A 55,309-nucleotide genomic window follows, 5' to 3' on the forward strand; every position below is an offset into this window, starting at 1 on the left:
GGCGCGGCGGAAGCCCGCCGGTGCCGCCGGCTCGCGACCGGCCGCCAGCCGGCCACCGGCCGGCAAGCAGCGCAGGCGAGCCTCCGCACCGAAGCAACCGGACGACTCCCCCGACGAAGGCAGGAGCGCGGAACCGCCCGCAACCGGCGACAGCCCACCACGGAAGGCGGCCAAACGACAAGCGAAATCCACAAAGGACGATACCCAGCCGCCCGCGGCCGGATAAGGGGTCCATATGTTCCGGTCCATGTTGCGTGGGCTGCTCACGCACAAGTTGCGGCTCGCGCTCTCCGCGCTCGCGGTCGTGCTCGGCACCATGTTCATGTCTGGTGCGTTCGTGGCCGGTGACACCTTCGCCCAAGGGTTTACCGCGCTTTTCTCGACCGTCAATCAGAGCATCGACGTCGAGGTCACCGCCAAGGACACCACGCCCGGCGGGCAGAACGCGCAGTTCAGCACCCCGACCGCCCTTCTCGGCCAGCAGGACGTCGATACCGTCCGCGGTGTCGACGGGGTCGCGGGGGTCAGGCCCGGTGTCTACTCGGCGGGGGCGCGGTTGATCGGGTCCGACGGCAAGGTCGTCGGCGGGGCCGGGCCGCCGCAGCAAGGGATCGCGTGGAACGGTGATCCGCTGCTTCAGCTCCGGCAGGGGCGGCCGCCGCAGGCCGATGACGAGATCGCTGTCAACCAAGGGCTTTCGGACGCCAGTGGGTTCGGGATCGGGCAGACCGCCGACGTCATCACGTTGCAGCCGCGTACGCCGTACAAAATCGTCGGGATATTCGGATTTGCCGGGAACCGGCCATCGCTTGCCGGTGAGACCACCGTCGCGTTCACCCTGCCCCAGGCCCAGCGGGTTCTGCTGAACGCGCCCGGCAAGTTCACTAGCATCGACGTCGCCGCCGCGGGTGGGGTCAGCGACAGCACGTTGCGGGACCGCGTCGCGGCCGCTCTGCCGAACGACACCGTGCGTACCGGTGCGCAGGTCGCCGAGGAGCAGCAGAGCGCGACCTCCAGCTTCGTCAACATCCTCAAGACCGGGCTGGTCGTGTTCGCGCTGATCGGCATGTTCACCGGCGCTTTCCTGATCTTCAACACGTTCTCGATGCTGGTCGCGCAGCGGACCCGGGAGCTGGCCCTCTACCGCTCCTTCGGCGCGAGCCGCGGCCAGGTCAACCGGTCCGTCCTCCTCGAGTCCGTGCTGCTCGGGCTGGCCGCCAGCATCGTCGGGCTCGGGCTCGGCATCCTCGTCGGTTTCATCCTCAACAAGGCGCTCCAGGCGATCATCGGCGCGATGCTGCCGGTCAGCGGGGTGGTCGTCCGCGCGTACGCCATCCTCACGACCCTCGCCGTCGGCACCGCCTTCACGGTCGTGGCCGCGCTGATACCGGCGCTGCGCGCGAGCCGCGTCCCACCCATCGCCGCCATGCGCGAGGCGGTCACGCCCGACAAGCCCCTCACGAAGCTCACGAGCGCCGGCGGGGTCGTGCTCGGCGCCGGCGGGCTGCTGCTCGGTCTCGGCGTCGGCAAGGTCGGCGACATCCCGACCTGGCTCACCCTCGGCATCGGCGCCGGCCTGTGCTTCCTCGGCATGGCCATGCTCGCCCCGATCATCAGCCGCCCGTTGACCACCGCGGCCGGCAAGGCGTTCGCGTGGTCCGTGCCCGGGCGGCTCGGCGCCCGCAACACCGGCCGCAACCCGCGCCGGACCGCGGTCACCGCCGCCGCCCTGATGATCGGGGTCGCGCTGGCCACCGGCGCCGGCGTGTTCGCCCAGTCCGCGAAGGCCGGCATCACCAGCGCGTTCGAGCGGGACGTCAACGCACAGCTCGCCGTCACCACGAGCCTCAGCCAGGCTCCGGGCGCCAGCGTCGGCTTCCCACCGGAGCTCGAGCGGACCATGGCCGCCCTGCCGGGGGTCACCTCGGCCGTCGCGCTGCGCGGCGACACCGTCAACCTCAACGGCAGCGACCGGTTCGTGCTGGCCGGCGACGCACAGGCCGCCTCGACGATCTTCAACCTGCGGCCGGTGGCCGGCAACGTGCGCACGCTCAACCCCGGGGAGGCCCTGCTCGACCAGCCCACCGCGGACGCCCTGCACGTCGGCCCGGGCACCCGGGTCACGATGCGCACGGCGCGCGGCGCGCCGGTGACCCTCGACGTGGTGGGCGTGTTCAAGCCCAACCAGGCGATCTCCAGCTCGTTGATCAGCAGCGCGGACGCGGGCGGGTTCCGGTCGCCGTTCGCCCAGCAGGGGTTCGTGCAGGTGGCCAGCGACAGCCAGGTGCCGCAGGTGCGCGCCGAGCTGGACAAGCTGTTCGCGAACAACCCGGACGTCAGCGTCAACGACCAGTCGCAGCTCATCGGCCAGGCCAACAACTTCGTCGACATCCTGCTCGGCATCGTCAACACGCTGCTCGGCCTCACGATCGTGGTCGCGGTGCTCGGCGTGGTCAACACGCTGCTGCTGTCGGTCTTCGAGCGGACCCGGGAGCTCGGCCTGATCCGGGCCGTCGGGATGAGCCGGGCCATGGTCGGCCGGATGGTCACCGTCGAGTCGATCCTGATCTCGGTCTTCGGCGCGCTCCTCGGGATCTTCATCGGCGTCGGCCTCGGCGTCGCGATCGTGGTGGCGCTCGGCGACGAGTTCCTGTCGCTGACCGTGCCGTGGGGCTACCTGTTGATCACGCTCGCCCTCTCGATCGTCGCGGGCTTGATCGCCGCTGTGCTCCCCGCCATACGGGCCGCACGCCTCAACGTCCTTCAGGCCATCGCGTACGAGTAAGCCAGGTCGGATCGGTGGATCAGTGCGAGCCGAGACGGAGTCCAGGTGTCGCTCGGCGGTGGCCTGGGATTATCCGGATACCGGTGTCGTATCCAGGTGATCCCAGGACGCCGCCAGGCGGCGGCTGGGCCCGTCGCAGGCCGCGCTGATCCACCGATCCGACCTGGGGGACAAACCCTGAGGTCAGGTACGGGGTACCCGCATCGGAAAATCCGACCCTCCTCCGTCGTGGGACGGACGAAACTCGTTGCGACCGTCCGCCAGCATGGAAGATGCCGGCCGGACCGTCGTGGTCCGGCCGGACCATGACCGGTTGACGAGGGGGAACCAGGTGACGGCCAGCGATCCGGTGGCGGCCCGCGCGGACGACGTGTGGAAGGTCTACGGCAGCGGCGAAGCGGAGGTGATCGCGCTGCGGGGGGTGAGCGTCACGTTTCAGCGTGGCGTCTTCACTGCGATCATGGGGCCGTCCGGCTCCGGCAAGTCCACGCTCATGCACTGCCTGGCCGGGCTCGATTCCGTGACCCGGGGCGACGTGCACATCGGTGAGACGAAGGTCACGGGGCTCGGCGACGCCGGCCTGACCCGGCTGCGGCGCGACAAGATCGGCTTCATCTTCCAGCAGTTCAACCTGCTGCCGACGCTGTCGGCCAAGGAGAACATCCTGCTGCCGTTGTCGATCGCCGGGCGCCGGCCCGACGACGAGTGGTTCGGCACGGTGATCAAGACCGTCGGGCTGCAGGACCGGCTCGACCACCGGCCCGCCCAGCTCTCCGGCGGCCAGCAGCAGCGGGTGGCGTGCGCGCGGGCGCTGGTCGCCCGGCCCGAGGTGATCTTCGCCGACGAGCCGACGGGCAACCTCGACTCGAAGTCCGGCGCCGACGTGCTGGGCTTCCTGCGGGACTCCGTCAAGTCGCACGGGCAGACGATCGTGATGGTCACCCACGACCCGGTGGCCGCCTCGTACGCGGACCGGGTCATCTTCCTCGCCGACGGCTCCGTGGTCGACGAGCTGCACGACCCGACGCCCGACATGGTGCTCGACCGCATGAAGAAGCTCGACACGCCGGCCGAGGTGGAGCGCTGATGCTGCGCGCCACTCTCAAGAGCCTGCTGGCCCGCAAGGTCCGCCTGATCCTGTCGGGCCTCGCGGTCATCCTCGGCGTGATGTTCGTGGCCGGCTCGTTCGTGCTCACCGACACCCTGTCCCGCTCGTTCGACTCGATCTTCTCGGACGCCTACTCGCAGACCGACGTGACCGTCGCCGGCAAGGCCAAGGTGGCCGTGTCGGAGATGGAAGGCGAGCAGGTGCCGGCCAACATCCCGCAGTCGGCGGTCACCACCGTGTCCGCGCTGCCGGGCGTGGCGCAGGCCCGCGGCGTGGTCGCCGCGGACGGCGCGACGATGATCGGCAGCAACGGCAAGGCGGTCGGCTCGTTCGGTCCGCCGCAGCTCGGCGAGAACTGGCTGGGCGAGAACGCGCTGACCCAGCTCCGTGAGGGTCGCGGGCCCACCGCGGACGACGAGATCGTGGTCAACGTCGGTCTCGCCACGGCCGGCAAGGTCAAGGTCGGCGACCGGGTCGGCGTGCTGACCCTCGACGCCAAGCAGCGTGAGTTCACGATCGTCGGCACGTTCGGCTACAGCGGCGACCGGGACAGCCTCGGCGGCGTCAACGAGATCGCGTTCACCGAGCCGGTGGCGCAGCGGCTGATGCTCGGCGCGCCGGGCGTGTTCAGCAGCATCGACGTGAAGGCCACCGACGGCACGACGCCGGCGGCGCTCAAGGAGCGGGTCGCGGCCGCGCTGGGTGCCGACTACACCGTGCGTACCGGTGAAGAGGCCGCGGCCGACGACGCGGCGGGTCTCAAGGACAGCCTGAAGTTCTTCAACAACATCCTGCTCGGCTTCGCCGGCATCGCGCTGTTCGTCGGCATCTTCCTGATCATCAACACGTTCTCGATCGTGGTCGCACAGCGGACCAAGGAACTGGCGCTGCTGCGGGCCATCGGCGCGGGTCGCCGGCAGGTGATCGGCTCGGTGCTGACCGAGGCCGTGATCGTCGGCACGGTCGCCTCGGTGATCGGCGTCGGCGCCGGCATCGGGGTCGGCGCGCTGCTCGCGTTCCTCGCCGGCAAGTTCTCGGGCGGGTTGGAGCTGGCCGGGCTCGGCGTGCCGCCGGTCGCGCTCGTCGCCTCGTTCGTGGTGGGCGTGGTGGTCACCATCGTCGCCGCGGTGATGCCGGCGCTGCGCGCGTCGCGGATCCCGCCGGTGGCGGCCATGCAGGACGTGGCGACCCCCGACCGGCCGCTCACGAAGATCACGGCGATCGGCGGTGTGATCACCGCGGCCGCGGCCGCGCTGCTCGGCGTCGGCCTGTACGCGGACGGCGGCCTCCTGCTGGTCGCGGGCGGCGTGCTGCTGGCGTTCGTCGGCGTGGCCCTGCTGACCCCGGTGCTCAGCCGCCCGGTGGTCGGGCTGCTCGGCCGGATCTTCGCCTGGTCGGTGCCGGGCCGGCTGGGCCGGCTCAACTCGGGCCGCAACCCGCGCCGCACGGCGATCACCGCGTCGGCGCTGATGGTCGGCATCGCGCTGGTCACCGGCGTCGGCGTGGTCGCGTCCTCGGCGAAGACCAGCATCGCCGGCGCGGTCGAATCGATCGACGCCCAGCTGATCATCCAGGGCACCCAGACCGGCCCCCGCGCGCCGACGTTCGCGCCGGGGGTGGTCGACGAGGCCAAGGCGGTGCCCGGCGTACGCGACGTCGTCGGTGTGGGCAGTGACGCCGCCACGGTCGACGGGCGGCAGCAGTGGGTCACGTCGGTGACCGACGCCGCGCCGCTCCCGGCCATCTACGGCAGCACGGCCGTGGCGGGCTCGATCTCGGCGCTGGGCCCCGACCAGGTGATCGTCAGCGACGAGACGGCGAAGGACCACAACTGGTCGGTCGGCTCGGTGCTGACGGTGCAGTTGTCCCGGGGCAACGAGCACCGCTACACGATCAGCGGCATCGCGCCGAAGGACAAGGCGATGGGCGAGGTCATGCTGCCGGCGGCGGCGATGCAGGACTTCGCGCAGCCCGCACCGTCACTCGGCCTCGTGCGGCTCGACGAGGGCACGCCCGTCGCGTCGGTGCAGCCGCAGATCGAGGCGCTGGTCGCCGACAACCCGCTGGTCTCGGTGATCGACCAGGCCGCCTTCACGGACCAACAGACCGGCATGATCGACCAGGTGCTGGTCATGATCCAGATCCTGCTGGCGCTGGCGATCCTGATCGCGGTGCTGGGCATCGTCAACACGCTGGCCCTGTCGGTCATGGAGCGCACCCGCGAGCTGGGCCTGCTCCGCGCGATCGGCCTGAGCCGCGGCGCGACGATGCGGATGATCACGGTCGAGGCGGTGGTCATCTCGGTGTTCGGCGCCCTGCTGGGTGTCGTGGTCGGCGGCGGCCTGGGTGCGGCGGTCGTCCGGGCGCTGCGCGACCAGGGCTTCACCGACCTGACGCTGCCGTGGTCGACGATCCTGCTCTACCTGGGCGTGGCGGCGCTGGTCGGCTGCGTCGCGGCGATCGTGCCGTCGATCCGGGCGGCACGGCTCAACGTGCTCGGCGCGATCGCGCACGAGTAGGGGGTGAGGTGCCCGCTCCTTCGGGGGCGGGCACCGCCGCATCAAACCGCGGACCTGGCAGCGCAGCGCAGCGGAGCGGTGTCTGGCGGGAGCGACGGTCGTGCCCACCGCGGACCCGAGTCCCTGGTTCAGGGGGTGGGCACGGCTCGTGCGGTGAGGGCCGCGAGCAGTGGCAGGTCCACGGTGGTCAGGCTGTCCGCCAGGTGTACGCCGCGGCGCGGGGCGACCGCCGCGTCGTGTGGTACGGCGATCACCGCCGCTCCCGCCGCGAGGGCGCTCGTGACGCCCACCGGAGAGTCTTCGATGGCGACACAGCGCTCGACCGGCACGCCGAGGAGGCGGGCGGCCATCAGGTAAGGCTCGGGGTCCGGCTTGCCGGCGCTCACCTCGTCGCCGCAGACGACCGCGTCGAACCACTGCCGCCCGATCACCTCGATGGCGATCTCGACCAGCGCGCGGCCGGTGTTGGTCACCAGCGCGGCCGGAATCCCGGCGTCGTGCACGGTCTTCAGCAGCTCCCGGGCGCCGGGCCGCCACCGCAGCTCGGTCTGGAACAGCTCGGCCATCCGGTCGACCAGCCAGGCCTCCGAGGCGGCCGGGTCGCGCCATTCCTGGCCGAGGTCGGCGTGCAGGATCGCCATCGAGCTCTCCATGTTGCCGCCGACCATCGCGAGCCGCGCTTCGTCGGACAGCTCGCCGCCGTACTCCTTGGCAAGCTCGCGAAGCCCGATGTCCCAGACCTGCTCGCTGTCGAGGAGCGTGCCGTCCATGTCGAACAGCACCGCCGCGGGCCTGTCCGTGCCCTCCACCGTGTCCGTCATCAGGTCGAGTATCGCCCGGATGCGGCCCCCGCCCAGCATCCCCGCGCGGGCCGGTGGCGCACGTCACGCGCGTTCGCGCGGCGTTCACCTGTTGTGCGCCGCAGTGACAATGGTGAGTGGTGAGGCGGTCGTTAAAGATCTTGCCGCGGGGGTAAACAGGGCCACCGGTCGAGAGGGGACGTCGCGATGACCAGACCCGTACTGCTGCGGGTGCTCGGGGTGGTGACCGCCGGCGCGGTCGCCCTCGCATGCGGTTTGGGCGACCCGTCGTCACCTGCCGGGGAGCCACCGCCACCGGCGGCAACCGGTGCGTCCGCCGACGACGGCTCGATGACCGCCGAGGAGTTCGAGAGCGACATCGACGACGCGACCAAGTCGGCGGAGAGCTACTGGACGACGGTCTTCGACCAGTCCGGGGAACGCTTCCAGCCGGTGCGCCGGATCGTCAGCTACACCCGCGACGGCCAGATCGACTGCGCGGGCGAGCCGGTGCCCCGCAACAACGCGGTCTACTGCCCGGACGGGGACTTCATCGCATACGACGTGAACTTCGCCGTGGGCGCCTTCCAACAGGTCGGCGACGCGTTCCTCTACTACCTGCTGGGTCACGAGTACGCGCACGCCGTCCAGGCGCGCCTCGGCATCAGCCACCGGCTGACCATCGACCACGAGCTGCAGGCGGACTGCATGGCGGGCGCCTATCTGGGCGACTCGGTCCGCGGCAAGTCGCTGACGATCGACAAGGGCGACCTCGACGAGTTCCAGAAGGGGCTGCTGGCGGTGGGCGACGACCCGAGCGTGCCGTGGTTCGCACCGGGCGCGCACGGCACGGCCGAACAACGCACAGAGTCGTTTTTCCTGGGGTACGAGCGATCGCTGTCGGCCTGCGACCTCAACTGAGCGGCACGTACCCGATAATGGCGGTGCGGCGAATGTCGGGTGATCAGGGTCCGGGTCGCCGCACCATTGGCGGCATGGATGACGCGACCTTGGTTTCCCGCTTCGTGCGCGACGGCTTCGTGAAGCTGGAGGGCGCCGTAGCGCCGCGCGTGGCCGCGGACTGCGCGCGGCTGTTGTGGCGGGAGACCGGCTGCGACCCGGACGACCCGGCGACGTGGACGCGGCCCGTGCACTGGGTGGCCGGCATGGCGCAGGGGCCGTTCGCCGCCGCTCCCAACTCCCCGTTCCTGCATCACGCGTACGACCTTCTCGTCGGCGCGGGCCGCTGGGAGCCGCGCTATTCGCTGGGCACGTTCCCGCTGCGTTTCCCGCACGAGGAGGAGCCGGACGACGCGGGCTGGCACATCGAGGGCAGCTATCTGCCGGAGGGCGAGACCTGGTACTTCACCAACCTGCGCTCCCGGGGGCGGGCGCTGTTGATGCTGTTCCTGTTCAGCGAGGTGGGTGAACAGGACGCCCCGACGCGGATCCGGGTCGCCTCGCACCTCGACGTGCCGAAGGTGCTGGAGGCATACGGGGAGGACGGGGCGAGCGGGCTGGCACTTGCCCCCGATCTGGTGGCGGCCTCCGACCACCGGGCGGTCGCCCTCGCCACCGGGTCGCCGGGCGACGTCTTCCTGTGCCATCCCTTCCTTGTGCACGCGGCGCAACCGCACCATGGGCAGCGGCCCCGCTTCATGGCCCAGCCGCCGCTGATGCCGGCGGCGCCGTACGAGCTGGAGCGGGCCGACGGCGCCTACTCACCCGTGGAGATCGCGATCCGCCAGGGCCTGGGACGGGCATGCTCGACCGGTTGAACCAGGCCATGGATCACATCGAGCGCCATCTCGACCAGGCTGTCGACGTGGCGGAGCTGGCCCGCATCGCGGCGACGTCGGAGTACCACCTGCGCCGGATGTTCTCGGCGCTGGCGGGCCTACCGCTCTCGGAGTATGTCCGGCGCCGCCGGCTCACTCTCGCGGGCGCGGAAGTGCTCGCGGGGCGTGCGACGCTGCTGGAGATCGCGGTGCGCTACGGCTACAGCTCGGGCGAGGCGTTCGCGCGGGCGTTCCGTGCCATGCACGGCGTCGGACCGGGCGAGGCCCGGCGCACCGGCGCGGCGCTCAACTCCCAGTCCCGGATGGCCTTCCGCCTCACCATCGAGGGTGGCAGCAGCATGCGGTACCGCGTCGTGGACAGGGCGGGCTTCACCGTGGTCGGCTTCAAGACCCGGGTGCCGCTGGTGCACGCGGGGCCGAACCAGGCGATCATCGACTTCGTCCGCGGGATCGACCCACGAACCTTGGAGCGCCTGGAGAAGCTGTCGGACGGGGAGCCGCACGGCATCGTCTCGGTCTGCGACGGCTTGGACGCGAACCGCGCCGAGGGCACGGACCTCGACTACCACTACGGCGTGATCACCTCCGCGGCCGCGCTGGAGGGCACGACCACGTTGGCCGTCCCGGCCGGCACCTGGGCGGTCTTCACCACCTCGGGGCCGGCACCGCAGGCCATCCAGGAGCTGTGGCGGGACGTGTTCACCGAATGGTTCCCGTCGAACCCGTACCGCAGCCGCACCGGTCCCGAGATCCTGCGCACCCAGCTGTCACCGGACAAGACCGAGGCCGACGCCGAACTGTGGCTCCCGGTGGAGCCCGAGCGTCAGGCGCGTGATTCGGTGCCGGGGCCTAGGACGTACTCGAGCAGGACCGCGCGCACGTAGCGCGGCTCGGTGGGGAGAGCGGCATGGCCAGCCGCGAACATCAGACTGCTGCCCGGTGTCCCGGTGATCCCGTGCAGGCTCATCCCGATCGCGTCCGGCGGTTGCGGCGCGGGTTGGCCGACCCACGCGCCGGCGCTGAAGGCGGCCAGACCCGTGCTCGGCGCGGTGGTGTTCTCGATCAACCACGGCCGCCCGGCCGGGTCGGTGGCCACGTCGGGCAGCAGGCCACCCGGCGCGTCGCGGAGCACGTCGAAGGATCCAGCGGCGCCGCGTACGGCCAGGCCGTGATCGCCGACCGCCCACAGCTCCGCGGACGAGCGCCCGCCGAGCGCGTTGAACGAGGTCTCCTGCTCGTTGATGCCCACCTGGACCGTGCGCCAGCCTGATCCGTTCCAATGGAACAGCAGCGGGCCCTTGAAGCCTTTCCACGCGCCGTTGCCGGCGGCCCAGACGTCGTTCGGGCCGAAGGCCTTGATGGCGGTGAAGGTGCAGAAGTTCGGCATGCCGCCGAAGGACGTGCCGCCGCTGCGGCATTCGGCGGGCGACTGGTGGGCCCGCCAGCCCGTGCCGTCCCACTGCTCGATGACCACGTCACTCTGGTGGTTGCCGACCAGCCACGTCTGTCCATTCCCCACGGTGAGACCGGTGATCAGCGAGTAGTCCTCGTTGACGCGCCGCGGCAACGACACCTCGCGCCAGGCCGTCCCGTCGAAGTGGAAGACGTGCGCCTCCTGGTCCTCCGGCGTCGGGGCGGCCTTGTTGCCGACCACCCAGACGTTTGCCGGCGAGTCGGCCGCGACCAGCTCGAACCCGCCGTACCACCCGATCTGCGGCAACGCCGCCCGGTCCCAGCGCGTCCCGTCCCACTCGAGGACCAGCGGGACGCCGGTGTCGTCGGGCTTCTCGGGCGAGTAGGCCTCCCGACCGACCGCCCACGCGTGCGTGGCGTCGACCGACGCGACGTCCCACAGCACGTTGCTGGGCCCGCGCAGCTCCGGCAACGTCGCCAACCGCCACACGGGCGGCGGAGCGGTGATGACGGTGGGCGTGGGCGAGGCGCCGGACGGTTCCGCTGGCCCGGCCGTGGTGCCTTCGCCCGTGCACCCGGAGAGCAGCAGGACAACCGCCAATGCCAGGGCGACCTTACGCATGGCGCCGATGGTCGCAGAGCCCGGCCACCGTCGCCGCCCCGTTACGTCAGGCGGTCTGCCAGGTACGCCTGGCCCGGTGTGCCGGCCAGCGGGGACGCGTCCGTGTAGCGGACCTCGTACGAGCGTTCCGTGAACCGCCAACCGTCCGCCGTCCGGCGGTAACGGTCGTGGTAGATGGCGTAGTTGACGTGCGACGTGCCGTCCCTGAGGCGCCCGAGCTCGTGCATATGCGCCCGCCCCGACGCCTCCTCCCCCGTGACCGTCAGAGCCCCCTGGTGCGTGTTCTGGATGAAGAACTCCCAGAACCCCTGCAGCCGCTCGATCCCCGCCCGGATAGCGTCGCGGCCGACCAGCTCAACCCCCGCGTCCGGGATCCGCACCACCGCGTCCGGTGTGAACAGTGACGCGAAGCGGTCGTAGTCGCGCATGAACCCCGCGTCCGTGTACTCCGCCCGCAGCGCTTCGATCGAAACCCGGTCCGCGATTGCCTGGAAATCAGTCATACCCGGTACGACGACGCCCCGCCCGGGAATGTCAGGCTCACAGACAAGGCCCCTGTCTCGTCGGAAGAGCAAGGACGAGGGGAGACACACGATGGCGGACCTGAGCGAGATCATGAGCGAGCGGCGGCAGCTGATCAACCTCGCGTACCGGATGCTCGGCTCCCTGGCCGACGCCGAGGACGTCGTGCAGGAGACCTATGCCCGTTGGTACGCCCTGTCCCGCCAGCAACAGGAGGCGATCGACACACCGGCGGCCTGGCTGACCACCGTGGCGAGTCGCATCTGTCTCGACCAGCTCAAGTCGGCCCGGGCCAGGCGCGAGCGCTATGTCGGCGAGTGGATTCCCGAGCCCCTGCCCGAGGACACCGGCATCGTCGACCCGGCGGACCGAATCACGCTAGACGAGTCGGTCAGCATGGCCTTCCTCGTGGTCCTGGACTCGATGACGCCGGCCGAGCGGGTCGCGTTCGTGCTCCACGACGTGTTCCGCTACCCGTTCGACGAGGTCGGTCAGATCGTCGGCCGGTCGACCGCCGCCTGCCGCCAGCTCGCCTCTTCGGCCCGCAAGCGGGTCCGCGACGCCCAGCCGCCGACGACGCCCGACGCCGCCCGGCGGGCCGGTGTGGTGCGGGAGTTCAAGCAGGCCTGGGAGGCCCGCGACATCAAGGCCCTGGTCGGGCTGCTCGACCCGGAGACCACCGCGGTCGCCGACGGCGGCGGCCTGGTCAGCGCCGCGCCGCACCCGATCGTCGGCGCCGAGGAGATCGCGCGCTACTTCGTCGACCTGGCCCTGCGGGCGCCGGATCTAGAGCTCGTCGAGCGCACGGTCAACGGCCAGCCCGGCCTGGTCGTGCAGCAGCACGGCGAGCTCGGCGCGGTGATCGCGTTCGAGCTGGCGGGCGACCGGATCACGCACCTCTGGGCCGTGCGGAACCCGGAGAAGCTGCGCCCCTGGCGATCCGCATGAACCTGCGGGCGATCGGTCCCAGCGGTCGGTCGGTGGCGGTCGCGAGGGCGATGTCGTACGCCGGCCGGTCGCCCCGCACCCGCACGAACCGCAGGTCCTCGGTCTGCTCGGCGAACGAGCGCGGGATGAACGCGACACCGAGCCCGAGCCGGACCAGGTCGACGATCGTCGAAAGGTCATTCATCTGTACGGTGATCCGCCGGGTCAGGCCCGCCGCCCCGTAGGCCCGGTCGACCGCACTGCGCACGCCCCAGCCCGGCGGGAACTCGATGAACGCCTCGCCGGCGAGGTCGGCGAGGTCGACCTCGTCGTCGGGCAGCGGATGGTCGGGCAGGCACGCCAGCACCACCTCCTCGCTGGCCAGCACCTGCTGGTCGATGCCCGGCACCGGGCCGTGGGTGAGCACGACGGCCAGCTCCAGCGATCCCTCGCGCAGGCGCTCCAGGTGGTCGAGGGTGCCGCGCGGGCCCGGCGCGCTCAGCCACAGCTCGACGCCGGGCAGTTCGGCGCGGAACGTGACCAGCGCCTCGCGTACCCGACCAGGGGTCAGGTTGTAGAGAATGCCCAGCCGCAGCCGGCCGCGGAGGCCCTGACCCACCTGCGTCACCGTCTCCCGGGCGGCCTCGACGGCCGCGAGGATGCGCAGGGCCTCCGGCAGCAGCGCGTGGCCCGCCTCGGTCAGCTCGACCCGCTGGGTGGTGCGGTCGAGCAGCGTCGTGCCGAGGTCGCGTTCCAGCGCCCGGATCGCGGTCGAGACGCCGGACTGGGCGGTGTGCAGCTTCGCGGCGGCGCGGGTGAAGCTGCGCTCCTCGGCGACCGTCGTGAAGACCTCGAGCTTGCGGATGTCCACGGAGCCAATTATTCCAAGATCCGATAAACACATCCAAACTTGATGTTGGATCCCGATGGATCACCTGGTCAGACTCGGCTCATGCCCCGCACCACCCACCGCGCCGGCTTCGCCCTGGTCGCCCTCGCCTACGCCGCCACCACCACGGGCGGCTCGGTGCCGACCCCGCTCTACGTCCTCTATCAGCACCGCGACCATTTCGGTACGACCATGATCAGCGTTGTTTTCGCTGTGTACGTCGTCGGCGTGGTCGCGGGTCTGCTCGTCGCGGGCGCCCACGCCGACCGGCTGCGGCGGCGCCCGGTGCTCGGCGCGGCACTGGCCCTGCAACTGCTCGCCTGCGCGGTGTTCCTGGCCTGGCCGGACCTGCCCGGCCTGCTGACCGCGCGGGTGTTCTCCGGGCTGTCCGTCGGCCTGCTGTCCGGCCCCGCCACCGCCTACCTGATCGAGCTGCGCCGGCGGGCCGCGCCGGACGGCGACCCGCGGCAGGCGGAGGTCGTCGCCACCGCGGCCAACCTCGGCGGCATCGCGGCCGGCCCGCTGCTGTCGGGCGTGCTCGCCGAGTGGGCTCCCGCGCCTCTGCACCTGCCGTACATCGTGATCGGGATCGTCCTCGCGGCGGCCGCCGTGCTGCTGGCCGCGGTGCCGGAGACCGCCACGCCGTCCGGCGGGCCCGCCGCCCGCCCGCTGGCGTTGGTGGGCGAGCGGCGCTTCGTCGCCTCCTGCCTCGGCGGCCTCGTGGCGTTCGCGATGTTCGGTGTGTTCAGCGCGCTGAGCCCGACCTTCCTGTCGGGCATCCTCGGCTACCGGTCGCACGCGCTGGCCGGGCTGGTCGCCTTCCTCGGGCTCGGCGCCGGCGCCGCCGCTCAGGTCGGGCTGCGCCGGCTGCCGCCCCGGCCCGCCGTGGCCGCCTCCGCAGCGACGATGCCCGTCGGTCTGGGCCTCATCCTGCTCGGGGTCTGGGTCGGCTCGCTGAGCGCGTTCGTCACGGGCGGCGCGGTCACCGGTGCCGCCGCGGGCCTGCTGCTGCGCGCCTGCCTGACCACCGTGGTGCAGCTCAGCCCACTCGACCGCCGAGCCGGGACGCTGGCCACCTTCTTCGTCACCGGGTACGCCGGGCTGGCCCTGCCGGTGATCGGGCTCGGCGTGCTCAGCGAGGTCGCCGGCACCCGCGCGGCGCTGACCGGGTTCGCGCTGGCCGGCCTTCTTGCCCTGGTCGCCGTCGCAGCCGTCCGGTTGCGGCCTGACTCATTGTTGGAGATCCCATGACCACCACCATCATCCGCGGCGCGCACGTCGTCACCATGGACGACGAACTCGGTGACCTGCGCCGCGCGGACATCCGCGTGGTCGACGGCGAGATCAGTGCTCTCGGCACCGATCTCGCCGTCGAACCCGGCGCGACGGTCATCGACGCGGCCGGAAAGGTGGCGCTGCCGGGACTCGTCGACTCGCACCGGCACGTGTGGCAGGGCGCGATCGGCGGCGCGGCCGGCGGCCAGTCCCTCGGCGGCTACTTCGGCGTGGTGCTCGGCGCGCTGGTCGACAAGTACTCGCCCGAGGATGTCTACGCCGGCGTGCTGTGGGGCGCGTTGAAGGCGCTCAACGCGGGCATCACCACGGTCGCCGACTGGTCCCACATCGTCACGACGCCGGCACACGCCGACGAGAACGTGCGGGCGCTGCGAGACTCGGGCATCCGCGCGGTGTTCCTCTATGGACCGCCGGTCGGCCAGGGCGTCGTGAAGTGGTTCGTCGAAAGCACCGAGCCTCACCCCGACGACGTGCGCCGGATGCGCGCGGAACTGGGCGACGACAGCGCGCTGGTCACCATGGGCCTGGCCCTGCGCGGCCCGGAGTTCGCCTCACCGTCGACGACGGCACACGACTTCGGGTTGGCGCGCGAACTCGGCGTGCCGATCAGCATGCATTCCGGGATCCCCGGCTACCTGCGGAAATACCGGACGATCGACACGCTGAAGCGGCTGGACCTGCTCGGCCCGGACGTGCATCACGCACACGGCGCCCAGTTCAGCGACGACGACCTGCGCCGGATCGCCGCGACCGGCGGTGCGGTCACCCCGTGCCCGACGATCGACATGACGATGGCGATGGGCACGTTCCCGCTCGTGGGCCGCGCCCTGTCGCACGGCCTGCTGCCGTCGTTCGGCACCGACACGATCGCCGGTTCGGGTGCGGACCTGTTCAGTGAGATGCGTCTCGCACTCGCCGCGGAGCGGGCGCGGGCCAATGCCGCCGCGCTGGAGCGGGACGAGCCGCCGTCCACCGTGGAGCTCGACCAGCGCGACGTGCTCCGGTTCGCCACCGTCGGCGGCGCGGCGGCGTGGGGCATGCAGGACCGGATCGGCACGCTGCGGCCGGGCAAGCGGGCCGACATCATCCTCGTGGACGTCTCGGGGCCGCATCTGACGCCCTTGAACGATCCTGCGACGACTCTCGTGCTCAACGCGGGCTCGTCCGATGTGGATACGGTGCTGGTCGACGGTGTGGTGGTCAAGCGCGGTGGGCGGCTGGTCGGGCCGTTGGCGGAGCAGGCGCGGGAGCTGATCGAGTCGTCCCGGCTGCGGGTGCTCGGCCGCGCCAACCTCGCCGACGCCCTCGGGCCTTCGTGGGCGGTCTAGCTCGACCTCGGTCCTAGCCCGTTGGTCGCAGGCCGGCGAAGACGATGGCGAGCGTGCGGCGCTGCAGGTCGGGTGACCAGCCGCCGTGCAGGGCGCCCTGGGTGATGCTGGTCAGCAGAGCCATCGTCTCGGCCGTGCCCACCTCGGCGCGGACGGTGCCGGCCCGCTGACCCGCCGCCAGCAGGCCCGCGACGGCGTCGGTGAAGCCGCGCAGCGGCTCGTCCACCGCGAGCCCGAGCAGTTCGACAACGGCCCGTTTGGCCGCCGCCTGGGCGACGAGGTGCTCGAAGAACCGGAAGAGCGCTGCGCCGGGATCCGCTGCGGTCAGCGCGTCCACCTGTGCGTGCAGGCGGTCGAGCAGGTCCTTCATGACGGCCCGGAGCAGGTCGTCCTTTGTGGGGAAGTGCCGGAACACCGTGCCGACGGCGACGCCGGCCCGGCTGGCCACCTCTTCGGTCGACCCGGCCGCGCCACGCTCGGCGAACACCGCCTCGGCGGCGGCCAGGATGCGCGCCCGGTTACGCGCGGCGTCGGCCCGCACGACCCGGACTATAGATGGCCCGAACGGAGGAACCGGCGCGCCACGGCAGCCCGTAGGTTGGCGAGCCATGACCATGATCACCGCCGATGCACCGCCCGCCGCCCGGCCGCCGCGCCCCACCACGGTGACCGTCGCGTTCTGGCTCCAGCTCGCGGCGGCCCTCCTCTTGTTCCTCATGGTCGGACTGACGGTGGCGTACGCCGTCTACTTCGACCAGCTGATCGACCGCGCGGTGGAACTGGTGCCCGACGTCGACCCGGCGGACGTGAGCAGCGAGCGCACCAGCAACATGGTCATGGCCGCGGTCGTCGGCAGCGTGTTCCTGGTGGGTTCACTAGCCTTCGCGGCCACGGCGTGGCCGCTGCGCCGGGGCAGCAACGCGGCCCGGATCGTCACGTTCATCGTGTCGGGCCTGCACTTCGTGGCGTGCCTACTGCCCTGCGTCGGCAGCATGGTGATCTTCCCGTTCTTCCTGACCGGCCCCGACATCGGGTACGTCGACCCGGAGGCCATGCCGTACGAGGAAGCGCGGTTCTTCGAGGTCCTGTACGAGCAGACGACATCGACCGAGGAAGCCTTCTTCGCGGGCCTGTCACTGGGCGGCCTGCTGGAGATGATCCTGGTCATCGCGATCGTGATCTTGATCGTGGTCCCGCCGGCCCACCGCTTCTTCGCTCCGCGCACACCGTCCCCGAACTGGCCGGTCGGCTCCTACCCGACCCTGATGCCCGGCCAGCCCTACAGCGCGTACGCCGCGCCCATGCCTGGTCAGCCGTTCAGCGTCTACCCGGCGTCCGTGCCGGGCCAGCCGTTCGGCGTCTACCCGGCGTCCGTGCCAGGCCAGCCGTTCGGCGCCTACCCAGCGTCCGTGCCAGGCCAGCCGTTCGGCGCCTACCCGGCGACCGTCCCGGGCCAGCCGTTCGGCGCCTACCCGGCGACCGTGCCAGGCCAGCCGTCGGCGGCGGCCGCGGTGGACCCGACGTCGGTGCCTGCCTCCGGGGCGGACCCGGCGTCGATGCCGGGTGAGCAATCGGTGGTGGACCCGACGTCCGTGCCGGTTCAGCCGTCTGAGCCGCACCCGGCGTCGGTGCCGGCACAGCCTTCCGGAGCGGACCTGGCGTTCGTGCCGGGTCAGCCGGTCTTCGGCTACCCGATGCCCGGCCAGCCGTTCCCCGGCTACCCGCAGCCCATGCCCTACGTCATCTGCCCGGACCCTTCCGCACACGTCTCGCCGCCGCCACCGGCCACGCCCGAACAGCCGCCACCGGCCGGCGAGGGAAAGCTGGACGCGTGACGACGACCGGCACCCTGCACCACGTCGAGCTCTGGGTCCCCGACCTCAACCGCGCGGTGACCTCATGGGGTTGGCTGCTGACGGCCTTGGGCTACGAGCAGTTCCAGGACTGGCCGGCGGGCCGGAGCTGGCGCCTGGGCCCGACGTATGTGGTCGTGGAACAGTCGCCGGCCCTGAGCGCCGACACCCACGACCGCCTCCGCCCGGGCCTCAACCACCTGGCGTTCCACGTCGCCTCACGGGCGGAGGTCGACGCCCTGGTCGACGAGGCGCCGAAACACGGCTGGACGCTGCTCTTCCCGGACCGCCACCCCCACGCCGGCGGCCCGGACACCTACGCCGCCTACATGGAGGACACGGACGGCTTCGAGGCCGAGCTCGTCGCTTCCTAACAGGGGATTGCGGGCGGACATCGGCGCCCGCATCTCGCAACGTACGCCCGGCGGACCAGCGCCATCGCGGCCATGACGCCGGTGTTTCATGATTCGGCGATGGAATCCGTTGCGTTGGATCGGTCGTTTCGGTTGTGGAGTTACGGCATCGGCCATTCGCAGCTACTGCTGCACGCCCGCGCTGAGGGAAATCACGATGAGCACCTCAACGTTCTGTTCGAAGGCGTCGTCGCGGTGAAAGTGCGGGCTTCGTGTCAGCCGCTGGTCCTTCAACGCGCTGACCACGACACCCGTGCCAGCGTTCTTGCCTTCGCGCAGGTGCCTGCCCGCATCCAAGCCCAAATCCTCTGCTTGGCTCTACCGTCGCCGTCGCCGTCGCCGTCGCCGCCGCAGGCCGAGGCCGGATTCGTCGCGTGTGCGCGAGCCACCGTCCTCGCCAACGCCAACAGCGACGACATGACGGCCGATCGGTGGAACGAGAACTCCCGAGTGCTCCACGTCCTTACCGCCTCGCCGGCTACTTCGCGTTGAAGTAGTTGGCTTCCGGGTGGTGGACGATGATCGCGTCTGTGGCCTGTTCCGGGGTTAGTTGGAACTCCTCCGACAGTGTTACGCCGATGCGGGACGCGTCCAGGAGGTCCACTACCTTCGCGCGGTCCTCCAGGTCCGGGCACGCCGGGTAGCCGAAGGCGTAGCGGCAACCCCGGTAGTCCGTGCGGAGCAGGCCCGCCAGCGTCGGCGGGTCCTCCGCGCCCACGCTTTCGCCCGAGGGGAGCGTCAGTTCAGAGCGGACCCGTTGGTGCCAATACTCGGCCAGCGCCTCCGTCAGCTGGACCGACAGGCCGTGGACCTCCAGGTAGTCGCGGTACTCGTTGCGGGCGAACAGCTTCGCCGTGTACTCGCTGATGGGCTGGCCCACCGTGACCAGTTGCAGGGCGACCACATCCTGGCCAGACGAGAAGAAGTCGGCCAGGCACAGGCGGCGTTCCTGGCGTTGGCGCGGGAACGAGAAGCGGGTCAGCTCCGACGCGCCGTCCGGCGACAGGACGATCAGGTCGTTGCCCGACGAGCGCGCCGGGAAGTAGCCGTAGACCACCGACGCCTCCAGGACCTGGTCGGCGGCCAGGCGGTCCAACCAATAACGCAAGCGCGGGCGGCCCTCCGCCTCCACCAGCTCCTCATAGGACGGTCCCGAACCCCGGGCGCCGCGCAGACCCCACTGGCCCAGGAACAGGGCCCGCTCGTCCAGGAGCGCCGCGTACGAGGCCAGCGGCACGCCCTTCACCACCCGCGTGCCGAGGAACGGCGCCGTCGGGATGTCCACGTCCGTCGACACGTCCGAGCGCACCGAGGCGTCCTCCAGCGGCGGCAGGTTCTCCGTCACCGACGCGCGCTGCCGCTCCCGGCGGGCCCGCCGAGCCGCGAGCGCGGCCTCACGCGCTGGGTCGACCACGGGTGCACCGCCACGCCGCGCCGTCATCACACGGTCCATCAGGGACAGACCCTCGAACGCGTCCCGCGCGTAATGGACCTCGCCGCCGACGAACAGCGACCGAAGGTCATCCTCCACATAGGAGCGCGTCAGTGCGGCGCCGCCCAACAACACCGGCCACCGAGTGGCCACACCGCGCGAGAGCATCTCCTGCAGGTTCTCCTTCATCACCACCGTGCTCTTCACGAGCAGTCCCGACATGCCGATCGCATCCGCGTCTTGGGACTCCGCGGCCTCCAGGATCGACGCGATCGGCTGCTTGATGCCGATGTTGACGACCTCGTACCCATTGTTGGAAAGGATGATGTCGACCAGGTTCTTGCCGATGTCGTGCACGTCGCCCTTGACCGTCGCCAGGACGATCCGGCCCTTGCCCTGGTCGTCGTCCGCCTTCTCGATGTGCGGCTCCAGGTAGGCGACCGCGGTCTTCATCACCTCGGCCGACTGCAGCACGAACGGCAGCTGCATCTGGCCCGAGCCGAACAGCTCCCCGACCACCTTCATGCCGTCGAGCAGCGTGTCGTTGATGATGTCCAACGCCGTCCGGGACTCCAGAGCCGCGGACAGGTCGGACTCCAGCCCCGACCGCTCCCCGTCGACGATCCGCCGCTTCAGCCGCTCGTCCAACGGCAGCGCCGCCAGCTCGGCCGCCCGCGACGCCCGCGCCGAAGCCACGTCCACGCCCTCGAACAGCGCGATGAACTCCTGCACCGGGTCGTAACCCGGCCTGCGCCGGTCGTAGACCAGGTCAAGGGCGACGTCCCGCTGCCGCGAAGGGATCCTCGACATCGGCAGGATCTTGCTCGCGTGCACGATCGCGCTGGTCAGACCCGCGTCGACGCACTCGCTCAGGAACACCGAGTTGAGCACCTGCCGGGCCGCCGGGTTCAGGCCGAACGAGATGTTCGAGATGCCGAGCGTGAAGTTGACGCCGGGATACAGCGAGGCGATCTCCCGGATCGCGTTGATCGTCTCGATCCCGTCCCGCCGGGTCTCCTCCTGGCCCGTCGCGATCGGGAACGTCAGCGCGTCGATCAGGATGTCCGACCGCCGCATCCCCCACCGGCCGGTCAGGTCGTCGATCAGCCGCCGCGCGACGCGTACCTTCCAATCGGCTGTTCGGGCCTGACCCTCCTCGTCGATCAGCAGGGCGACGACCGCCGCGCCGTGCTCCCGGACGATCGGCATCACCCGCGCGTAACGGGACGTCGGCCCGTCGCCGTCCTCGAAGTTGACCGAGTTGACCACGCACCGCCCGCCGAGCATCTCCAGCCCGGCCTCGACGACGGCCGGCTCGGTCGAGTCCAACATGATCGGCAGCGTCGACGCGGTCGCGAACCGGCCCGCCAGCTCCTTCATGTCCACGGCGCCGTCCCGGCCGACGTAGTCGACGCACAGGTCGAGCAGGTGCGACCCGTCCCGCGCCTGCGACCGGGCCATCTCCACGCACGCCTGCCAGTCGCCGGCCAGCATCGCCTCGCGGAACGCCTTCGAGCCGTTGGCGTTTGTCCGCTCTCCCACCATCAGCACGCCGGCGTCCTGCACGAACGGCACGTGGTGATAGATCGAGGACACTCCCGGCTCGTCGGTGGCCTCCCGGGTCGGGTGCTGCGCGCCCACGCCGAGCGCCGCGACCACGGCCGAGATGTGCTCGGGCGTGGTGCCGCAACACCCGCCGACCAGCGCGGCGCCGTAGTCGGAGACGAACGAACCCAGCGCGTCCGCGAGCTCGGCCGGGGTCAACGGGTAGTACGCACCGTCCGCGGTGAGTTGCGGCAACCCCGCATTGGGCATCACCGACAGGGGTACGCGCGAATGCTGCGCCAGGTACCGCAGGTGCTCGGTCATCTCCGCCGGCCCGGTGGCGCAGTTCAGCCCGATCAGGTCGACACCCAGGGGCTCGATCGCGGTCAGCGCCGCCCCGATCTCACTGCCGAGCAGCATCGTCCCGGTGGTCTCGACCGTCACGTGGGCGATCACCGGCACCTCGCGCCCCGCGCCGGCCATCGCCCGGCGCGCGCCGTTGGCAGCCGACTTGAGCTGCAGCAGGTCCTGGCAGGTCTCGATGATCAAAGCGTCGGAGCCGCCGAGCAGCAGACCCAGGGCATTCTCCTGGTACGCGTCGCGCAGCGTCCGGTAGTCCGTGTGCCCCAGCGTCGGCAGCTTGGTGCCCGGGCCCATCGACCCGAGCACGAACCGTGGCCTCTCGACCGTGGCGAACCGGTCCGCCGAGGCCCGCGCGATCCGGGCGCCGGCCTCGGCCAGCTCACGAATCCGCGACTCGATCCCGTACTCCCCGAGGTTTCCGAGATTGGCTCCGAAGGTGTTGGTCTCCACGCAGTCGGCACCCGCCGCCAGATAGGCGTCGTGCACCCCGCCGACCACCTCGGGCCGGGTCACGTTGAGCACCTCGTTGCAGCCTTCGTGCCCCTCGAAGTCGTCGAGCGTCAGGTCGGCGGCCTGGAGCATGGTGCCCATGGCGCCGTCGGCGATCAGGACCCGGCCGGCGAGCGCGTCAAGGAACGAAGTCGACACCCTCTCAGGCTAATAGGTAGTCCGATTCGCGCAGGAAGCGATGATCCAACCCGATACGCGGCTGTGACGGAGGTCGCGTCGGACCACCCACCCGCGCCGCGCCGCCGAGCCCTGACTAGCGGGGCCACGTAGGCTGGCTTGGTGAACGTGTGGACCACTAAGGCGACCGGAGCGACACGGTGGACGGAGGCGTTGGGATGACCGAGTTCGACGGCCTGCCCGAGCTGCGCTCCCCCGTCGCGATCGCGGCGTTCGAGGGGTGGAACGACGCCGCCGACGCCTCGACGGCCGCGGTCGAACACCTCGAACAGGTGTGGGGCGCCCGCGAGATCGCGGCGCTCGATCCCGAGGACTTCTACGACTTCCAGGTCAGCCGGCCGACCATCACCATGGCCGACGGCGAGACCCGGCGGATCGAGTGGCCGACCACCCGGTTCATGCGGGCGAGCATCGACGGCGTCGAGCGCGACGTCGTGCTGATCCGGGGCATCGAGCCGAGCATGCGCTGGCGCACGTTCTGCGAGCAGGTGCTCGAGCTGTGCCACAGCCTGGAGATCAACCGGGTGGTGCTGCTCGGCGCGCTGCTGGCCGACGTCCCTTACACCCGGCCCCTGCCGATCAGCGGCAGCGCGTCCGACAAGGACGCCGCCGACCGCTACCAGCTCACCCCGACGCGGTACGACGGCCCGACCGGCATCGTGGGCGTGCTCCACGACGCCTGCCAGCGCGCCGAGGTCGACGCGCTGAGTTTCTGGGTGCACGTGCCGCACTACGCCAACAACCCGCCCTGCCCCAAGGCGACGCTGGCCCTGCTGCACCGGGTCGAAGAGGTGCTCGACCTGCCGGTGCCGATGGCCGACCTGGCCGAGGAGTCGGCGGAGTGGGAGCAGCGGGTGCGTGCCGCCGCCGAGCAGGACGCTGAGCTGGGCGAATACGTGCGCGAGCTGGAGGAGCGGGCCGGCGACGCCGGCATCCAGACGGTGAGCGGCGACGAGATCGCCCAGGAGTTCGAGAAGTACCTGCGCCGCCGCGGCGGTTCGGCCGGCCCGACCGCCGGCTCCTGGTAGGGCGTGTCGCCGGGCGCGGCCTGGCGCGTGGTGGTGCATCCTAGGATCATCGCCACGCGGGAGGTCGCGCCATGCAGAGCAACCCGGGTGCCGCCGAGGCGCCGCACCGCCAGATAGCCGAGCAGATCAAGGCCCAGATCCGCCGCGGTGACTGGGCGGCCGGCGAGCGGTTGCCGTCCATACCGGCGCTGGCCGAGACGTTCGGTGTCGCGAAGCAGACACTCCAGCGCAGCATCGACCAGCTGCGGGTCGAGGGCGTGCTGATCACCAAACCTGGATCGGGTACGTACGTCCGCGGCACCAAACGCCGCCTCAACCGGCTGTCCCGGGGTCGCTACGGCGGCCACCGCGGCTACCACGCGGACCTGGCGGCGCGGTACCGGCAGCACCTCACGGAGGTCGGCCGGGCACCGGCACCACCGGAGGTCGCGGACGCGTTCGGGGTCGCCGACCACACCCCCCTGCTGGTCCGCCGGCACCTGGTGCGCACCGACGACGTGCCGGTCGAGATCGGTGCGGCCTGGTTCCGGGTCGAGGACGCGGCGGGCACGAGCCTGGAACGCTTCGAGGGCTTCGGCCGGCCGCTGTACCAGGAGGCCGAGGAGGCGCTCGGCCGCCGCTACGCGACCGCGACGGACGTGATCACCGCCCGCCAACCGGACCGCGACGAGGCCGAGATCCTCCAGATCCGCGGCGACACGCCGGTGCTGCATTTGCTGCACGTGGCCTACGACGACAAACACCGCGCGATCGAGGTCAGCCAGGCCACGTGGCCGGGCCCGATGACGACGCTCACGGAGAACTACAAGATCCCGGGCCCGGTCGAGGACGCACCGGACGACGAACCAGGGCTCGCCCTGGGTTAGCGGTCGGCGCCCAGACCGGAAGACGCGGTTGCGGCGGTTGCCGCAACCGCTGGCTGTTCTTGAGGCAGCGCCCACCCCAGCGTTGCGGCAACCGCCACCCGGGTTGCGGCAACCCCCAGCGTTGCGGCAACCACTACGAACCAGGGCTCGCGCCGGTTAGCGGCACGAGCTCGGACAGGACGACGCCGTTGCGGCAACCCCCAGCGTTGCGGCAACCACGACGAACCAGGGCTCCCCTCGGTTCGCGGCCCGCGCCCGGACGGGAAGAGGCCGTAGCGGCGCGTTGCCGCAACCGCTGGTCAGGGTTGGGGCAACCGCCAGCAGCGCGTCACCCCGACCGCCGCCCGATTCCGCCGGGCCGTCACCCGCCCATCGCCGCCACCCCGCCCGCGCGTTGCGCTGCCGCCACGAGCATTGCGGCAACCGCAGCCCGAGGCATCGTCGCAACCGCCGGCAGGATCGTTGCGGCAACCGCAGTCCGAGCGTCGCCGCAACCCCCGCCAAGAAGGTTGCGGCAACCGCCGGCGAGAGCGTTGCCGCAACCCCCGGGAAGACCGTTGCCGCAACCGCCGGCAAGAGCGTTGCCGCAACCGCCGGCAAGAGCATTGCCGCAACCCCCGCCAAGACCGTTGCCCTAACCCCCGCCAAGACCGTTGCCGCAATCGCCGGCAAGAGCGTTGCCGCGACCGGCGGGTCGGGCGTTGCGGTGTTCGTTAGGCCGCCCACGGTGGCTGGATGTGGTTGCCGCCGGCGGTGGCGGTGCTGCCCGCGGCGCTGGTGACGATTGCCGTAAGGCCGTCGGTCGCGTCGGCGGTGACCTGGCGTTCGAGGTCCGGGGCGAGCACCAGGCTGTCGCCCGCGCTGATTCGCACGTCGTCCGCGCCCAGGCGGACGGTCGCGCCGCCCGACAGCACCGTCCAGATCTGCTCCGTGTCGACCGTGTGGGTTGGGCCCGCGCCGCCCGGTGGCATCTCGACCCGCCAGAGCGGGCGGGTCGCGCCGCCCAGGGTCGGTGAGGCCAGCGTCGTCATCACTCCGGCGGGTGTCGTGAAGCGCCGCGTCTGGTCGTACCCGATGACAGTCATGGGTTTCGCCTCCTAAGATGGTCAACGTGGTTGTCCAAAACGTAAACCTGGTTGTCTAACCGTGTCAACCGACGGGTTTCTGCTGCCGCTCAGGCTGTTCGTCGGCTTCCGGCAGCTCATCGACGGCGTCCACGCCGAGCTCGCCCGCGAAGGGCACCCCGACGTGCGACCGCTGCACGGGTTCGTGTTCCAGGCGATCGGGCGCGACGGGACCACGGCCGTCGAGCTCGGGCGCCGGCTCGGCGTCTCGAAGCAGGCCGCCGGCAAGACCATCGACAACCTGGAGCGGCTCGGGTACGTCGAGCGGGCCACCGACCCCTACGACGCCCGCCGGAAGCTGGTGCGGCTCACCGACCGCGGCCGCGAGGTGCTGATCAGATCCGCGCAGATCTTCGACGAGCTGCGTGCCGAATGGGCGGCCCAGATCGGCGCGGACCGGCTCCGCCAACTGGAGGCCGACCTCGTCACCGTGACCGGCGCGGAGGCCTTCCGCCTCGACGTGCCCGGCTGGTTCGGGTGAAGCGTCAGGCGTCGCGCTCGGGATAGCCGACCGGGATGGCGGAGACGTCGTCCAGGGCCGTTTCGATCTCCGACGGCAGGGTCATCGCCTCGACCTTGAGGGCGCCGAGGAGCTGGCCGACCGTGCGGGCACCCAGGACCGGCGCCACGACGCCAGGGCGGTCGCGGACCCAGGCCAGCGCGACCTCGAGCGGCGACACACCGAGACCCCCGGCCGCGGTCGCCACGGCCTCGACGATCGCCGACGACTGGGAATCCAGATAAGTCGCGACAAATGGGCCGAAATGGGGTGACGCGGCGCGCGAGTCGGCCGGGCGGCCGTGGCGATATTTGCCCGTCAGGACGCCACGGCCCAGCGGCGACCAGGCCAGCACGCCCAGGCCCAACGCTTCGCAGGCCGGCAGCACCTCACGCTCGATGCCTCGCTCCAGCAGCGAATATTCGACCTGCGTCGCGACCACCGGCGTCCGCCCCGGCAGCGCCTGCTGCCAGGCCGCGGCCCGCGCCGTCTGCCAGCCTGAGAAGTTGGAGACCCCGGCATAGCGCACCCGCCCGCTGGTCACCGCATAGTCCAGCGCCGCCAGCGTCTCCTCCAGCGGCGTCGACTCGTCATAACCGTGGACCTGCCAGAGATCGACGTGGTCCGTGCCGAGCCGGCGCAGCGAGGCGTCCAGCGAGCTGAGCAGGTGCCCCCGCGAGCCGTCGCGGCGCCGGCCGCTGCCCGGGCGCAGGCCGCCCTTGGTCGCGATCAACAGGTCGTCGCGCGGGATCAAGGTGTCCAGCAGCGAGCCGATCACGGCTTCGGCCTCGCCGTCGCCGTAGACGTCGGCCGTGTCGACCAGGTTGCCACCCGCGTCGACGAAGCCCTTGAGCTGGGCCGCCGCGTCGTCGGTGTCGGTGTCGGCACCCCACGTCATGGTGCCGAGCGCGAGCCGGGAGACCGCGAGCCCGCTACGGCCGAGCGGTCGCTGCTGCATGGGTGCACCTTATGCCGCCGCGCCGCGCCCGGATAGCCGGCCAGTCGGTGCATGATGCACCTAGGGTCCGTGCTCAGACGGGGCACGGGGGTTTCGTACCCTATTCGCGCGTCGCCCCTCACGGCGGCATTGGGGAGGGGCACGGTGAAACTCGGACTCAACCTCGGCTACCAGACCGCCTGGAGCTCGCCGGCGACGGACCTGGCGATGGCGCAGGAGGCGGAGCGGCTCGGCTATTCGGTCGTCTGGGCGGCGGAGGCCTACGGCTCTGACTCGCCGTCCACGCTCGCCTGGCTCGCCGGGCAGACGGAGACGATCGACCTCGGCGCGGCCGTCATGCAGATCCCGGCCCGCACCCCGGCGGCCACCGCGATGACCGCGACCACGATCGACGCCCTCTCCGGCGGCCGCTTCCGGCTCGGGCTCGGTGTCTCCGGCCCGCAGGTCTCCGAGGGCTGGCACGGCGTGCGGTTCGGCAAGCCGCTGGCCCGCACCCGGGAGTACGTCGACATCGTCAAGCTCGCCGTCGGCCGCAAGCCCGTCGAGTACGCCGGCGAGCACTACACCCTGCCGCTGCCCGACGGCCCGGGCAAGACGCTGCGCCTCGGCTTCCACCCGCCGCGCGACCACATCCCGATCTACCTCGCGGCGGTCGGCCCGAAGAACCTCGAACTGGCCGGCGAGATCGCCGACGGCTGGCTGGCCGTCTTCTACTCCCCCGAGTTCGCGGCCGAACAGCACGCCTCCGTCAAGACCGGCCGCGACAAAGCGGGCCTGCCGACAGCGGGCTTCGACGTCGTGCCCAGCGTGCCGGTCGTCGTCGGCGACGACGTCGCGGCGGCCGCCGAACTGGTCCGCTGGTACGCCGCCCTCTACGTCGGCGGCATGGGCAGCCGCAAGCAGAACTTCTACAACGATCTCGCGATCCGGATGGGGTACGCGGACGCGGCCAAGACGGTGCAGGATCTCTATCTCGACAAGCGCCAGCGGGACGCAGCGGCCGCCGTACCCCTGGAGTTCATCGACCGCACCTCGCTGCTCGGGCCGAAAGAGCGGATCGCGGACCGGATGAAGGCGTACGCCGAATCGGGCGTGACCACCCTGTCGGTGAACCCGTTCGTGGCGGACGCGGAGTCGGGTGTGCGGACGTTGCGTACGGTGGCGCAGGCATTGGACAAGGCGGGGGTCGGAGAATAATGACGTGGACCGAGGCCATCGTGCTCGGCATCGTGCAAGGGCTCACCGAGTTCCTGCCGATCAGCTCGTCCGGGCACATGCGGATCACCTCGGCGGTGTTCTTCGGCGCGGACGCCGGGGCCTCGTTCACCGCGGTCACCCAGCTCGGCACCGAGGCGGCCGTGCTGCTCTACTTCGCCAAGGACATCTGGCGAATATCCAAGACGTGGGTCATCGGCATCTGGGACAAGTCGGCGCGCAAGGAGTTCGACTACAAGATGGCGTGGTACGTCATCATCGGCTCGATCCCGATCGGCGTCATCGGCTTCGCGTTCAAGGACCAGATCCGCACCGCCGCCCGTAACCTCTGGCTGGTCTCGATCGTCCTCATCGTCTTCTCGTTCGTGCTCGCGTTCGCCGAGTACTTCGGCCGCCAGGCCCGCAACCTCGAGCGCTTCAAGATGCCGGACGCCGTCACGATGGGCTTCGCGCAGGCGCTGGCGCTGATCCCGGGCGTCTCCCGCTCCGGCGGCACGGCCAGCGCCGGCCTGTTCCTCGGCCTGACCCGCGAGGCGGCACTGCGCTTCTCGTTCCTCTTAGCCATCCCGGCCGTCGTCATGTCGGGCGTGTTCAGCCTGCCGGACGTCTTCGACAAGAGCGGCGGCGGCCTGGTGCCCTCGGGCGCCCAGATGGTGGTGGCGACGATCATCGCCTTCGGCCTCGGGTACGCGTCGATCGCGTGGCTGCTGAAGTATGTGTCGGCGCACACGTTCTACCCCTTCGTCCTCTACCGCGTCGCGGTCGGCGGCATCGTCCTCGCACTGCTCATAAACGGCACGATTTCGGCCACGTAGGGTTGTCGGCGTGGCGACCCTTCTCCTCATGCGGCATGGCCGCACGACCGCCAACGCCGACGGTGGGCTGGCCGGGCGGCAGCCCGTCGAGCTCGACGAGACCGGGCGCGCCCAGGCCTCGGCGGTCGGCGCGCGGCTGCGCGGGCTGCCGCTGGCTGCGGTGGTCAGCAGCCCGCTGATCCGCTGCCGACAGACGCTGGAGCTGGCCCTCCCCGACTCGGTGCCGAGCATCGAGGACGGGCTGGTCGAGTGCGGCTACGGCGACTGGGAGGGCCAGCCGCTCAAGAAGCTGGCCAAGGATCCGCTGTGGCCGGTCGTCCAGGTGCACCCGTCGGCGGCGGTGTTCCCGGGCGGTGAGGCCATGGCCGCCATGGCCGCCCGGGCGGTCGGGGCGGTCCGGCGCTGGGACGCCGAGGTGACCGCCGCGCACGGGCCGGAGGCGCTCTGGCTGGCCTGCACCCACGGCGACATCATCAAGGCGATCGTGGCCGACGCGTTGGGGCTCCACCTCGACCAGTTCCAGCGGATCGTCGCGGATCCGGCGTCGGTGACAGTGATCCGTTACACACCCACCCGCCCGTTCCTGCTGCGCCTCAACGACACCGGTGGTGATCTGGCCGGGCTGGTGCCGCCCAAACGCCGCCGCCGGCCTCGCAAAAGCGCCGCGACCTCGTCGGACGCGGTCGTCGGCGGCGGGGCCGGGCCAAGCTGAAATTCGCTCTGCGCGAACGTCGCTGATCCGCTCCCCACATTCGAGGCAGTGCGCTACGCGGGCGTACGCGTGGGCGGATAGGGTCTTGTTATGACCCACCAGGTGCACGCGTTCGAGCCGCCGGAGCGGTTCGTTGCCGGAACCGTGGGCCCACCCGGCGAGCGCAGCTTCTTCCTGCAGGCGCGCGGCGGCGGCCGCGTGGTCAGCGTCGCGCTCGAGAAGGTGCAGGTCGCCCTCCTGGCCGAGAAGCTGGAGGAGCTGCTCACCGAGGCGGCCCGCCGGTTCGGCGTCGACCTCGAGCTGCCGCCCGAGGAGCCCGCGGCGGGCTCCGACAACGAGCCGCTGGAGAGCCCGGTCGACGAGGAGTTCCGGGTCGGCACGCTGGGCCTCGCGTTCGACGTCGACTCGGCCACCGTGGTGATCGAGGCGATCGCGGCCGGCGAGGGCGAGCTCGACGTCGAGGACGCCGAGGCCGAAGCCGTCGAGGACGACGACGATGACGATGACGACGAGCCCGACGACGACCTCGACCGCCTGCGGGTGCGGTTGACCCCGCAGGCCACCCGTGAGTTCATCAGCCGGGCCCGGCGCGTGGTCGCCGCGGGCCGGCCACCCTGCCCGCTCTGTGGCCAACCGCTCGACCCCCGCGGCCACCTCTGCCCGCGCCACAATGGCTATCACCGGTGACGGCGCCGCGCCGGTGGATTCCCCGTCCCGGCTTCCTGAGCACGACGCGCTGACGCTGCTGCGCTCGGGCGAGATGGAGCTCGAGGGCCGGCTGGTCGACGCGTCCAACACGACCCTGCGGGCGTTCGTGTCCCTCGACGGGGTCACCGCGCGCTGCGTCTACAAGCCCATCAGCGGTGAGCGGCCGCTGTGGGACTTCCCGGACGGCACGCTGGCCGGTCGCGAGGTCAGCGCCTATCTGGTGTCGGCCGCCACGGGCTGGGACCTGGTGCCGCCGACGCTGCTGCGTGCCGACGGGCCGCTAGGCCCGGGCATGTGCCAGCTCTGGATCGACGAGCCGGAGGGGGCACAGCCGCTGGTCGGCTTCGTGCCGGCCCGCCAGCTGCCGACCGGCTGGAAGCGGATCGCGTCGGCACAGGACGAGGACGGCAACCCCTATTCGCTGGCCCACGCCGACGACCCGCGCCTGGCCCGCCTGGCGGTCCTCGACGTGGTCATCAACAACGCCGACCGCAAGGGCGGCCATGTGCTGGCGGGCCCGGACGACCGCGTGTACGGCGTGGACCACGGCGTGACGTTCAACGTGGAGTCGAAGCTCCGCACGGTCCTCTGGGGCTGGACAGGCGCGGTGCTGCCGGACGAGGCGATCGACGTGCTGGGCCGGCTCTCCAGCGACCTCCGGTCGTCGTTGGGCGCCGCGCTGCGCGAGCACCTCACGGGCGCCGAGGTGGCCCGTTTCCGGGGCCGCGTGCGCCGCCTGCTGGAGAACGCCTGCTTCCCGGAGCCGGGCACCGACTGGCCGTCGGTGCCCTGGCCGCCGATGTAAGGAACGGTCCGTTCCTAACGCCTTCCGCATAGGAACGGACCGTTCCCATCGCTTTCCGCGTTTGGAACGGACCGTTCCTAACGCTTCGCTCAGAGGGCGGTGGGCTGGAGCGTGATGCCGAGCAGGGCGTCGACCGTGTGTGCCATCAGCCGCGGTGCGTCCGGGTCGTCGCCCTCGCCGGCCAGGGCGGCGTCCGCCCAGGCGTCGACCAGGGCCAGGGCGCCGGGGGTGTCGAGGTCGTCGGCGACGCGGGCGCGTACCCCCGCAAGGAGGTCGGCTCCCGACGGCCCGGCGGTGGCCGACGCGGCCGCGCGCCAGCGGGCCAGGCGGTTCTCCGCGGTCTTGAGGAGGTCGTCGGTCCAGGTGCGGTCGCCGCGGTAGTGGTCGGCGATCAGGGCCAGCCGCAGCGCCATCGGGTCGACGTGGTCCGCGCGGAGGCGGGAGACGAAGACCAGGTTGCCGCGGGACTTCGACATCTTCTCGCCGTCGAGACCGATCATGCCGGCGTGCACGTAGTGCGAGGCGAACGGCGCCTTGCCCGTGAGCCGCTCCGCGTGGGCGGCGGAGCACTCGTGGTGCGGGAAGATCAGGTCGTTGCCGCCGCCCTGCACGTCGATCGTGTCGCCGAGCAGGCCGAGGGCGATCACCGCGCACTCGATGTGCCAGCCGGGCCGGCCGGGGCCGAGCGGGCCGCCGGGCCAGGCGGGCTCGCCGTCGCGGGCGCCGCGCCAGAGCAGGGGGTCGAGCGGGTCGCGCTTGCCGGCACGCTCGGGGTCGCCGCCGCGCTCGGCCGCCAGCACGATCATCTCGTCGCGGCTGAGGTTCGACTCGTACCCGAAGTTGGGTGTCGTGGAGATGTCGAAGTAGACGTCGCCGGTGCCGTCGTCGAGCACGTACGCGGCGCCGTCGTTGAGCAGCTCGACGACCCGGTCGACGATGGCGGGGATCGACTCGACCGCGCCGACGTAATGCGCCGGCGGAATCATCCGCAGGGCTTCCATGTCCTCCCGGAACAGGGCGGTCTCGCGCATGGCGAGCACGACCCAGTCCTCGCCGTCACGCTCGGCCCGCTCCAGCAGCGGGTCGTCGATGTCGGTCACGTTCTGGACGTAGCGGACCGGGTAGCCGGCGTCGAGCCACGCCCGCTGCACCAGGTCGAAGGTGATCATCGTGGCGGCGTGGCCGAGGTGGGTGGCGTCGTAGGGGGTGATGCCGCAGACGTACATCGTCGCCCCGGTCTCCCGGTCCGGGCTGGTCGGGTGAGCGCTCTGCCGCGCCGAGTCGAACATCACGGGAGGCTGACCGGTGCCCGGCAGCCGCGGCACGTCGTGCCCGGTCCAAGACTGCATTCCGCCAGCCTAACCAGCGGCCCACGGAAGATCGCGGCGGCCATGGCAGCAAGATCAAAGAGAGCCGGTTCGTTGCTGGAGTGACCGGTGGGTCGGCCCGCGTCACACCGTTAGCTGGTTGGGGGAAGGGCTGGTGCCCGCGCACGCGGAGTGGGCAGGATAGGTGCTATGGACTACGAATACGCGCCCCTGCGGTTACCGCCGAATGTCGACCGGTCGACCGCAGAGGCGCAGCTCGCGATCCAGGCGGAGTTCTCCGGTTGGGAGTTGGCCCGGGTGCGCTTGTTCCGGGACGGCACGCGGCAGGTCATGCTGCGGCGCCGTCTGGTGAGCAAGCCGCAGCCGGGCCTCAGCTATTAGGGAACCCCGGCAAGATCGTCCGGACGGCGATGCGGCCGCCCGGCGATAGTCCGGCGCCCGGCGCGACCCCGCCCCGGGCAGGAGCGAGGTCGCCGCGTCGGTGGATCAGCCGCGGGGGTTGTCCTCGTCGTCGTCCTCGTCGCCCGACATCTCGCCGTCGAGGTCGCCGGGGAGGAACGGGTGTTCGTCCAGGCGGCCGACCAGGCGGTCGCTGCCGCCCGGCGTGAACGGGCCCGAGCTGTCGTGTTCCTCGAAGCTTTCCAGGTCGAGCGCCGAGGTCACCTCGCTGACCATGACCACGCCGTCCAGCGGGTCGAGCTCCGGGATGTCCAGCGCGCTCAGTGAGCCGTCGCCGGCCTGGAGGAGCTCCAGGACCGCCTCGCCGACCGTCTCGACCGGGCCGCCGGCCTCCTCCGGGCCCGTCTCGCTGCGGGCCTCCTCGGCGCGGCGGACCAGGGCCACCACGCTCGGCACCCGGTAGTCGCGGCGCTGGCGCACCGAGATCACGTGCGGGTGGGCGTCGCGGTCGCCGTCGCCCTCGACGACCGTGGCCGCGCCGAGCTGGCCCTCGATCTCATCGGGGTCGATCGACTCCACGTCCCACGGCGTGACCTCGCCGAAGGCGTCCAGGAGCAGTTCGTCGTAGTGGTACGACGCGTTGTTGAGCGTCACGTACGCCTGCCAGACGTCGTCGTCGTCGACCCGCCCTTCGGCGGCCTTCACCGCGGCCAGGTGGACCCGGGCGGCGGTGATGACCTCCTCCAGCGCGGCGTCCAGGGCAGAGTGGTCGTCGGTCATGGTGAAACCATCCCTCGGGGAGAAAAGATCAGCAGGTACGCAGGAAGCGGTCGAGCACCCGCGCGCCGAAGCGCAGGCCCTCCACCGGCACCCGCTCGTCGATGCCGTGGAACAGGCTGGCGAAGTTGAGGTCAGGCGGGAGCCGCAGCGGGGCGAAGCCGAAGCAGCGGATGCCGAGTCGCTGCCAGGCCTTCGCGTCGGTGCCACCGGACAGCATGTAGGGCACGGCCCGCGCGCCCGGGTCCTCGGCCAGCAGGGCCGCCGACATCGCGTCGACCAGCGGGCCGTCGAACGTCGTCTCGACCGCCGGCTGGCGCTGGATGTGCGCGATGTCGATGTCGGGCCCGAGCAGGGCGCGGAGCTCGCCCAGGAACGTCTCGGCCTGGCCCGGCAGGGTGCGGCAGTCGATCGTGGCGGAGGCCCGGCTCGGGATCACGTTTTCCTTGTAGCCGGCCTCGAATCGGGTCGGGTTGGCCGTGTTGCGCACGGTCGCGCCCACGAAGCCGGCGATCGGGCCCAGCTTGGCGATCGTCACCTCGGGGTCGTCGGGGTCGAACTCGATGCCGAGCAGCGCCGACACCTCGGCCAGGAACGCCTTGGCGGTGTCGGTCAGCACGATCGGGAAACGGTGCCGGCCGACCCGGGCGACGGCCTCGGCCAGCGCCGTGACCGCGTTGTCGTCGTGGATCATCGAGCCGTGGCCGGGCCGGCCGTGCGCCGTCACCCGCAGCCACTGGATGCCCTTCTCGGCGGTCTCGACGAGGTAGAGCCGCAGGTCCTCGGAGACCGTGAAGGAGAAGCCGCCGACCTCGCCGATCGCCTCGGTGCAGCCCTCGAGCAGGTCGGCGTGGTTGTCGACGAGGAAGTGGGCGCCGTAGTCGCCGCCGGCCTCCTCGTCGGCGGTGAACGCGAGGACCAGGTCGCGCGGCGGGCGCACGCCGGTGCGCTGCCAGTCGCGGATCACCGCGAGCACCATGGCGTCGAAGTCCTTCATGTCGACGGCGCCGCGGCCCCAGAGGTAGCCGTCGCGGATCTCGCCGCCGAACGGGTCGACGGACCACTCCCCCGGGTCGGCCGGCACCACGTCGAGGTGGCCGTGGACGAGCAGCGCGTCGCGGGACGGGTCGGTGCCGGGGATGCGGGCGATCAGGCTGGCCCGGCCGGGCGCGGACTCGCGCAGCTCGGCCTCGACACCCACCTCGGCCAGCTTCGCCGCGACGTATTCCGCCGCCACCCGCTCGCCGGCCGAGGTGGCGTTGTCGCCGGTGTTGGTGGTGTCGATCCGGATCAGGTCACGGCACAGGTCGACGACCTCGTCGGCGGCGGAGAGCGCGGGGCTGGTCATGCGGTCCTTCATACCAGCAGACCCCGCCCACCGGCCGACCGGGCACGCGCGCCTGTGGACATCGCTAGTGCCCCTCGGCGCGGGCCGCGTACAGCGACCGCTCGGCGTCGTTGCGCGTCAGCGACGCGGCGAGCGCGAACGCGGCGCGGGCATCGGCAGCGCGGCCCAGGCGGGCCAGGAGGTCGCCACGGACCGCCGGCAACTGTGGATAGTCCCGCAGCGACTTCTCCCCCGCCACCGCGTCGACCAGGGCCAGACCGCGAGCCGGATCACCGGCCATCCCGTACGCGACGGCCTGGTTGACCCGCAGCACCGGCGACGGTCGCAGATGGAACAGCACCTCGTAGAGGGCGGCGACCCGCTCCCAGTCGGTGTCGGCGTGGGAGCGCGCCCGGGCGTGGCACGCGGCGATCTCCGCCTGGACCGTGTACGCACCGCCACCCAGCGAGGCCGCCAGCGACAGCGCGGCCAGACCGCGCCGGATCAGCAGCCGGTCCCAGCGCCGCCGGTCCTGGTCGGGCAGCAGCACCGGCGACCCGGACGCGTCCTGCCGGGCCGGCAGCCGCGACGCCTGCAGCTCCATCAGCGCCGCCAGCCCGTGCACCTCGGCCTCCCTCGGCAGCAGCCCCTGCAGGAGCCGCCCCAGCCGCAATGCCTCGGAGGCCAGCTCGGGCCGCGCCCAGGATGACCCGCCCGTCGCCGCGTAACCCTCGTTGAAGATCAAATAGACCGTGGCCAGCACCGACGCGACCCTGGGGCCGAGGGAAGCGGCGGGCGGCAGCCCGAACTCCACGCCGCCGACGGCCTTCTTGGCCCGCGTGATGCGGGCCGCCATGGTCGGCTCCGGCACCAGGAACGCCCGGGCGATCTCGGCGGTGGTCAGCCCGCCCAGCAGCCGCAGGGTCAGCGCCACCCGCGACTCGGCCGGCAGCGACGGGTGGCAGACCGTGAAGATCAGCCGGAGCAGGTCGTCGCCGATCCGCCCTTCGTCGAGCACCGCGTCGTACCCGCCGTCATCCGTCTCGACGACGTCCGTCGCGACCAGCCGCAGCTTCGCCGCGTAGTTCTGCCGCCGGCGGATCTGGTCGATCGCCCGGTGCCGCGCGGTGGCGAGCAACCACGGACCGGGATCATCGGGTACGCCGTCGCGCGGCCACTGCTCCAGCGCCACCACCAGGGCGTCCTGGGCGATCTCCTCCGCGAGCGACACGTCGCCGGTCAGCCGGGCGACCACCGCGACGATCCGGGCGGCCTCGATCCGCCACACCGCCTCGACCGTGCGGCGCACCGTGGCAGGATCGGCGGCCCCCATCGCCCCCGATCCTGCCACGCATGCTGATCAAGAAGCGAAGTCCTCCGGACCCATCACCTTGATCACCGACGACTCGCCTTCCCAGCCCGGCCAGAGGTCGCGGTGGGCGCGCATGAAGCGGGACGTCCACTCCACGGCCTCGGCCTTGTCGCGCACGTCGTACACGGCGTAGCTGATCACCTCCTTGGCCTCGGCGAACGGCCCGTCGGTGACGGTCAGCTCCCCGCCGGCCACCCCGACCCGGGCGCCGAACGCGCTCGGCGAGAGGCCGGCCTGGTCGACCAGGACGCCCGCGTTGGTGGCGTCCTCGCCGAGCTTCATGATCGCCTCCATCAGCTCCGGCGGCGGCGGGGAGTCGGGACGGCTGGCGGTGAGTAGCGCGATGTAACGCATGATCGGATTCCCTTCAGACGGCGCGGTAGAGACGGACGGAGAGAACGGAGACCCACGCCGACACCAGCAGCACGCCGGCGGTGAAGGTCAGCAGGCCCCAGGCGGCGCCGCCGCTCGCGTTCATCGCCACGAACGAGGCGACGAAGAAGACGGCGACGGCCCGCGAGAACAGCGGGAACCCGGACGGCCGGGCCAACAGGAAGCAGGCGACGGTCAGCCCGACGAAGCCGACACCAGCGGCGCCGAGGTGGACAAGGCCGTGCCAGCTGACCGTGTCGGCGGCCCCGGCCGGGAAACCCCTGCCCGGGTCGGCGCGGAACAGCCCGGCCACGACCATCCCCACACCGTAGATACCCAGCGGCACGGCGCCGCGGCCGACGGCCCGCCGCACCCCGACGGCCGCCGCGACGACCATCAGGCCGGAGACGATCAGGTTCGTCGTCTGGATCCACCCGAGCGAGCCGTTCTGCAGCATGCTCCAGGCGTGCCGGGTCGGATCGAAACCCTCCCGGGTGTACGCCTGAGCCAGCGAGACGGCGACGTACAGCGGCCCGGCGATGACGCCGTACCCGAGCAGGCTCTTGGTCACGCGATCGGCGAGCGCGGGCGTCGCGCAGGCGGTCGTGGCGGTCATGTCGATCTCCTTCATGGTCCCGTTCTGGTCTGTCACCCGTAGCTCGAACGGGGCCCGCCGGATTCGACACATGGCCCGAGTTTTTCTGTAATACAGATATCAAGGTCTTCCGATGGATCGCCCCAGAGTCATACGGTCACGCTATGAACCTGGAGCTGCGGCACCTCAGGGTGGTCACCGCGATCGCGGAGACCGGCAGCGTGACCAAGGCCGCCTCCATGCTCGGTCTCGCCCAACCGGCCCTGACGGCCCAGCTCCAGCGGATCGAGCGGGCGCTCGGCGGCCCGCTGTTCGAACGCGACCGGCGCGGCGCCCGGCCCACCGCGCTCGGCGAGCTCGTCCTCGACCGGGCCCGGGTGCTGCTGCCGGCGATGAAGGGCCTGCAGGACGAGGCCGCCCGGCTGGCCGGCGGCGACGCGGCGCTGAGCCGCTACCGGCTCGGCGGTGTCAACAGCCCGCTGCTCGGCCGGCTGGTCCTGCGGCTCACCGCCGACCAGCCCGCCGCGCAGATCAGCACCTACGCGAGCTGGTCCGTCGACGAGCTCGCCCGGATGGTGCTGGCCGGCCGGCTCGACTACTCGCTGTGCGGCGTGTGCGGCGACGCCGTGCCCAGCGCCGAGCTGGGGCTGGCCTGGCGGGTGCTGGCGATCGACCCGGTCTGGGTGCTGCTGCCCGAAGGCCACCCGCAGGCCGCCCACGCCGAGGTCGACCTGGCCGACCTCGCGACCGAGCGCTGGGTGGCCGCACCCGGCGACGGCTGCTTCGCCGACTGCTTCGCGGCCGCCTGCGCCCGCTCGGGCTTCACACCGCGCAAGGTCTACGAGACCGACCTCAAGGGCAGCATCGACCTGGTCGAGGCCGGCGAGGCGATCGCGCTCTGCCAGGCCACCTTCCGACCGGTGCCGGGCCTGGTCGCGCGGCCGATCAAGGGTGCGCCGCTGCGCTGGCGGCTGCTGCTCGGCTGGCACGCGGAGGCGCAGGCCGCGGCGTTCGCCGACCTGATGGTCAAGCACGCGGCGGGGGCCTACACCGACATCCTCGACCGCAACCCGGGCTACCGCTCGTGGCTGTCCACCCACCCGGCCTTCGGCGCCCAGGTCACCACGGAGTTCGAGCCGGTCGTATGAGCCAGGTGGTATATACCACCTTCGATCGTTCACGTTTACGTTGACGGTGCTTTCCTTCTCCACACCCCCGAGGAGCGCACCGTGAACCGATTCCTCGCCGGCCTCGCCGCAGCAACCCTGCTGCCAGCCGGCATCACAGTCGCCGTGGCGGCACCCGCCATGGCGAAACCCGCGCCGGCACCCGCACCCGCGCCCGCCGAGGCCGCCTCACCCGAGATGCTCGCCGCGATGCAGCGTGACCTCGGCCTGACCGCCGACCAGGCCAGGGTCCGGATCGCCAAGGACGACGCCGCCTCCCGCACCGAACTGCGCCTGCGCAAGACGCTGGGCGGCTCGTTCGGCGGCGCGTACCTGACCCGCGACGGCTCGTTCGTCGTCAACGTGACGTCGGCCGCGAAGGCCGCCGAGGTGACCGCGGCCGGCGCGACCGCCAAGGTCGTCAGCCGCAGCGAGAAGGCCCTCGACGCGATCAAGGCCAAGTTGGACAAGGCCGCCGCACAGGCGCCGGCCGCCAGCATCCCCGGCTGGTACGTCGACGTCACCACCAACCGCGTCGTCGTGCTGGCCAAGGGCGGCACGGCCGCCGCGCAGCGGTTCGTCCGCGCCAGCGGCGCCGACGCCTCGGCCGTGTCGGTGGTCGCCAGCAACGAGACCCCGCGCACGCTGTACGACGTCCGCGGCGGCGACGCCTACTACATGGGCGGCGGCCGCTGCTCCGTCGGCCTGTCGGTCAACGGCGGCTTCGTCACCGCCGGCCACTGCGGCACCCCCGGCACCTCGACGCAGGGCTACAACCAGGTCAGCCAGGGCACGTTCCAGGGCTCGTCCTTCCCGGGCAACGACTACGCCTGGGTGTCGGTCAACAGCAACTGGACACCGCAGCCGTGGGTCAACAACTACAGCGGCGGCAACGTGACCGTCGCCGGCTCCACCGAGGCCGCGGTCGGCGCGTCGATCTGCCGCTCGGGCTCCACCACCGGCTGGCACTGCGGCACGATCTCCGCGAAGAACCAGACCGTCAACTACTCGCAGGGCTCGGTCGGCGGCCTGACCCGCACCAACGTCTGCGCGGAGCCCGGCGACTCGGGCGGCGGCTGGATGAGCGGCCAGCAGGGCCAGGGCGTGACCTCCGGTGGTTCCGGCAACTGCAGCAGCGGCGGCACGACCTACTACCAGCCCGTCAACGAGATCCTTTCGGTGTACGGCCTGACGCTGCGCACCTCCGGCGGCACCGAGCCGCCGCCGACCGGGTGCTCGGGCAAGGAGTTCACCGTGAGTGGCTCGCTGTCCTCGGGCGGCAGTGTCTACCAGCCGAACGGCAGTTACTACTACTCGTCGCTGTCGGGCAACCACAGCGCCTGCCTCGACGGCCCGAACGGCACGGACTTCGACCTGTACCTGCAGAAGTACAGTGGCTCGACCTGGGTCAACGTCGCGCAGGGCATCACGGCGAACCCGGACGAGACGATCTCCTACAACGGCACCGCCGGCTACTACCGCTACCGCGTCCACGCGTACAGCGGCTCCGGCAGCTACACGCTGGGTTACTCGAACCCGTAACCCGTCATCGGTGAACGCCCCGCCCCGGGCCTGGCGGGGCGTTCACTGTGTCGTCTCGGCTCGCACCCGCGTCAGCGCGTCGACGAACCGGTCCGGCTGTTCGAACAGCGCGCGGTGGCCTGCGTCGTCGAGGACGAAGAGGCGTTTCGTCGGTGCGCCGAGTTGGGCGTACCACTGTGCGAAGGGCTCGGCCAGGCCGCGCATCTCCTGGGCGCCCTGCACGAAGTAGGCCGGGACGGCCAGCCGCGGGACGTCGGTGCGGAGGTCGACACGCTGCATGTCCGGGTACTGGGCCTGCCAGGTGTCCATCATGGCGTTGAGCGTGTGCAGCTTGTCGAGGAGCGTGTACTCCGCGACGTCGAGGTCGTCGACCGAGCCCGCCCCGTCCTGCCCGTACACGGCGGCGGTGTTGGTCACGATCGGCTCGTAGGAATAGAAGTCCTGGTACGGCGGCGGGCCGAGGTCGACGAGTCGGCGCTCCAGCTTGTTGTTTCCGGTCGCGCGGGCCCAGGACAGGATGTCGTCGTAGAAGATGCCGTCCGTCTCGGGGAGGTCGACCGCCTGGCCCGTGCCGACGTAGGCCGCGTAGAGCTCCGGGTGGCGGGCCGCGGCGAGGGCGCCGAGCAGCGAGCCGCCCGAGTGGGCCAGCAGGTAGATGCGGTCCTGGCCGAACCGCTCGCGCAGGTAGTTGGTGGCCGCGACGGTGTCCGCCACCCCGGTGTCGAGGCTGACGGGCGGGCTCCCGTCGAGGGCCGGATAGGAGGCGCCGCCGCCGCGGCGGTCCATCGTCGCCACGACGAAGTGGTCCTCCAGGGCACTCAGGTGGCGGCGCATCGCGCCCATCTCCATTCCGCCGGGTGCGCCAGGCACGAAGAGCAGCACCGGTGCTGACGGGTTCCGGCCGCGGATCAGCACGCCCAGGCGGTAGCCGCCGGCGTCGACGGTCACCAGATCGGCGACGCCGCCGGGGATCGGGGCGGTGCGGGCCGGGATCGCCGCGGCGACGGCGACCAGGACGACGGCGGCCGCCCCGGACGCGACGCCGGCTCGCCGGACAAGGCTCCCGCGTTGGTCGCGGGTCATGCCCGCGCCGCACGCCGCCGCGACGATCATCGGCAGCACCGACAGCAGTCCGTGCAGGCCACGCCCGGTGATGAGCGCGACCAAGCCGAACATGGACAGGTGCGGGCCGTCGACCGACGGGCCGTCGGCCGTCGCTCTGGCGAGCTCGACTGCCGCGACGAACGCGGCCGGCGCGAACAGCATCGCCCAGCGCGACCGGCTCAACCAACCCGCCGCGAGGCCGACCGCGACGCTCAGCGCGATCGACCACAGTGCCTCGCCGGGGGTCAACGGACCGCGCGGGGTCCAGAAGCCGGCGCCGATCCCCCATCCCACCGGCGCCAGCACCGCCATCACTCTTCGCATGGCGCCGAGCGTGCGGTCCGCCGCTCGGCCCGCACATCCGGCATCGGTCGGGGCGGAAGCACGACTTTGGTAGGGGTTTCCTGTCGTACCGGCGCCGTACGCTCTGCGCATGTCCGGTCTGCTGTTCGCGTTGCTCGTGCCCGAGCCGCCGGGCAGCGCGGGGTCGCGCACGCGGGACAGGCTGGCCGACGGTCTCGCGGTCGGGGTCGCGCTCGCCTACGGCGGCCTGATGCTGTCCATCGGCGACGCGACCCGGCCCGGAGCGTTCGTGCCGTGGCCCGTCGACGTCGCGATCGGCGTGCTGGCCTGCCTGGCCCTGCTGGCGCGGCGGCGCTGGCCGGTCGCGGTCGCCGCCGCGCTGCTGCCGGTGACCGCGGTGTCGGTGATGGCGACCGGCGCCGCGATCGTCGCGCTCTTCACCGTGGCCGTCCGCCGCCGGGCGCGGGTCGCGTCGCTGCTCGGCGCCGGCTACGTCGCGGCCGGCCCGATCTATTTCCTCCTGCACGACCGCCCCGAGTTCCCCGTGTGGATGGACGTCGTGGCGCGGGCCGGGCCGGTGCTGGCGGCGATCGGCTGGGGCCTGTTCGTCGGTGCCCACCGGCGGCTCACCGGGTCACGGGTCGACCAGGCACGGCTGACCGAGCGGGCCCGCATCGCCCGTGAGATGCACGACGTGCTCGCCCACCGGATGTCGCTGGTCAGCCTGCACGCGGGCGCGCTGGAGGTGCGCACCGACGCACGGCCCGAGGAGATCTCGGTGGCCGCCGCGGCGATCCGCGGGAGCGTCCACGACGCGTTGCAGGAGCTACGCACGGTCATCGGCGTGCTGCGCGAGGGTGCGGTCGGCCGGCCGGAGCCGCCGCAGCCCGGGCTGGCCGACCTGCCGGAGCTGGTCGACGGCGCCCGGGCGACGGGGATGGCCGTCACCTACACCTACCGGGTCCCGTCGCCCGAGCCGGCCGCGGTGCTGGGCCGCACGGCCTACCGCGTCGTCCAGGAAGGGCTCACCAACGCCCGCAAGCATTCCCCCGGCGCGGCGGTCGACGTGCTCCTCGACGGCGCCGCCGGTGGCGACCTGCGGATCCGGATCACCAATCCGGTGCCGGTGGGTGCGGCGCCCGGCTCCGGCGGCGGCCTGGGCCTCGTCGGGATCGGCGAGCGGGTGGCGCTGGTCGGCGGTCGCGTCGAACACCGCGCCGCGAGCCACGAGTTCCGCCTCGAGGCGTGGCTACCGTGGCCGGGGTGACCCGGCCGATCCGGCTCGCGATCGTCGACGACGACCCCATGGTCCGCACGGGCCTGCGGATCCTGGTCGGCGGCTCGCCCGACATCGAGGTGGTCGCCGAGGGCGCCGACGGCACCGAGGTCGACGCGTTGGCCGACGCGCACTGGCCCGACGTGGTCCTGATGGACATCCGGATGCCCAAGGTGGACGGTCTGGTCGCCACGCAACGGCTGCGCGCCCGCAGGTCGCCGCCACACGTCATCGTGCTGACCACGTTCAACGCCGACGAGCACGTGCTCGACGCCCTGCGTGCCGGCGCCAGCGGATTCCTGCTCAAGGACACGCCGCCGCTGGACATCATCGCCGCGGTCCGCACGGTCGCGGCCGGCTCGGCCACGCTGTCACCGGCGGTGATCCGCCAGCTCATCGACCACGTCGCCGACCCGGCGGCCGCACCGCGCCGCCGCACCGCCCGGGCCCGCCTGTCCCGCCTCACCGACCGCGAGCACGAGGTCGCGGTGGCGCTGGGCCGAGGCTGGTCCAACGCCGAGATCGCCGCCGGGCTGTCGATGTCGGTGCCCACGGTGAAGGGCCACGTCTCCCGACTGCTCACCAAGCTCGACCTCAACAACCGAGTCCAGGTCGCGCTCCTGGTGCACGACGCCGCACTCCTGTAACGCCCGATGTCATCGGTTGTCCGGGCGCCGGTCGGCTCCCGGCAACCCGTGCGGCGTTGGCTCGGTGTCCACGCTGGAGGGAGTGGTATGGCTACCGTCAACCGACGTCAGCTTCTGCTCACCGCGGTGTCCGCAGGCGCGGCGTCCGTGGTGCTCGACCCCGTGAGCTTCGCGTCCGCCACGGGTCCCGGGCCGCAGACCAGGACGCTGTCGGGCACCATCGCGTACGGGGCGCCCGACTGGGTCTACATCCCCGTCGACGTCCCGAGCGGGGTCAACCGGATCAGCGTCACCTACAGCTACGACCGGCCGGCGCCGCCACCCGGCTACGAGGGCAACGCGCTCGACATCGGCGTCTTCGACGGCGACGGCTTCCGCGGCTGGTCCGGCGGCTTCCGGGACAGCTTCACCGTCAGCGCGTCCGACGCCACGCCCGGCTACCTGCCCGGGCGGGTCAAGCGTGGCCGGTGGCACCTCATCCTCGGGCCCTACCGGGTCGTGCCGCAGGGCCTGCGGTGGACCGCCACCGTCACCCTGGAGTTCGGGCCGGACGGACCCGCCTTCACGCCCAGGCCCGCTCCGCACAAGGCCGCCGGCCGCGGCCGGGCCTGGTACCGCGGCGACATGCACCTCCACACCGTGCACTCCGACGGCCGGCGCACGCCCGCCGAGGTGGCCGCCGGTGCCCGGGCCGCAAAGCTCGACTTCATCGTCTCCACGGAACACAACACCTCGAGCGCGTCGGGCGTCTGGGGCGCGTACGCCGGCCCGGACCTCCTGATCATCGACGGTGAGGAGATCACCACCCGCAACGGCCACTACACGGCGCTCGGGCTGCCGGCCGGCACCTGGATCGACTGGCGCTACCGGGCCGCGGACGGCTCCCTCGACCGGTTCGTGCGGGACATCCACCAGGCGGATGCGCTCGCGGTCGCCGCACACCCGCTCGCGCCGTGCGTCGGTTGCGGGTGGAAGTTCGGCTACGAGGGGCTCGACGCGGTCGAGGTGTGGAACGGGCCCTGGACGCTCGACGACGAGGCGGTGCTCGCCAACTGGGACAACCTGCTGGTCGAGGGCAAGCGGTGGATCCCGGCGGTCGGCAACAGCGACGCGCACAGCGAGCCACAGGTGATCGGGCTGCCGCAGACGGTCGTACACGCCGATGGTCTGGATCGGAAGTCGATCCTCGCGGGCGTCCGCGCGGGGCGCTCCTGGATCGCGGAGTCCGCCGCGGTCGAGGTCAGCTTCATCGCGAGCACGGTGCGCGGGCGCACCGCCGGCATCGGCGAGCGGCTCGACGTCGACGACGACACCCCGGTCACCGTGGACCTCACGGTCAGCGGCACGCCCGGCTGTGTCGCCCGAATCGTCACCGACCAGGGCCAGCGCCTGCTCGCGCCGCTGCCGGCCGACGGTCAGGGCACCGTCTCGTGGACGACCACGCCGCGCAACTCGCGGTACGTGCGCGCCGAGATCCGCCGCCCGCAACCGACCGCGACGACCGCGGACACGATGGTCGCCCTCACCAATCCGATCTTCCTCGGCAACGCCTGAATCCCATGGAGGAAACCTTGTCCGATCTCACCGTCAGCCGCCGGCAGGTGTTGGCGACGGCCGCCGTCGCCGCCGGCGCCCTCGTCGCGGCCGAGTCACCGGCCGCCGCACACGGCTCGCACGACACCGCGGAGCCGTTCCCGCTGGGCGTGGCCAGCGGCGACCCCACCGCGTTCAGTGTCATCCTGTGGACCCGGCTCGCCCGCGACCTCTACTCGGTGGAGGGGCTGTCGCGCCGCTCCGTCGAGGTGGGCTGGGAGGTCGCCACCGACGAGCGGTTCCGGCGTGTGGTGCGGCGCGGCAAGGTTCTGGCCCGGCCGGAGTTGGCGCACTCGGTGCACGTCGACGCGGTCGGGCTCTCGCCAGGGCGTGAGTACTTCTACCGCTTCAAGGCGCTCGGTGAGGTGAGCCCGGTCGGGCGCACGAAGACCGCGCCCGCGGCCTGGGACAACCCGCGCTCGCTGCGCTTCGCGATCGCCAACTGCCAGGACTTCCAGAACGGCTACTGGCCGGCGTACGACGCGCTCGCCGCCGAGGACCTCGACCTGGTCGTGCATCTCGGCGACTACATCTACGAGTACGACCCGGACAGCCGCTTCGCCGACCGCAGGCACGTGGCGCCGCAGACGCTCGGCCTCGACCAGTTGAGCACCCTGTCCGACTACCGCAACCGGCACGCGCAGTACAAGACCGACCCGGCCCTGCGCGCGGCGCACGCGGCGTTCCCGTGGGTGGTCACCTGGGACGACCACGAGACGGAGAACAACTACGCGTCGCTGATCGACGAGGCGGACACCGGCGAGCGCCACCAGACGCCGGCCGAGTTCGCCAAGCAGCGGGCGGCCGCCTACCAGGCGTACTACGAGCACATGCCGATCCGGGCCAACCTGCGGCCGGGCAGCCCCGACCTGCGGATCTTCCGCCGCTTCGACTACGGCCGGCTGCTGCGGCTCAACGTGCTCGACACCCGGCAGTACCGCACCGACCAGCCGGGCACCGCCGACTTCGGCCCGGTCGAGGCGGGCCTGGGCAACACGACCGGCACGCTGACGGGCCGTGACCAGGAGCGCTGGCTTTCATCGCAGCTCATCGGGTCGCCGGCCCGCTGGAACGTCATCGCCCAGCAGGTGATGATGAGCCGGACGCTGTTCCCGAACCCGGCGCTGGTCCCGCCGACGATGGCCAACCTCGACCAGTGGGACGGTTACGCACCGCAGCGGGCGCGCCTGCTGGGCATGCTCGCCGACCACCGGGTGGCCAACCCGGTCGTGCTGGCCGGCGACATCCACTCGACGTGGTTCAGCGAGCTGCACGAGAACTTCGACCGGCCGGACATCGCGCCGGTCGCGGTCGAGTTCGTCTCGACGTCGATCAGCTCCGACTTCCCGGCGGCCTTCGACGCACCGGTCAAGGCGGCGAACCCGCTGTTCAACCCGCACGTGAAGTACTTCGACGGTCTCAAGCGGGGCTACCTGCGGTGCGCGGTGGACCGCCAGGTGTGGCGCACGGACGTCCGGACTGTGGACTCGATCGAGACCCGCACGTCGCCGATCCGCACGCAGGCGTCGTACGCGGTCGCCGCCGGCACGAACCGCATCCTCCCCGCCTGACCGGTCCGGCCTACCGCGCCCACCCACACGGGCGCGGTAGGTTGCGGGTCATGACCGATCGTGAAAACGCGCGCCGCGCGGCCGCCGCGCACACCGAGGCGTCCCGCGAGCTGGAGGCGTTCCTGCGCCGGGTGCCCGAGGTGCCGGCACCGGAGCACGTCGCCGAGTTCGCGACGCTGCTGGCCCGCGAGGAGGAGATCCGCGCGGAACGGCAGGACGCCCTGGACGCGTTCGGCCTGAGCGCGCCGAGCATCGACGAGCCCTGAGGCCGGGCCCGCGGTGACCGCACCGCTGGTGGTGGTCGACGTCGCCAACGTCATCGGCGCCCGCCCGGACGGCTGGTGGCGCGACCGCGCGGCCGCGGCCACCCGCCTGCGCGACGAGTTGGCCGCCGCGGTCGCCGCCGGCCAGCCGATCGGCGACATCCCGCCGCCGGTCGACCTGGTGCTGGTCGTCGAGGGCCGCGCGAGCGGCGTCGGCCCGGTGCCGGGCGTCGAGGTGCTCGCCGCGCCCCGCTCGGGCGACGACACGATCGTCGAGGTGGTCCGGGACCGCGCCGGCGACCGCCCGGTCGTGGTGGTCACCGCCGACCGCGAGCTGCGGGGCCGCGTAGCCGCCCTGGGCGCCGTCACCCACGGCCCGCGCTGGCTCCGCCCCTGATTGTGAAGGCGGAGTTGGTTTCGCGTGGGATGGCCGCGGCGACGGCCTTGGCGGCGCGGCTGCATCTGCGGGTCGACGACGTGCTCGTGATTCAGAATTCGAACAAGCTCGCTCTGCGTCTGTTGCCGTGTGACGTCTTCGCCCGAGTGGCACTGATCGGCGAAGAGGTAGCCGCGTTCGAGGTTGACCTGGCTCTGCGACTCGCGGGGACCGCGAGCCCCGTGGCCGCGCCGGCGCCCGGCGTCGAGCCGCGGGTCTACGAAAGCGACGGCTTCGCCGTGACCTTGTGGACCTACTACGAGGCCGTGGTTCCCGACCAGGACTGGCCAGACGCGTATGCAGACGCGCTCCACCGCTTGCACACGCGCATGCGGGGCGTCGAGATCACAACCCCGCACTTCCTGGACCGAGTCGGCGAGGCCGAACGACTGGTCACCCGAAGAACGGAGACGCCCGCACTCGCCGAGGCCGACCGACATCTCCTCCTCACCACGCTGCAGAACGCTCGTGAACGCATCCACGGCCGCGGCGCCGCCGAGCAGCCGCTGCACGGAGAACCGCATCCCGGCAACCTCCTCAACACCCGCAACGGCCCGCTGTTCATCGATTTCGAGACGTGCTGCCGCGGACCCGTCGAGTTCGACGTCGCCCACGTGCCGGAGGACGTCAGCGCACGCTATCCGGGCATCGACCAGGTTCTGCTCGCGGAATGTCGACGGCTCGTGCTCGCGATGGTCGCGGCTTGGCGCTGGGACGTCCGCGACGAGTTCCCCAACGGGCACCAGCACGGCCGAAACATCCTTACCCTGCTCCGCCAAGGTCCCCCGTGGCCCGCACTCGGCACCCTCGCCACCGAGTAGGAGACGGAGACCCGGACCGGTGAGTGCCCAGCAGTAGTATCCGCCGGTGCAGCGAATCGAGGTGACCGACGAGGGGATCACCGTGACGTCGGTGGCCGAGCCGCTGATGTCGGCGTATGGCCGGGAGATGCGGCCGGGCGCGACCAGTGTCTACGCGCTGCCGTGGGATGAGATCGACGGCGTCTCGCTCTCAGCGATGCTGCTGCCGCCCGACGGCGAACGCTGGGTCGACCTGACGGTCGACGTCATTTCAGGCGAATATGTCGAGGTACACGAAGACGCCGAAGGCTTCACCGACGCGGTGCGGAAGCTCTGCCGGTTGTCCGGGCTCCCGGTGCCCGACTCGGCGGCATTGACGACGGACGGGCTGGTGATTTGGCCACCATCCGGCCCATCCTGAACCTTTCGCCGGTGTGACGACGAGGCGCTGCACCTGCATCCTAGTGGAAATCGTCGGCGGCTCGTGCGGCGATGGCCGCGTACTTGCGGTCCGGGCGTTCCGGGAACTGCTGTTGCAGGCGCTCGAGCTCGACGAAACCGGCCCTTGCCAGGCGGGCTGAGAGTTCGTCCACCGGCCAGCGGTACGCCGTGAGGACCTTGTGGTCGAACTCGGCCACCTCGTCGTCGCTGTCGAAGAAGCCGATCACCACGCTCCCGGAAGGCGTCAGGATCCGGCGGAACTCGGTGAGGACTCGGTCCAGCTCGGGCGGCGGCAGGTGGATCGTCGAATACCAGGAGAGGATGCCGGCCACCGAATGGTCCGAGATGTTCAGTTCGGTCATCGAGCCCAACCGGAACTCCGGCCCAGGAAAGGTCGCCCGCGCGTGGTCGATGAAATCGGGGACCAAGTCGATGCCGGTCACATCGGCGCCGAGCGAGTACAGGTAGGCGGTCCAATGCCCCGGTCCGCAACCGAGATCGAGCACCGGGCCGTCCAGGCCGGCGAGGTGGCGCCGAACGAGGGCCGTGTCGTCCACATGGGACTCCCAGTCACCGTCGAACAGGGCGATGTACTGCTCTGACACCGACGAATAGGCATCACGTACGCGTTGGCTCATGCGGGGTTGACCGTCTTCACCATGACGCAGTTCTTCAGCCCTTTGGGCCGGTCGTAGGTGAAGCCGAGCCGCTCGTAGAGGCGGCGGGTGCCGTTGTAGAGGAACGACGACGACATCTTCCTGGTCTGGTCGGTCAGGTCGTGGGGATAGCTCTCGACCCGCCCGCCGCCGGCCTGTGCGATCAGGTCGAGCGCACCGGTGATCGCCAACTCCGTCACGCCCTTTCGCCGATGGCGCTTGTCGACGAAGACGCAGGTGATCCGGTAGTCGGGGTCCGCGGTCTTGGTGGCGTCGTACTGCTTGCGGTGGTGGAGGGTCGGCAACTCGACCGGGGTGCCGTACTCAGCCCACGCGATGGCGTCGTCGCCGTCCATCACCAGTGCGGCATGCGCCTTGCCCTGCTCGACGTAGGCCTTCTTCAGCGCCCGGTTGGCCTCCGCGCCCTGGCCGCGCTCGGGACCGTCAGGGTGGAACCAGATGCACCAGCAGCCCCCGAAGATGCCGTTGTGCCGCTGCACCAGCGCATCAAAGGCGGACCAGGTCTCAGGGCTCAGAGGCGCGACGGTGTACGACGACTCGGTGGCCATACGGTTCACCGTATTCGAACCCGCGGGCCGTGCGCGACGATCGTCCGGTGCAACGTTTCGACAGCGTCGCCGGCGGCCTGGTGGTGGGCACTGCCGTCCGCGCGACGATCATCAGCCACGAGCGGTGGGGAGTCATGGCCCAGGTTCTGGGACATGAGTCGGTGGGCGCGTCGGTCGACGGCGGCTACATCGACAGCCCATCGGGCTCATCGCGGGCGCTGCCCGCGGAGTACCCGCCAGTCGGGGCGCAGGTCGGCGCGCTCGTCGTGGAGGTCGACCGCTACCACCCGCCCATCTGGATACGTCTCACGACCCGTGCCGCGGACCTGCGTGAGTTCAGCCGGCCGTGCGGATGTTGCGGCCGGCCCACCAACCTGAGCCCCGGCGGCGACGGCGTCACCGTCGATGTCCGCAGCAGCGACGGGCCCGGATGCGCCTCGTTCGTCGCGCACCGCTCCTGTCTGGCCGACCGCCTCAACCCGGATTTCAACGGCGACCGCGCGCGGGTCAATGCGGTGGGACACCACCAGCCGCCGTAAGCACCGCTCGAACAGCAGGCCTCCCCCGGGACGAACCCTCGCGCCCTTGACCCGCCGTCGCGCTCTGTGGTGGTCAGGCGGCCGTGAAGGCTAGGACTTTCGGCCAGGTGTCGATGCGGGCCGCGGCGTCAGCCTGGCGGGTGCCGCCCAACGCCCGGACGCCGAAAGAGGTGCCGGCGGCGAGGTACGGGAAGCTGCCGACTCCGTGGCCCGCCTCCGGATAGATCAGGGCCTGGTGTGCGGCGGTGCCGTCGGCGTCGGCGAGGCGCCGGGGCTGAACCAGGCCACCTCCGATCGCCGGTCGCCGTCGCCGTCGGCCTCGACGGTCGCCTCCGCGCTCCAGCGCTGGCCGTGGCGGTCGGTCGCCCGCGCTGCGACCGTGACGGTCTCGCCGGCTCGCTACTGGACGACGACGTCGAAGCGGTCCACGAGCATGTACGTGCCCGATCGTTTGACGCCGCGCAGCGTGTGTGAGCCCGACGGCAGGCCGCGGACCGTGTAGATGACCTGCTGAGTCAGGCGGGTGCTGCTGGTGGTGTCCACTGTGGCCCGCAGGACGCCGTCCAGGTAGATGTCCACCAGACCCTGGTCGGAGTAGCGCTCCGACAGGAAGTCGATGCCGGTGCCGTTGAAGGTGTAGGTGAACGAGCCGCCGTTGGTGGTGGTGTAGTGCACGTCGTCGTTGTAGTCGCCGAAGCCGCGGGCGCTGCTGACCGACCAGCCGCTGCTGTACGTCGCCACGTTGTCGTTGAAGCGCTGCACCGTGCCGGCGGCCGGGTAGAGCTGTGACGGCGGCACGATCTGCGCCGGCGTGTTGGGGCTGCTCCAGATGAGCTTCAGGTAGGCCTCGCCGCCCTGTTCGGTCTGTTCCAGGCGGATGTCGTGCCGGCCGGCGGTGAGTGTGACGCTGCCCTGGTCGATCGTCGGTCCGTGTGGCGTGGTGTTGTCGATGACGAGTTGGCCGTCGATCCACAGCCGGACCGTGTCGTCGGACACGGTGGTGAACGTGTACCTCTCGGAATACCGTGGCTCGATCGAGCCGGTCCACCGGCTGGCGAAGTTGTCGGTGCCGATCGACGGCGCGGGGGATCCGCTGAACCGCCAGGCGTAGTTGACGGTCGGGTCCGTGCGGGTCACCGTCGGCGCGCCGCTGAAGGTGGTGTTGTTCCAGAACTCGGCTTTGAGGCCCGCGCCGGTGCCGACCGCCGTCGGTGCGGGTGTGGTGATGTCGGCCTCGATGACGGTGGCGATGGCGTTGGTGGCGCCGCCGCTGGGCAGGAAGTCGTAGCCGTCGCCGGCGGCGCGCACGCTCACCGGTGACGCACTGCCGAGCACCCGCGCGCCCGTGACCGTGAACGGCGACCGCTGACTAATGTGGAGAGTCGTGGCCCAGCTGTTGACGACGAGGTAGAGCTTGTTGCCCTTGCGGGTCACCTTGCCCCAGGCGGGTTGGGCGACCAGGCCCGTGTAGCCCGCGCCGGTGATGGCCGCGCCGTTGGTGGTCATCCAGTTTCCGACGCCGTTCAGGGCACCGGACTGCCCCGCCGTGACCGCCCCGGTGGGCGTGGGGCCGATGTTGAGCAGCAGGTTGGCGCCGTTGCTCGTGAGGTTGGCCAGATCGCGTACGAGCTGGGTCGGCGTCTTGAAGCTGGTGTCCCAGGCCGCGTACCCCCACGTGTTGTTGATGGTCATGCAGGTTTCCTGCAGCTGCGCCGAGGGCGGTGAGCCGGCGAGGGCCTGTTCGGGGGTGCCGTAGTCGCCGTCGACCGGGCGGCGCTTGCCGATCCGGTTGTTGGTGACGATCTGGGGCGAGATGCCGCGGACGAAGCGCTCGAGATCCTCGCCGTTCTGCTCCGACCACGGGTTGGTGGGGTTGGTCTCGGTCCACTCGCCGTCGAACCACAGCAACGCGGGGTCGTAGTCGGTCACGAGCTCCTGGAGCTGTGCCTTCATCTTGGTGACGTAGGCCGGGAAGTTGGCGACGAAATCCGGGTCGTGCCAGTCCCAGATCGAGTAGTAGAAGCCGAGCCTGATGCCGTTGGCGGTCGCGGCGTCCTTGAGCTCGCGCAGGAGGTCGCGGGAGAAGCCGGCGTGGTCGCGCAGGTTCCACCGGTTGACCCGGGTCGGCCACATGGCGAAACCGTCGTGATGCTTGGAGGTAATCACGATGTACTTCTGACCTGCCTGCTTGGCCATCTGCACGATCGCGTTCGCGTCGAACGACGCGGGGTTGAAGGTGGCCGCCCTGGCCTCGTAGTCGCTCCACGGAATGTTGCACTGCCGCTTGATCCATTCGGCGTCGCGGCAGGTGCCGTATTGACCCTGATAGACGGCGTACGGCCCGAAGTGGATGAACATGCCGAAGCGGGCCTCGTCGAACCAGCGGGTGCGCGGCCCACTCAACGCGTCGTCGACGACGTAGTTGTCGCCCGGCGCGGCGGCGACGGGCGCCGACGGGATGACGATCGCGGCCGCGGCCGCGATAAGCAGCGACAGTCCGATCCGAAGCGTTGCTCGCATGGTGCCCCCTCGCCGGCTAAGAGATTGAAATAGCTCGATAATACTCCCGAAACATCGGACGTCCGTCAATCACCTGAGGGCGAAATCCAAGGACGAAGCCCAAACTATGGTGGATTGATCGGATGACCTCTTGGACCTCGGTCTTGATCTCAGTTGCGCGTCGAGGAGCGTCCGGTTCAGTCTTCGACAACCAACTCGAGGAGGTCGCATGACGACCCTGGCCGACCGGCCCAACTCCGCGCTGCTCGTCATCGACGTCCAGAACGGGGCCGTCGTCGAGGCGCACGACCGCGACCGGGTGATCGCGAACATCAACGCCGCCGTCGACAAGGCGCGGGCGGCGGGCGTACCCGTGATGTGGGTGCAGCATTCCGACGACGAGCTCCTGCCGGGCACCCAGAGCTGGCAGTACGTGCCGGAACTGACCCGTCGCGACGGCGAGCCGGTGGTGCACAAGCGCTACGGGGACGCGTTCGAGGAGACCGAGCTGGAAAGTCTGCTCGCGCAGCTGCGGGTGGGCCACCTGGTCCTCACCGGGGTCCAGACCGACATGTGCATCCGCTCGACGTTGCACGGCGGCTTCGCCCGCGGCTACGACGTCACGCTGGTCGCCGACGCGCACACGACCACGGACCTCACCTCGCGCGGCGCGCCGCCCCCGGCGCAGGTGATCGCGCACACCAACCTCTGCTGGCACGAGCAGCGCGCACCCGGGCGCCGGGGACGGACGGTGGAGGCGGCGCACCTCGACTTCAGCGTGGAGTGAGTCCGGCCGTCCAGCCCCAGAACTCGCGATGGGCGTCGACGGCCCACGCCGAGATCGCGGCCAGGTCCGGGTGCGCCGGCAGCGGCGTGCGACCGGTGTCCAGGTGGTCCTGCACGGTCGCCTGGACCTGTTCGATCTCGGCCAGCACCGCGGCCAGGTCGCGGACCTCGCCCCGTTTGACCCGCAACACCCGCTCGCGCTCCGGCTCCGGCATCGGCAGCGTCAGCCGCCCGTCGCGGACGATCTCCCATCCCTGGTACGCGAGCCGCAGCGCGTGGGACGCGTACTTGACGTCGTAGCCGTAGCGCGCGACCAACTCCGGCCGGTTGGGCATGTCGCTGCGCCGGCCGCGACCCAGCAACCGGTCCCGCTGGCCGTTCATGTAGCCGAGGAACCGGTGCACCGCCTGCTGCGAGAGCAGCGCCGGGGCGAGCGCACGCAGCTGCCGGCCCAGCGGCCGGCACACCAGCACCGCGTCCTCGGGGGCGTAGAGCGGCAGCAGCACGGTCGGGTTGCCCACCGTCGCGAGGCGCAGGTAGCGGCGCAGCGAGTACATGACCAGGTCCGTGTCGCCGGGTCCGCTGCGGGCGCCCTCGGGCTGGGTCCGCCACACGTAGTGGCTCGCCGGGGCGTGCAGGCCGATGACGTGCTCGGGCGGCTCGACGTACACACCCAGCTCGTCGTGGTCGTCGGTGCCCTCGATCGCGATGCCGTGCACCCCGGACCCGACCACGGTCCGCAGGATCTCGCCGGAGAGGGCGACGTCCCGGTCGCCGTACTCAGCCTGAAGGGCGGTCATCGCATGATCATGCGCGGCGAACCACGATCACGCACCGGCATTAAGGCCGCGGAGGACGGTCTCCGCGTGGTCGTCGGCGCGGCGAATCCGTGCGGGTGCAGGGCCGCCCGGAACAGGTTGGTCGGTTCGCCGCGCACGTCCACGGGAATGCCCGCGACCAGCCGGCGCGCCGCGTAGCCCGCCGCCAGCAGCCAGTCGTTGCGCTCCCGCAGCGGCAGGTCCAGCTCTTCGGCGATCCTCGTCAGCAGGCCCGCGCTGGGCTTCGACTTGCCCAGCTCGACGAAGCTCAGGTGGCGCGGCGAGACGCCGATCTCGTGCGCCAGGTCCAGCTGGCTGCGCCGGGCCAACGTCCGTTGCCGGCGGATCAGGTCGCCGACGGTGGCATCTGTCACAGAAAACCACGATAACGAGTACCTCCCAGGTATTCGCCTTCGTGTCCGTCCAGCACGCAGGATGGCGAGGTGCTCAGAAGTATGGAGGTGGACAGTGGCCGTCGAGGTCCTCGAGCTGCTGCGTGACCGTATGCGGCAGGAAAGCGCGCCCGGCCGGCGCAACGACGACGCCCGCCTGGTCCTGCTGATCGAAGGGGGCAGCTCGCGCGGTGCGTACTCCAGCGGCATGGCCGTCGCGATCGAGCAGCTCGGGCTGTTGTCGATGTTCGATGCCGTCTACGGGAGTTCCGCGGGCGCGCTCAACGGCGCGTGGCTGCTCTGCGGTCGCGCCGAGCGCACCATGCACGCCTGGTGGGACCGGACAATCATGCGGACGACCATCGACCCGCGGCGCGCGCTGCTCCGGCAGCCGGTCGTGGACACGCGCTTCCTGATACACACGGTCTACACCGAGATCATGCCGATGGGGTTCCAGGAGATCCTGGACAGCCCGGTCGAGTTCCACCCGATCGCCACGCACGCCGGCACGGGCGAGGCGGTCGACCTGCACGCGCACGTCCGTGACCAGTCGAGCCTGCAGGCGACGCTGCGCGCGTCGACCGCGATGCCGCTGCTCGCGGGCGAACCGGTCGAGATCGACGGGCAGCGGTACGTGGACGCCGGAGTCAGCGCGGCGGTGCCGGTGCGGACGGCCCTCGCTCAAGGAGCGACGCACCTGGTCGCGC

Annotated in this window: 54 protein-coding genes (1 of these 54 cut by a window edge); 34 read left to right on the top strand and 20 right to left on the bottom strand. The window is 71.4% G+C overall.

What is annotated here, in order from left to right; genetic code table 11:
- The first annotated feature begins 247 nt into the window (after positions 1 to 247).
- The 3 genes from Air01nite_RS18050 to Air01nite_RS18060 all read left to right on the top strand — a co-directional run bounded on the left by Air01nite_RS18050 (position 248) and on the right by Air01nite_RS18060 (position 6,412).
- A complete protein-coding gene (locus Air01nite_RS18050; RefSeq protein WP_203703732.1) occupies positions 248 to 2,785 on the top strand; it encodes an ABC transporter permease in 2,538 nt (845 codons plus the stop codon).
- Between the two features lie 331 nt (positions 2,786 to 3,116).
- Positions 3,117 to 3,872 carry an ABC transporter ATP-binding protein gene (locus tag Air01nite_RS18055; protein ID WP_239090793.1) on the top strand — a complete coding sequence of 252 codons (756 nt, stop codon included), beginning with the start codon at positions 3,117 to 3,119 and terminating at the stop codon, positions 3,870 to 3,872.
- Positions 3,872 to 6,412, top strand: a complete 2,541-nt coding sequence (locus Air01nite_RS18060; RefSeq protein ID WP_203703734.1) for an ABC transporter permease — start codon at positions 3,872 to 3,874, stop codon at positions 6,410 to 6,412. Before Air01nite_RS18055 ends, Air01nite_RS18060 begins: the two co-directional genes overlap by 1 nt.
- A 128-nt stretch (positions 6,413 to 6,540) precedes the next feature.
- Here the strand turns inward: Air01nite_RS18060 and Air01nite_RS18065 are convergent, their stop codons facing one another.
- Positions 6,541 to 7,194, bottom strand: a complete 654-nt coding sequence (locus Air01nite_RS18065) for an HAD family hydrolase (RefSeq protein WP_203703876.1) — start codon at positions 7,192 to 7,194, stop codon at positions 6,541 to 6,543.
- A 225-nt stretch (positions 7,195 to 7,419) separates the two neighbouring features.
- On the opposite strand from Air01nite_RS18065, the gene Air01nite_RS18070 reads away from it, so the two are divergent.
- The 3 genes from Air01nite_RS18070 (at position 7,420) to Air01nite_RS18080 (ending at position 9,895) form a co-directional block, all read left to right on the top strand.
- The gene (locus Air01nite_RS18070; protein WP_203703736.1) at positions 7,420 to 8,133 is read left to right on the top strand and encodes a neutral zinc metallopeptidase; all 714 of its coding nucleotides are present in this window, start codon (positions 7,420 to 7,422) and stop codon (positions 8,131 to 8,133) included.
- A gap of 74 nt (positions 8,134 to 8,207) precedes the next feature.
- Complete coding sequence (locus tag Air01nite_RS18075) at positions 8,208 to 8,990, top strand: phytanoyl-CoA dioxygenase family protein (RefSeq protein WP_203703738.1); 783 nt, start codon at positions 8,208 to 8,210, stop codon at positions 8,988 to 8,990.
- The gene (locus Air01nite_RS18080) at positions 8,975 to 9,895 is read left to right on the top strand and encodes an AraC family transcriptional regulator (RefSeq protein WP_203703740.1); all 921 of its coding nucleotides are present in this window, start codon (positions 8,975 to 8,977) and stop codon (positions 9,893 to 9,895) included. The genes Air01nite_RS18075 and Air01nite_RS18080 overlap by 16 nt, the downstream gene beginning before the upstream one ends.
- Here Air01nite_RS18080 and Air01nite_RS18085 read toward each other — a convergent pair.
- On the bottom strand, positions 9,835 to 11,046 hold the full coding sequence (locus tag Air01nite_RS18085; protein ID WP_203703742.1) for a hypothetical protein: 1,212 nt from the start codon (positions 11,044 to 11,046) through the stop codon (positions 9,835 to 9,837). The two genes, Air01nite_RS18080 and Air01nite_RS18085, sit on opposite strands and share 61 nt — an antisense overlap.
- 41 nt (positions 11,047 to 11,087) lie before the next feature.
- The gene (locus Air01nite_RS18090; protein ID WP_203703744.1) at positions 11,088 to 11,549 is read right to left on the bottom strand and encodes a nuclear transport factor 2 family protein; all 462 of its coding nucleotides are present in this window, start codon (positions 11,547 to 11,549) and stop codon (positions 11,088 to 11,090) included.
- A gap of 91 nt (positions 11,550 to 11,640) precedes the next feature.
- Here Air01nite_RS18090 and sigJ point away from each other — a divergent pair, with 91 nt between their 5' ends.
- Positions 11,641 to 12,516 (top strand): RNA polymerase sigma factor SigJ, encoded by an 876-nt coding sequence (gene sigJ, locus Air01nite_RS18095; RefSeq protein WP_239090778.1) that lies wholly within the window; start codon positions 11,641 to 11,643, stop codon positions 12,514 to 12,516.
- On the opposite strand, the gene Air01nite_RS18100 is transcribed toward sigJ, so the two are convergent.
- Positions 12,458 to 13,366, bottom strand: coding sequence for a LysR family transcriptional regulator (locus tag Air01nite_RS18100; protein WP_203703746.1), 909 nt, complete (start codon positions 13,364 to 13,366; stop codon positions 12,458 to 12,460). The two genes, sigJ and Air01nite_RS18100, sit on opposite strands and share 59 nt — an antisense overlap.
- A gap of 81 nt (positions 13,367 to 13,447) precedes the next feature.
- On the opposite strand from Air01nite_RS18100, the gene Air01nite_RS18105 reads away from it, so the two are divergent.
- Complete coding sequence (locus Air01nite_RS18105; RefSeq protein WP_203703747.1) at positions 13,448 to 14,635, top strand: MFS transporter; 1,188 nt, start codon at positions 13,448 to 13,450, stop codon at positions 14,633 to 14,635.
- Positions 14,632 to 16,008 (top strand): amidohydrolase family protein, encoded by a 1,377-nt coding sequence (locus Air01nite_RS18110; RefSeq protein ID WP_203703749.1) that lies wholly within the window; start codon positions 14,632 to 14,634, stop codon positions 16,006 to 16,008. Before Air01nite_RS18105 ends, Air01nite_RS18110 begins: the two co-directional genes overlap by 4 nt.
- Positions 16,009 to 16,021: 13 nt before the next feature.
- Here the strand turns inward: Air01nite_RS18110 and Air01nite_RS18115 are convergent, their stop codons facing one another.
- Positions 16,022 to 16,549 carry an SbtR family transcriptional regulator gene (locus Air01nite_RS18115; RefSeq protein ID WP_239090779.1) on the bottom strand — a complete coding sequence of 176 codons (528 nt, stop codon included), beginning with the start codon at positions 16,547 to 16,549 and terminating at the stop codon, positions 16,022 to 16,024.
- Between the two features lie 67 nt (positions 16,550 to 16,616).
- Between Air01nite_RS18115 and Air01nite_RS18120 the strand changes: the two genes are divergently transcribed.
- From Air01nite_RS18120 to Air01nite_RS18130, 3 genes are all read left to right on the top strand, one after another.
- Entirely contained in the window at positions 16,617 to 17,843 is a 1,227-nt protein-coding gene (locus tag Air01nite_RS18120; protein ID WP_203703750.1) for a hypothetical protein, read from the top strand.
- Positions 17,840 to 18,235: a VOC family protein gene (locus tag Air01nite_RS18125; RefSeq protein ID WP_203703752.1), complete on the top strand. Its 396-nt coding sequence runs from the start codon at positions 17,840 to 17,842 to the stop codon at positions 18,233 to 18,235. Before Air01nite_RS18120 ends, Air01nite_RS18125 begins: the two co-directional genes overlap by 4 nt.
- A gap of 72 nt (positions 18,236 to 18,307) precedes the next feature.
- The gene (locus tag Air01nite_RS18130) at positions 18,308 to 18,766 is read left to right on the top strand and encodes a hypothetical protein (RefSeq protein ID WP_203703753.1); all 459 of its coding nucleotides are present in this window, start codon (positions 18,308 to 18,310) and stop codon (positions 18,764 to 18,766) included.
- Here Air01nite_RS18130 and metH read toward each other — a convergent pair.
- Entirely contained in the window at positions 18,753 to 22,262 is a 3,510-nt protein-coding gene (metH, locus tag Air01nite_RS18135; RefSeq protein ID WP_203703754.1) for a methionine synthase, read from the bottom strand. The two genes, Air01nite_RS18130 and metH, sit on opposite strands and share 14 nt — an antisense overlap.
- 197 nt (positions 22,263 to 22,459) lie before the next feature.
- Here metH and Air01nite_RS18140 point away from each other — a divergent pair, with 197 nt between their 5' ends.
- Together Air01nite_RS18140 and Air01nite_RS18145 are read left to right on the top strand one after the other, a co-directional pair.
- Positions 22,460 to 23,329 (top strand): PAC2 family protein, encoded by an 870-nt coding sequence (locus Air01nite_RS18140; RefSeq protein WP_203703756.1) that lies wholly within the window; start codon positions 22,460 to 22,462, stop codon positions 23,327 to 23,329.
- Positions 23,330 to 23,400: 71 nt separating this feature from the next.
- A complete protein-coding gene (locus Air01nite_RS18145) occupies positions 23,401 to 24,195 on the top strand; it encodes a GntR family transcriptional regulator (protein WP_203703758.1) in 795 nt (264 codons plus the stop codon).
- A gap of 713 nt (positions 24,196 to 24,908) precedes the next feature.
- Here Air01nite_RS18145 and Air01nite_RS18150 read toward each other — a convergent pair.
- On the bottom strand, positions 24,909 to 25,280 hold the full coding sequence (locus Air01nite_RS18150) for a cupin domain-containing protein (RefSeq protein WP_203703760.1): 372 nt from the start codon (positions 25,278 to 25,280) through the stop codon (positions 24,909 to 24,911).
- A 61-nt stretch (positions 25,281 to 25,341) separates the two neighbouring features.
- Here Air01nite_RS18150 and Air01nite_RS18155 point away from each other — a divergent pair, with 61 nt between their 5' ends.
- Positions 25,342 to 25,800 carry a MarR family winged helix-turn-helix transcriptional regulator gene (locus Air01nite_RS18155; RefSeq protein WP_203703761.1) on the top strand — a complete coding sequence of 153 codons (459 nt, stop codon included), beginning with the start codon at positions 25,342 to 25,344 and terminating at the stop codon, positions 25,798 to 25,800.
- A gap of 4 nt (positions 25,801 to 25,804) precedes the next feature.
- Here Air01nite_RS18155 and Air01nite_RS18160 read toward each other — a convergent pair whose 3' ends face one another.
- Complete coding sequence (locus tag Air01nite_RS18160; protein ID WP_203703763.1) at positions 25,805 to 26,776, bottom strand: aldo/keto reductase; 972 nt, start codon at positions 26,774 to 26,776, stop codon at positions 25,805 to 25,807.
- A gap of 144 nt (positions 26,777 to 26,920) precedes the next feature.
- On the opposite strand from Air01nite_RS18160, the gene Air01nite_RS18165 reads away from it, so the two are divergent.
- The 5 genes from Air01nite_RS18165 to Air01nite_RS18185 all read left to right on the top strand — a co-directional run bounded on the left by Air01nite_RS18165 (position 26,921) and on the right by Air01nite_RS18185 (position 31,031).
- The gene (locus Air01nite_RS18165; RefSeq protein ID WP_203703765.1) at positions 26,921 to 27,973 is read left to right on the top strand and encodes an LLM class F420-dependent oxidoreductase; all 1,053 of its coding nucleotides are present in this window, start codon (positions 26,921 to 26,923) and stop codon (positions 27,971 to 27,973) included.
- The gene (locus tag Air01nite_RS18170; RefSeq protein ID WP_203703766.1) at positions 27,973 to 28,806 is read left to right on the top strand and encodes an undecaprenyl-diphosphate phosphatase; all 834 of its coding nucleotides are present in this window, start codon (positions 27,973 to 27,975) and stop codon (positions 28,804 to 28,806) included. The genes Air01nite_RS18165 and Air01nite_RS18170 overlap by 1 nt, the downstream gene beginning before the upstream one ends.
- A 28-nt stretch (positions 28,807 to 28,834) precedes the next feature.
- On the top strand, positions 28,835 to 29,518 hold the full coding sequence (locus tag Air01nite_RS18175) for an MSMEG_4193 family putative phosphomutase (RefSeq protein WP_203703880.1): 684 nt from the start codon (positions 28,835 to 28,837) through the stop codon (positions 29,516 to 29,518).
- A 90-nt stretch (positions 29,519 to 29,608) separates the two neighbouring features.
- Positions 29,609 to 30,205 carry a DUF3090 domain-containing protein gene (locus Air01nite_RS18180; RefSeq protein ID WP_203703767.1) on the top strand — a complete coding sequence of 199 codons (597 nt, stop codon included), beginning with the start codon at positions 29,609 to 29,611 and terminating at the stop codon, positions 30,203 to 30,205.
- On the top strand, positions 30,189 to 31,031 hold the full coding sequence (locus Air01nite_RS18185) for an SCO1664 family protein (RefSeq protein ID WP_203703768.1): 843 nt from the start codon (positions 30,189 to 30,191) through the stop codon (positions 31,029 to 31,031). The genes Air01nite_RS18180 and Air01nite_RS18185 overlap by 17 nt, the downstream gene beginning before the upstream one ends.
- Before the next feature lie 89 nt (positions 31,032 to 31,120).
- On the opposite strand, the gene mshC is transcribed toward Air01nite_RS18185, so the two are convergent.
- A complete protein-coding gene (gene mshC / locus Air01nite_RS18190; RefSeq protein ID WP_203703769.1) occupies positions 31,121 to 32,380 on the bottom strand; it encodes a cysteine--1-D-myo-inosityl 2-amino-2-deoxy-alpha-D-glucopyranoside ligase in 1,260 nt (419 codons plus the stop codon).
- A 168-nt stretch (positions 32,381 to 32,548) separates the two neighbouring features.
- Here mshC and Air01nite_RS18195 point away from each other — a divergent pair, with 168 nt between their 5' ends.
- A complete protein-coding gene (locus Air01nite_RS18195) occupies positions 32,549 to 32,740 on the top strand; it encodes a DUF5703 family protein (protein WP_203703770.1) in 192 nt (63 codons plus the stop codon).
- 105 nt (positions 32,741 to 32,845) lie between these two features.
- On the opposite strand, the gene Air01nite_RS18200 is transcribed toward Air01nite_RS18195, so the two are convergent.
- The 5 genes from Air01nite_RS18200 to Air01nite_RS18220 all read right to left on the bottom strand — a co-directional run bounded on the left by Air01nite_RS18200 (position 32,846) and on the right by Air01nite_RS18220 (position 37,222).
- Positions 32,846 to 33,538 (bottom strand): hypothetical protein, encoded by a 693-nt coding sequence (locus Air01nite_RS18200; protein ID WP_203703771.1) that lies wholly within the window; start codon positions 33,536 to 33,538, stop codon positions 32,846 to 32,848.
- 28 nt (positions 33,539 to 33,566) lie between these two features.
- Positions 33,567 to 34,883 carry a M20/M25/M40 family metallo-hydrolase gene (locus Air01nite_RS18205; protein ID WP_203703773.1) on the bottom strand — a complete coding sequence of 439 codons (1,317 nt, stop codon included), beginning with the start codon at positions 34,881 to 34,883 and terminating at the stop codon, positions 33,567 to 33,569.
- Between the two features lie 64 nt (positions 34,884 to 34,947).
- Positions 34,948 to 36,171 carry an RNA polymerase sigma factor gene (locus tag Air01nite_RS18210; RefSeq protein WP_308439973.1) on the bottom strand — a complete coding sequence of 408 codons (1,224 nt, stop codon included), beginning with the start codon at positions 36,169 to 36,171 and terminating at the stop codon, positions 34,948 to 34,950.
- Between the two features lie 51 nt (positions 36,172 to 36,222).
- On the bottom strand, positions 36,223 to 36,588 hold the full coding sequence (locus Air01nite_RS18215; protein ID WP_203703777.1) for a YciI family protein: 366 nt from the start codon (positions 36,586 to 36,588) through the stop codon (positions 36,223 to 36,225).
- A 13-nt stretch (positions 36,589 to 36,601) separates the two neighbouring features.
- Positions 36,602 to 37,222, bottom strand: a complete 621-nt coding sequence (locus Air01nite_RS18220) for a DUF998 domain-containing protein (RefSeq protein WP_203703778.1) — start codon at positions 37,220 to 37,222, stop codon at positions 36,602 to 36,604.
- A 143-nt stretch (positions 37,223 to 37,365) separates the two neighbouring features.
- On the opposite strand from Air01nite_RS18220, the gene Air01nite_RS18225 reads away from it, so the two are divergent.
- The gene (locus Air01nite_RS18225) at positions 37,366 to 38,349 is read left to right on the top strand and encodes a LysR family transcriptional regulator (RefSeq protein WP_203703779.1); all 984 of its coding nucleotides are present in this window, start codon (positions 37,366 to 37,368) and stop codon (positions 38,347 to 38,349) included.
- An 81-nt stretch (positions 38,350 to 38,430) separates the two neighbouring features.
- Positions 38,431 to 39,909, top strand: coding sequence for a S1 family peptidase (locus Air01nite_RS18230; RefSeq protein ID WP_239090780.1), 1,479 nt, complete (start codon positions 38,431 to 38,433; stop codon positions 39,907 to 39,909).
- Between the two features lie 42 nt (positions 39,910 to 39,951).
- Here the strand turns inward: Air01nite_RS18230 and Air01nite_RS18235 are convergent, their stop codons facing one another.
- Positions 39,952 to 41,337 carry an alpha/beta fold hydrolase gene (locus Air01nite_RS18235; RefSeq protein ID WP_203703780.1) on the bottom strand — a complete coding sequence of 462 codons (1,386 nt, stop codon included), beginning with the start codon at positions 41,335 to 41,337 and terminating at the stop codon, positions 39,952 to 39,954.
- A gap of 109 nt (positions 41,338 to 41,446) precedes the next feature.
- Between Air01nite_RS18235 and Air01nite_RS18240 the strand changes: the two genes are divergently transcribed.
- The 8 genes from Air01nite_RS18240 to Air01nite_RS18275 all read left to right on the top strand — a co-directional run bounded on the left by Air01nite_RS18240 (position 41,447) and on the right by Air01nite_RS18275 (position 48,323).
- Entirely contained in the window at positions 41,447 to 42,583 is a 1,137-nt protein-coding gene (locus tag Air01nite_RS18240) for a sensor histidine kinase (protein ID WP_239090781.1), read from the top strand.
- Positions 42,580 to 43,239, top strand: coding sequence for a response regulator (locus Air01nite_RS18245; protein WP_203703781.1), 660 nt, complete (start codon positions 42,580 to 42,582; stop codon positions 43,237 to 43,239). The genes Air01nite_RS18240 and Air01nite_RS18245 overlap by 4 nt, the downstream gene beginning before the upstream one ends.
- Positions 43,240 to 43,326: 87 nt before the next feature.
- Positions 43,327 to 44,793 carry a CehA/McbA family metallohydrolase gene (locus Air01nite_RS41160; RefSeq protein ID WP_239090782.1) on the top strand — a complete coding sequence of 489 codons (1,467 nt, stop codon included), beginning with the start codon at positions 43,327 to 43,329 and terminating at the stop codon, positions 44,791 to 44,793.
- Positions 44,794 to 44,810: 17 nt separating this feature from the next.
- A complete protein-coding gene (locus Air01nite_RS18255) occupies positions 44,811 to 46,403 on the top strand; it encodes an alkaline phosphatase D family protein (RefSeq protein WP_239090783.1) in 1,593 nt (530 codons plus the stop codon).
- A gap of 50 nt (positions 46,404 to 46,453) precedes the next feature.
- Positions 46,454 to 46,669, top strand: a complete 216-nt coding sequence (locus Air01nite_RS18260) for a hypothetical protein (protein WP_203703783.1) — start codon at positions 46,454 to 46,456, stop codon at positions 46,667 to 46,669.
- A 13-nt stretch (positions 46,670 to 46,682) separates the two neighbouring features.
- Positions 46,683 to 47,063 carry an NYN domain-containing protein gene (locus tag Air01nite_RS18265; protein ID WP_203703785.1) on the top strand — a complete coding sequence of 127 codons (381 nt, stop codon included), beginning with the start codon at positions 46,683 to 46,685 and terminating at the stop codon, positions 47,061 to 47,063.
- Positions 47,064 to 47,110: 47 nt separating this feature from the next.
- Positions 47,111 to 47,923, top strand: coding sequence for a phosphotransferase (locus tag Air01nite_RS18270; protein ID WP_239090784.1), 813 nt, complete (start codon positions 47,111 to 47,113; stop codon positions 47,921 to 47,923).
- Between the two features lie 61 nt (positions 47,924 to 47,984).
- Positions 47,985 to 48,323, top strand: coding sequence for a hypothetical protein (locus tag Air01nite_RS18275; RefSeq protein ID WP_203703787.1), 339 nt, complete (start codon positions 47,985 to 47,987; stop codon positions 48,321 to 48,323).
- A 40-nt stretch (positions 48,324 to 48,363) separates the two neighbouring features.
- Here Air01nite_RS18275 and Air01nite_RS18280 read toward each other — a convergent pair whose 3' ends face one another.
- Positions 48,364 to 48,981 (bottom strand): class I SAM-dependent methyltransferase, encoded by a 618-nt coding sequence (locus Air01nite_RS18280; RefSeq protein WP_203703788.1) that lies wholly within the window; start codon positions 48,979 to 48,981, stop codon positions 48,364 to 48,366.
- Positions 48,978 to 49,568, bottom strand: a complete 591-nt coding sequence (locus Air01nite_RS18285) for a GNAT family N-acetyltransferase (RefSeq protein WP_203703789.1) — start codon at positions 49,566 to 49,568, stop codon at positions 48,978 to 48,980. Before Air01nite_RS18285 ends, Air01nite_RS18280 begins: the two co-directional genes overlap by 4 nt.
- A gap of 47 nt (positions 49,569 to 49,615) precedes the next feature.
- On the opposite strand from Air01nite_RS18285, the gene Air01nite_RS18290 reads away from it, so the two are divergent.
- A complete protein-coding gene (locus Air01nite_RS18290) occupies positions 49,616 to 50,107 on the top strand; it encodes a hypothetical protein (protein ID WP_203703790.1) in 492 nt (163 codons plus the stop codon).
- A gap of 399 nt (positions 50,108 to 50,506) precedes the next feature.
- Here the strand turns inward: Air01nite_RS18290 and Air01nite_RS18295 are convergent, their stop codons facing one another.
- Positions 50,507 to 52,627 (bottom strand): alpha-L-fucosidase, encoded by a 2,121-nt coding sequence (locus Air01nite_RS18295; protein WP_203703791.1) that lies wholly within the window; start codon positions 52,625 to 52,627, stop codon positions 50,507 to 50,509.
- A gap of 208 nt (positions 52,628 to 52,835) precedes the next feature.
- On the opposite strand from Air01nite_RS18295, the gene Air01nite_RS18300 reads away from it, so the two are divergent.
- Positions 52,836 to 53,393: a cysteine hydrolase family protein gene (locus Air01nite_RS18300; protein ID WP_203703792.1), complete on the top strand. Its 558-nt coding sequence runs from the start codon at positions 52,836 to 52,838 to the stop codon at positions 53,391 to 53,393.
- Here the strand turns inward: Air01nite_RS18300 and Air01nite_RS18305 are convergent.
- Both Air01nite_RS18305 and Air01nite_RS41165 read right to left on the bottom strand, forming a co-directional pair.
- Positions 53,380 to 54,192 carry a nucleotidyltransferase domain-containing protein gene (locus Air01nite_RS18305; protein WP_203703793.1) on the bottom strand — a complete coding sequence of 271 codons (813 nt, stop codon included), beginning with the start codon at positions 54,190 to 54,192 and terminating at the stop codon, positions 53,380 to 53,382. The two genes, Air01nite_RS18300 and Air01nite_RS18305, sit on opposite strands and share 14 nt — an antisense overlap.
- Positions 54,189 to 54,584 carry a helix-turn-helix domain-containing protein gene (locus Air01nite_RS41165; RefSeq protein WP_239090785.1) on the bottom strand — a complete coding sequence of 132 codons (396 nt, stop codon included), beginning with the start codon at positions 54,582 to 54,584 and terminating at the stop codon, positions 54,189 to 54,191. Before Air01nite_RS41165 ends, Air01nite_RS18305 begins: the two co-directional genes overlap by 4 nt.
- Before the next feature lie 94 nt (positions 54,585 to 54,678).
- On the opposite strand from Air01nite_RS41165, the gene Air01nite_RS18315 reads away from it, so the two are divergent.
- A protein-coding gene (locus Air01nite_RS18315; RefSeq protein WP_239090786.1) for a patatin-like phospholipase family protein crosses the window boundary here: on the top strand, positions 54,679 to 55,309 show its 5' portion. Its footprint extends 311 nt past the window's final position; the window shows 631 of its 942 coding nt (coding positions 1–631); it begins with the start codon at positions 54,679 to 54,681; its stop codon lies off the right edge, out of view.

It is taken from the genome of Asanoa iriomotensis, from assembly GCF_016862515.1.
In the GTDB taxonomy this organism is placed as follows: Bacteria; Actinomycetota; Actinomycetes; order Mycobacteriales; family Micromonosporaceae; genus Asanoa; species Asanoa iriomotensis.

Excerpts from the sequence above, each read along its gene's own strand:
- Air01nite_RS18050 (WP_203703732.1), top strand. The coding sequence starts at position 248 with ATGTTGCGTGGGCTGCTCACGCACAAGTTGCGGCTCGCGCTCTCCGCG.
- Air01nite_RS18060 (WP_203703734.1), top strand. The coding sequence starts at position 3,872 with ATGCTGCGCGCCACTCTCAAGAGCCTGCTGGCCCGCAAGGTCCGCCTG.
- Air01nite_RS18070 (WP_203703736.1), top strand. The coding sequence starts at position 7,420 with ATGACCAGACCCGTACTGCTGCGGGTGCTCGGGGTGGTGACCGCCGGC.
- Air01nite_RS18075 (WP_203703738.1), top strand. The coding sequence starts at position 8,208 with ATGGATGACGCGACCTTGGTTTCCCGCTTCGTGCGCGACGGCTTCGTG.
- Air01nite_RS18080 (WP_203703740.1), top strand. The coding sequence starts at position 8,975 with ATGCTCGACCGGTTGAACCAGGCCATGGATCACATCGAGCGCCATCTC.
- Air01nite_RS18085 (WP_203703742.1), bottom strand. The coding sequence starts at position 11,046 with ATGCGTAAGGTCGCCCTGGCATTGGCGGTTGTCCTGCTGCTCTCCGGG.
- Air01nite_RS18090 (WP_203703744.1), bottom strand. The coding sequence starts at position 11,549 with ATGACTGATTTCCAGGCAATCGCGGACCGGGTTTCGATCGAAGCGCTG.
- sigJ (WP_239090778.1), top strand. The coding sequence starts at position 11,641 with ATGGCGGACCTGAGCGAGATCATGAGCGAGCGGCGGCAGCTGATCAAC.
- Air01nite_RS18105 (WP_203703747.1), top strand. The coding sequence starts at position 13,448 with ATGCCCCGCACCACCCACCGCGCCGGCTTCGCCCTGGTCGCCCTCGCC.
- Air01nite_RS18110 (WP_203703749.1), top strand. The coding sequence starts at position 14,632 with ATGACCACCACCATCATCCGCGGCGCGCACGTCGTCACCATGGACGAC.
- Air01nite_RS18120 (WP_203703750.1), top strand. The coding sequence starts at position 16,617 with ATGACCATGATCACCGCCGATGCACCGCCCGCCGCCCGGCCGCCGCGC.
- Air01nite_RS18130 (WP_203703753.1), top strand. The coding sequence starts at position 18,308 with ATGACGCCGGTGTTTCATGATTCGGCGATGGAATCCGTTGCGTTGGAT.
- Air01nite_RS18140 (WP_203703756.1), top strand. The coding sequence starts at position 22,460 with ATGACCGAGTTCGACGGCCTGCCCGAGCTGCGCTCCCCCGTCGCGATC.
- Air01nite_RS18145 (WP_203703758.1), top strand. The coding sequence starts at position 23,401 with ATGCAGAGCAACCCGGGTGCCGCCGAGGCGCCGCACCGCCAGATAGCC.
- Air01nite_RS18150 (WP_203703760.1), bottom strand. The coding sequence starts at position 25,280 with ATGACTGTCATCGGGTACGACCAGACGCGGCGCTTCACGACACCCGCC.
- Air01nite_RS18160 (WP_203703763.1), bottom strand. The coding sequence starts at position 26,776 with ATGCAGCAGCGACCGCTCGGCCGTAGCGGGCTCGCGGTCTCCCGGCTC.
- Air01nite_RS18170 (WP_203703766.1), top strand. The coding sequence starts at position 27,973 with ATGACGTGGACCGAGGCCATCGTGCTCGGCATCGTGCAAGGGCTCACC.
- Air01nite_RS18175 (WP_203703880.1), top strand. The coding sequence starts at position 28,835 with ATGCGGCATGGCCGCACGACCGCCAACGCCGACGGTGGGCTGGCCGGG.
- Air01nite_RS18180 (WP_203703767.1), top strand. The coding sequence starts at position 29,609 with ATGACCCACCAGGTGCACGCGTTCGAGCCGCCGGAGCGGTTCGTTGCC.
- Air01nite_RS18185 (WP_203703768.1), top strand. The coding sequence starts at position 30,189 with ATGGCTATCACCGGTGACGGCGCCGCGCCGGTGGATTCCCCGTCCCGG.
- mshC (WP_203703769.1), bottom strand. The coding sequence starts at position 32,380 with ATGCAGTCTTGGACCGGGCACGACGTGCCGCGGCTGCCGGGCACCGGT.
- Air01nite_RS18195 (WP_203703770.1), top strand. The coding sequence starts at position 32,549 with ATGGACTACGAATACGCGCCCCTGCGGTTACCGCCGAATGTCGACCGG.
- Air01nite_RS18200 (WP_203703771.1), bottom strand. The coding sequence starts at position 33,538 with ATGACCGACGACCACTCTGCCCTGGACGCCGCGCTGGAGGAGGTCATC.
- Air01nite_RS18205 (WP_203703773.1), bottom strand. The coding sequence starts at position 34,883 with ATGACCAGCCCCGCGCTCTCCGCCGCCGACGAGGTCGTCGACCTGTGC.
- Air01nite_RS18215 (WP_203703777.1), bottom strand. The coding sequence starts at position 36,588 with ATGCGTTACATCGCGCTACTCACCGCCAGCCGTCCCGACTCCCCGCCG.
- Air01nite_RS18220 (WP_203703778.1), bottom strand. The coding sequence starts at position 37,222 with ATGACCGCCACGACCGCCTGCGCGACGCCCGCGCTCGCCGATCGCGTG.
- Air01nite_RS18225 (WP_203703779.1), top strand. The coding sequence starts at position 37,366 with ATGAACCTGGAGCTGCGGCACCTCAGGGTGGTCACCGCGATCGCGGAG.
- Air01nite_RS18235 (WP_203703780.1), bottom strand. The coding sequence starts at position 41,337 with ATGCGAAGAGTGATGGCGGTGCTGGCGCCGGTGGGATGGGGGATCGGC.
- Air01nite_RS18240 (WP_239090781.1), top strand. The coding sequence starts at position 41,447 with ATGTCCGGTCTGCTGTTCGCGTTGCTCGTGCCCGAGCCGCCGGGCAGC.
- Air01nite_RS41160 (WP_239090782.1), top strand. The coding sequence starts at position 43,327 with ATGGCTACCGTCAACCGACGTCAGCTTCTGCTCACCGCGGTGTCCGCA.
- Air01nite_RS18260 (WP_203703783.1), top strand. The coding sequence starts at position 46,454 with ATGACCGATCGTGAAAACGCGCGCCGCGCGGCCGCCGCGCACACCGAG.
- Air01nite_RS18280 (WP_203703788.1), bottom strand. The coding sequence starts at position 48,981 with ATGAGCCAACGCGTACGTGATGCCTATTCGTCGGTGTCAGAGCAGTAC.
- Air01nite_RS18285 (WP_203703789.1), bottom strand. The coding sequence starts at position 49,568 with ATGGCCACCGAGTCGTCGTACACCGTCGCGCCTCTGAGCCCTGAGACC.
- Air01nite_RS18295 (WP_203703791.1), bottom strand. The coding sequence starts at position 52,627 with ATGCGAGCAACGCTTCGGATCGGACTGTCGCTGCTTATCGCGGCCGCG.
- Air01nite_RS18300 (WP_203703792.1), top strand. The coding sequence starts at position 52,836 with ATGACGACCCTGGCCGACCGGCCCAACTCCGCGCTGCTCGTCATCGAC.
- Air01nite_RS18305 (WP_203703793.1), bottom strand. The coding sequence starts at position 54,192 with ATGACCGCCCTTCAGGCTGAGTACGGCGACCGGGACGTCGCCCTCTCC.